The sequence below is a fragment of the Erwinia pyrifoliae DSM 12163 genome, from assembly GCF_000026985.1.
Classification (GTDB): Bacteria; Pseudomonadota; Gammaproteobacteria; order Enterobacterales; family Enterobacteriaceae; genus Erwinia; species Erwinia pyrifoliae.
Genome location: NC_017390.1, coordinates 1 through 57,671, shown reverse-complemented (window position 1 = coordinate 57,671; position 57,671 = coordinate 1). Strand labels below are relative to the sequence as shown.

The 57,671-nt window shown below is 52.6% G+C and carries 35 protein-coding genes, 1 tRNA gene, 3 rRNA genes and 1 pseudogene (1 of these 40 running past the window's edge); 14 read left to right on the top strand and 26 right to left on the bottom strand.

The genetic code is table 11. The annotated features are described in order from the left end of the window. The 5 genes from fabY to typA form a co-directional block, all read right to left on the bottom strand. Window positions 1-838 carry the 5' portion of a fatty acid biosynthesis protein FabY gene (fabY, locus tag EPYR_RS00200; protein ID WP_014538413.1) on the bottom strand. 101 nt of this gene lie to the left of the window's left edge, so the window shows 838 of its 939 coding nt (coding positions 1-838); its start codon is at window positions 836-838; the stop codon falls past the left edge of the window. Between the two features lie 59 nt (window positions 839-897). After that, window positions 898-1,335: a D-aminoacyl-tRNA deacylase gene (gene dtd / locus EPYR_RS00195; protein WP_012666426.1), complete on the bottom strand. Its 438-nt coding sequence runs from the start codon at window positions 1,333-1,335 to the stop codon at window positions 898-900. Then, complete coding sequence (locus tag EPYR_RS00190) at window positions 1,332-2,204, bottom strand: virulence factor BrkB family protein (protein ID WP_012666425.1); 873 nt, start codon at window positions 2,202-2,204, stop codon at window positions 1,332-1,334. The genes dtd and EPYR_RS00190 overlap by 4 nt, the downstream gene beginning before the upstream one ends. A gap of 3 nt (window positions 2,205-2,207) precedes the next feature. After that, window positions 2,208-2,819 carry a glucose-1-phosphatase gene (yihX, locus tag EPYR_RS00185; RefSeq protein WP_012666424.1) on the bottom strand — a complete coding sequence of 204 codons (612 nt, stop codon included), beginning with the start codon at window positions 2,817-2,819 and terminating at the stop codon, window positions 2,208-2,210. A 200-nt stretch (window positions 2,820-3,019) separates the two neighbouring features. Next, a complete protein-coding gene (gene typA, locus EPYR_RS00175; protein WP_012666423.1) occupies window positions 3,020-4,843 on the bottom strand; it encodes a ribosome-dependent GTPase TypA in 1,824 nt (607 codons plus the stop codon). A gap of 435 nt (window positions 4,844-5,278) precedes the next feature. On the opposite strand from typA, the gene glnA reads away from it, so the two are divergent. From glnA to glnG, 3 genes are all read left to right on the top strand, one after another. Then, window positions 5,279-6,688 (top strand): glutamate--ammonia ligase, encoded by a 1,410-nt coding sequence (gene glnA / locus EPYR_RS00170; RefSeq protein WP_012666422.1) that lies wholly within the window; start codon window positions 5,279-5,281, stop codon window positions 6,686-6,688. Between the two features lie 190 nt (window positions 6,689-6,878). Beyond that, a complete protein-coding gene (gene glnL, locus EPYR_RS00165; RefSeq protein ID WP_012666421.1) occupies window positions 6,879-7,928 on the top strand; it encodes a nitrogen regulation protein NR(II) in 1,050 nt (349 codons plus the stop codon). Between the two features lie 7 nt (window positions 7,929-7,935). Further along, the gene (glnG, locus tag EPYR_RS00160) at window positions 7,936-9,345 is read left to right on the top strand and encodes a nitrogen regulation protein NR(I) (protein WP_012666420.1); all 1,410 of its coding nucleotides are present in this window, start codon (window positions 7,936-7,938) and stop codon (window positions 9,343-9,345) included. Window positions 9,346-9,408: 63 nt separating this feature from the next. Here glnG and hemN read toward each other — a convergent pair whose 3' ends face one another. Next, window positions 9,409-10,782 carry an oxygen-independent coproporphyrinogen III oxidase gene (hemN, locus tag EPYR_RS00155; RefSeq protein ID WP_012666419.1) on the bottom strand — a complete coding sequence of 458 codons (1,374 nt, stop codon included), beginning with the start codon at window positions 10,780-10,782 and terminating at the stop codon, window positions 9,409-9,411. A 255-nt stretch (window positions 10,783-11,037) separates the two neighbouring features. Continuing rightward, entirely contained in the window at window positions 11,038-11,562 is a 525-nt protein-coding gene (gene yihI / locus EPYR_RS00150; RefSeq protein WP_012666418.1) for a Der GTPase-activating protein YihI, read from the bottom strand. Between the two features lie 561 nt (window positions 11,563-12,123). On the opposite strand from yihI, the gene yihA reads away from it, so the two are divergent. Beyond that, window positions 12,124-12,753, top strand: a complete 630-nt coding sequence (yihA, locus tag EPYR_RS00145; protein WP_012666417.1) for a ribosome biogenesis GTP-binding protein YihA/YsxC — start codon at window positions 12,124-12,126, stop codon at window positions 12,751-12,753. A 164-nt stretch (window positions 12,754-12,917) separates the two neighbouring features. On the opposite strand, the gene spfP is transcribed toward yihA, so the two are convergent. The 5 genes and pseudogenes from spfP to EPYR_RS20910 all read right to left on the bottom strand — a co-directional run bounded on the left by spfP (window position 12,918) and on the right by EPYR_RS20910 (window position 18,443). Next, window positions 12,918-12,965, bottom strand: a complete 48-nt coding sequence (gene spfP, locus EPYR_RS21610; protein WP_438822126.1) for a small protein SpfP — start codon at window positions 12,963-12,965, stop codon at window positions 12,918-12,920. A gap of 276 nt (window positions 12,966-13,241) precedes the next feature. Beyond that, complete coding sequence (polA, locus tag EPYR_RS00140; protein WP_012666416.1) at window positions 13,242-16,031, bottom strand: DNA polymerase I; 2,790 nt, start codon at window positions 16,029-16,031, stop codon at window positions 13,242-13,244. Between the two features lie 409 nt (window positions 16,032-16,440). Further along, window positions 16,441-17,070 carry a thiol:disulfide interchange protein DsbA gene (gene dsbA / locus EPYR_RS00135; RefSeq protein ID WP_012666414.1) on the bottom strand — a complete coding sequence of 210 codons (630 nt, stop codon included), beginning with the start codon at window positions 17,068-17,070 and terminating at the stop codon, window positions 16,441-16,443. A 49-nt stretch (window positions 17,071-17,119) separates the two neighbouring features. Continuing rightward, window positions 17,120-18,112, bottom strand: a complete 993-nt coding sequence (locus tag EPYR_RS00130) for a serine/threonine protein kinase (RefSeq protein ID WP_012666413.1) — start codon at window positions 18,110-18,112, stop codon at window positions 17,120-17,122. Window positions 18,113-18,230: 118 nt separating this feature from the next. Then, window positions 18,231-18,443: pseudogene (locus tag EPYR_RS20910) on the bottom strand (DUF1040 family protein). Window positions 18,444-18,491: 48 nt separating this feature from the next. On the opposite strand from EPYR_RS20910, the gene mobA reads away from it, so the two are divergent. Further along, a complete protein-coding gene (mobA, locus tag EPYR_RS00120; protein ID WP_012666412.1) occupies window positions 18,492-19,055 on the top strand; it encodes a molybdenum cofactor guanylyltransferase MobA in 564 nt (187 codons plus the stop codon). A gap of 88 nt (window positions 19,056-19,143) precedes the next feature. Here mobA and rrf read toward each other — a convergent pair. The 4 genes from rrf to EPYR_RS00100 all read right to left on the bottom strand — a co-directional run bounded on the left by rrf (window position 19,144) and on the right by EPYR_RS00100 (window position 24,403). Beyond that, a 5S ribosomal RNA gene (gene rrf, locus EPYR_RS00115) occupies window positions 19,144-19,259 on the bottom strand. A 235-nt stretch (window positions 19,260-19,494) separates the two neighbouring features. After that, window positions 19,495-22,491, bottom strand: a 23S ribosomal RNA gene (locus tag EPYR_RS00110). Window positions 22,492-22,716: 225 nt separating this feature from the next. Next, window positions 22,717-22,792 (bottom strand) — tRNA-Glu (locus EPYR_RS00105). A gap of 71 nt (window positions 22,793-22,863) precedes the next feature. Next, a 16S ribosomal RNA gene (locus EPYR_RS00100) occupies window positions 22,864-24,403 on the bottom strand. Together the 16S, 23S and 5S rRNA genes with 1 tRNA gene alongside form the textbook arrangement of a ribosomal RNA operon. Window positions 24,404-24,965: 562 nt before the next feature. Between EPYR_RS00100 and EPYR_RS00095 the strand changes: the two genes are divergently transcribed. Next, window positions 24,966-26,363: a DHA2 family efflux MFS transporter permease subunit gene (locus tag EPYR_RS00095; RefSeq protein WP_012666411.1), complete on the top strand. Its 1,398-nt coding sequence runs from the start codon at window positions 24,966-24,968 to the stop codon at window positions 26,361-26,363. Here EPYR_RS00095 and rbsR read toward each other — a convergent pair. From rbsR to budA, 8 genes are all read right to left on the bottom strand, one after another. After that, a complete protein-coding gene (rbsR, locus tag EPYR_RS00090; protein WP_014538410.1) occupies window positions 26,360-27,361 on the bottom strand; it encodes a ribose operon transcriptional repressor RbsR in 1,002 nt (333 codons plus the stop codon). The genes EPYR_RS00095 and rbsR overlap by 4 nt on opposite strands. Window positions 27,362-27,363: 2 nt before the next feature. Then, window positions 27,364-28,293 carry a ribokinase gene (gene rbsK / locus EPYR_RS00085; protein ID WP_012666409.1) on the bottom strand — a complete coding sequence of 310 codons (930 nt, stop codon included), beginning with the start codon at window positions 28,291-28,293 and terminating at the stop codon, window positions 27,364-27,366. A gap of 61 nt (window positions 28,294-28,354) precedes the next feature. Next, window positions 28,355-29,236 carry a ribose ABC transporter substrate-binding protein RbsB gene (rbsB, locus tag EPYR_RS00080; protein WP_012666408.1) on the bottom strand — a complete coding sequence of 294 codons (882 nt, stop codon included), beginning with the start codon at window positions 29,234-29,236 and terminating at the stop codon, window positions 28,355-28,357. A gap of 149 nt (window positions 29,237-29,385) precedes the next feature. Next, window positions 29,386-30,354, bottom strand: coding sequence for a ribose ABC transporter permease (gene rbsC / locus EPYR_RS00075; RefSeq protein ID WP_012666407.1), 969 nt, complete (start codon window positions 30,352-30,354; stop codon window positions 29,386-29,388). A gap of 2 nt (window positions 30,355-30,356) precedes the next feature. Then, a complete protein-coding gene (rbsA, locus tag EPYR_RS00070; RefSeq protein WP_012666406.1) occupies window positions 30,357-31,862 on the bottom strand; it encodes a ribose ABC transporter ATP-binding protein RbsA in 1,506 nt (501 codons plus the stop codon). Between the two features lie 7 nt (window positions 31,863-31,869). After that, window positions 31,870-32,289 carry a D-ribose pyranase gene (gene rbsD / locus EPYR_RS00065; protein WP_012666405.1) on the bottom strand — a complete coding sequence of 140 codons (420 nt, stop codon included), beginning with the start codon at window positions 32,287-32,289 and terminating at the stop codon, window positions 31,870-31,872. 218 nt (window positions 32,290-32,507) lie between these two features. Further along, complete coding sequence (gene alsS / locus EPYR_RS00060) at window positions 32,508-34,187, bottom strand: acetolactate synthase AlsS (RefSeq protein WP_012666404.1); 1,680 nt, start codon at window positions 34,185-34,187, stop codon at window positions 32,508-32,510. A 19-nt stretch (window positions 34,188-34,206) separates the two neighbouring features. Beyond that, window positions 34,207-34,989 carry an acetolactate decarboxylase gene (gene budA / locus EPYR_RS00055; protein WP_012666403.1) on the bottom strand — a complete coding sequence of 261 codons (783 nt, stop codon included), beginning with the start codon at window positions 34,987-34,989 and terminating at the stop codon, window positions 34,207-34,209. Window positions 34,990-35,093: 104 nt separating this feature from the next. Between budA and EPYR_RS00050 the strand changes: the two genes are divergently transcribed. Further along, the gene (locus EPYR_RS00050; RefSeq protein WP_012666402.1) at window positions 35,094-35,975 is read left to right on the top strand and encodes a LysR family transcriptional regulator; all 882 of its coding nucleotides are present in this window, start codon (window positions 35,094-35,096) and stop codon (window positions 35,973-35,975) included. Between the two features lie 6 nt (window positions 35,976-35,981). On the opposite strand, the gene EPYR_RS00045 is transcribed toward EPYR_RS00050, so the two are convergent. Then, window positions 35,982-36,380 (bottom strand): YgiW/YdeI family stress tolerance OB fold protein, encoded by a 399-nt coding sequence (locus EPYR_RS00045; RefSeq protein ID WP_012666401.1) that lies wholly within the window; start codon window positions 36,378-36,380, stop codon window positions 35,982-35,984. A 295-nt stretch (window positions 36,381-36,675) separates the two neighbouring features. Here EPYR_RS00045 and EPYR_RS00040 point away from each other — a divergent pair, with 295 nt between their 5' ends. Next, a complete protein-coding gene (locus EPYR_RS00040) occupies window positions 36,676-42,621 on the top strand; it encodes a hypothetical protein (protein ID WP_012666400.1) in 5,946 nt (1,981 codons plus the stop codon). A gap of 162 nt (window positions 42,622-42,783) precedes the next feature. Continuing rightward, a complete protein-coding gene (locus EPYR_RS00035; RefSeq protein ID WP_012666399.1) occupies window positions 42,784-49,056 on the top strand; it encodes a hypothetical protein in 6,273 nt (2,090 codons plus the stop codon). A gap of 103 nt (window positions 49,057-49,159) precedes the next feature. On the opposite strand, the gene kup is transcribed toward EPYR_RS00035, so the two are convergent. Continuing rightward, a complete protein-coding gene (gene kup / locus EPYR_RS00030) occupies window positions 49,160-51,028 on the bottom strand; it encodes a low affinity potassium transporter Kup (RefSeq protein ID WP_012666398.1) in 1,869 nt (622 codons plus the stop codon). Between the two features lie 257 nt (window positions 51,029-51,285). Here kup and ravA point away from each other — a divergent pair, with 257 nt between their 5' ends. The 5 genes from ravA (at window position 51,286) to mioC (ending at window position 57,671) form a co-directional block, all read left to right on the top strand. Further along, window positions 51,286-52,779, top strand: a complete 1,494-nt coding sequence (ravA, locus tag EPYR_RS00025; protein WP_012666397.1) for an ATPase RavA — start codon at window positions 51,286-51,288, stop codon at window positions 52,777-52,779. Beyond that, complete coding sequence (gene viaA / locus EPYR_RS00020; protein WP_012666396.1) at window positions 52,776-54,236, top strand: ATPase RavA stimulator ViaA; 1,461 nt, start codon at window positions 52,776-52,778, stop codon at window positions 54,234-54,236. Before ravA ends, viaA begins: the two co-directional genes overlap by 4 nt. 63 nt (window positions 54,237-54,299) lie before the next feature. Continuing rightward, window positions 54,300-56,459 carry a 5-histidylcysteine sulfoxide synthase gene (ovoA, locus tag EPYR_RS00015; protein WP_014538407.1) on the top strand — a complete coding sequence of 720 codons (2,160 nt, stop codon included), beginning with the start codon at window positions 54,300-54,302 and terminating at the stop codon, window positions 56,457-56,459. Window positions 56,460-56,576: 117 nt separating this feature from the next. Beyond that, the gene (gene asnC / locus EPYR_RS00010; protein ID WP_012666394.1) at window positions 56,577-57,038 is read left to right on the top strand and encodes a transcriptional regulator AsnC; all 462 of its coding nucleotides are present in this window, start codon (window positions 56,577-56,579) and stop codon (window positions 57,036-57,038) included. Between the two features lie 192 nt (window positions 57,039-57,230). After that, window positions 57,231-57,671 carry an FMN-binding protein MioC gene (gene mioC, locus EPYR_RS00005; protein WP_012666393.1) on the top strand — a complete coding sequence of 147 codons (441 nt, stop codon included), beginning with the start codon at window positions 57,231-57,233 and terminating at the stop codon, window positions 57,669-57,671.

The window sequence follows — 57,671 nt, the reverse complement described above, 5'->3', positions numbered from 1 at the left end:
GCTGAACTTCCAGCTTCACCCTGGCTTTGCGCCCACGCGCCAGGCGGTCGAGATCGCCACTGAGCGAACCCAGGTTGGCCACCGCCCCCGGTTTGCCGCTGATGGGTTTGCTGTAACGAATATGGGCATCGGCCAGAATAATGGTGCCGCCAAGCTGGCGCTCGCGCAGCAGCAGCCAGATCAGCCCCCAGCCGGTTAAGGTTGCCAGCGAGAATAAGCTGCCGGCAAACAGCGTATGGTGGGGATTCTGGTTGCCGGTTTCCGGCATGGTGGTGGCAAATTTCTGCCCGGTATATTGCAGGATGCGCACGCCCATCTTTTCACTGAGCGGAATATGCTGATACCACGCCTGCTGAAGCTGACCACACCAGTCGGCACGATGCAGAATATCGTCCAGCGTCACCACCGGTTTGATCATCAGGAAATGGCGTACCGGCGTGGTTTGCGGGGCGGTGATCTCTCCCTGATTGAAGTAGCCGAGTTTTGCAAAGAAGTCGACGGCATCTTCACGCGCGCTGCACACCACGCGTTTTACGCCTTCCTGACGGGCAACGGATTCAAGCGTCATCGCCACCAGCGTTCCCAGCCCTTTACCCTGCACGGCAGGATGCACGGCGAGGAAACGGATCGCCGCTTCGTTATCGGCATTGATATACAGCCGCCCGATGGCTACCGGGTCGCCCTGCTCGTCAACCACCATTTGATGGTGCGCCAGCGCATCCCAGGCATCACGTTCTGACCCCATCGGCTGATGTAACGGCTTGCGCAGCATTTCCCAACGGAATAGGTAGTAGATATCCAGCTCTTCTGCGGTTTCTGGTACGCGAAGGTGATACATAAAAGGGTTCTCTTTGTCTGAGCCAGTCAGGCTATTCCTTTGCCGCTCTGCCAGCTGTTTCAAACCTGCAGCCAGAAGGTCACGGGGCCATCATTGATTAGCGCCACTGTCATATCAGCAGCAAAGCGACCGGTTTCGGTGGTGACACCTTTTTCACGGCAGCAGGCGGCAAAATAGTCGTACAGTTTTTCTGCATCTGCCGGAGCGGCACCGCCGGAGAAGCTCGGCCGCATGCCTTTTTTGGTATCGGCCGCCAGCGTGAACTGCGACACCACCAGCACGCTGCCTCCCGCCTGCAGCACGTTCAGATTCATTTTGTCGTCTTCGTCAGCAAAAATACGATAGCCGAGCACTTTATCTGCTAATTTACGCGCACTTTCGGGGGAATCCCCTTTTTCCACACCCAGCAAAATCAGCAGCCCCGCTCCGATCTCGCCGATGGTTTCACCCGCGACTGCCACGCTGGCCTGCCGCGCCCGTTGTATTAAAGCAATCATGAACCCTCATTTTCTCTTTCTTGTTCTTCTTGCTTCAGCCGGCGATAGTCAGCCAGCGTAGCGGTAATTTCCGCTCCCAGCAACACGATACACCACGTCCAGTAAATCCATATGAAAAGAATGGGTACTGCCGCCAGCACGCCATAAATCAGCTGGTAGGAAGGAAACAGGGTGATATACAGCGCGAAGCCCTTTTTCCCCAGCTCGAACAAAACACCGCCGACTATCGCACCGACCAGCGCATCACGCCCCGCTACCGGAGTGGTCGGTACCAGACTGTACAACAGCCAGAAGGAGAGGCAGGAAAGCAGCAGCGGGAATATCCGCAGCACTATATCCACCAGCCCGCTCACGCCGCCGATCGTCGCCCAGTGCAGCGATAGCAGGTAGGAGCTAATGGCCAGACTGGCCCCCGCCAGCAGCGGCCCCAGCGTCAGGATCATCCAGTACACCGCCAGCGAGTAAACCAGCGAACGTTTCACTTTGCTACGCCAGATGGTATTCAGCGCCGAGTCAATCGAGTACATCAGCAGCAGTGCGGTTACCACCAGCCCCCCCACCCCCACCGCCGTCATCTTACTGACGTTGGCAACGAACTGTTCCAGGTAGTTTTGCACCGTGGTTCCGGCCGCCGGAACAAAGTTGTTAATAACAAAGTTTTTTAACTGCACGCTGACGTCCGAGAACATCGGAAATGCGGAAAAAAGGGCAAAAACCACGGCAATAAGCGGCACCAGCGACAGCAGCGAGACATAGGCCAGGTGCCCGGCCAGCACGGTCATCGCATCTTCGTCGATACGCTGGCATAGCAGCTTTATCCATGCGCAAAATGCCCGTAACCGGTGCAAAAAATGATTGAGCGGGCGCATATTTTACCGGCGTTCGTCGGGCATGCGGTCGGCAAAGAACGCCGGGATCACGCGGTCATCGGTAATATGCAGGCTGTGGATCCCCAGCGCACGCGCTGCCTCAATGTTCTCTGGATTGTCGTCGAAGAAAATAGCTTCTTCCGCCGACGTCTCCTCTTCATTGAGCAAACGCTGATAAATGGCCGGATCGGGCTTACGCAGCCCCATCTCCTGTGATACGTAGATTTTATCGGCAGCCGCCTGTACTTCCGGGTACTGTGAAGGCCAGAACTGGCAGTGCAGGCGATTGGTATTGGAGAGGATAACCACCCGGTCCCCCTGCTCACGCAGCTGGTGCATAATGGCAATGACTTCAGGGCGTACGCCGACAAATACCGCCTGCCAGCCGGCAGCAAACTGCTCATAGCTTAGCGGCAGCTCCAGCTCGTCACATATTTGCCGGGCGAATTCCTCATCACTGATTTCACCGCGTTCGTGCTGGTAAAAGCTCTCACCCATCTGGAAACGGCTTTGCAGCGTGGCCAAAGGCACACGGCCTAAATCGCTCCAGACACCCAGCACCCGGTTGAAATCAATATCAACAATGACATTACCTAAATCAAAGATATACAGCATGGTCACTCCCTTGTGTTGCGCTAAGTTATTCACTCTAACGGTAAAACGGAAGGCTGAACAGGTGGGAGAATTGAAAACTGCAGGGCAGTTGCAGGGTCAGAGAAGTTCCGACCCTGAAGAACGCGCGACTTTAGCCGTCATCATTCAGGATGCAGAGGCCTGGCCTTGCTGCATCCTGAAACCGACGAGTCAACGGCGGATTAAGCTTCTTTAGGACCACGACTTGCACGTTTGCGGTCGTTTTCCGTCAGGTGACGTTTACGAATACGCACCGACTGAGGCGTCACTTCAACCAGTTCATCATCATCGATGAATTCCAGAGCCTGCTCCAGAGACATCTTGATAGCCGGAACCAGCGTGGTAGCTTCATCAGTACCTGAAGCACGCATGTTGGTCAGCTTCTTACCGGTCAGGCAGTTCACCGTCAGGTCGTTAGAACGTGAGTGAATACCGATAATCTGGCCTTCATACACTTCAGCACCGTGGCCAAGGAACAGCTTGCCGCGATCCTGCAGGCTGAACAGGGCGAAAGCAACCGCTTTACCCTGGCCGTTAGAGATCAGCACGCCGTTCTGACGCTGGCCGATTTCACCAGCACGCACGTCATCATAGTGGCTGAACGTGGAGTACAGCAGGCCGGTACCAGAAGTCATGGTCATGAACTCGGTACGGAAGCCGATCAGGCCACGCGCCGGGATCAGGTAGTCAAGACGAATACGGCCTTTGCCGTCAGGGATCATGTCTTTCACATCCCCCTTACGCTCGCCCATTGCCTGCATCACAGAACCCTGGTGCTGTTCTTCGATATCCAGCGTCACGTTCTCGAATGGCTCTTGCATACGGCCATCGATTTTACGGTTGATTACTTTAGGACGTGAAACGGCGATTTCGAAGCCTTCACGACGCATGTTTTCAATCAGAACCGACAGGTGCAGTTCACCACGGCCCGATACGCGGAACGCATCAGAGTCTTCGGTTTCTTCAACGCGCAGCGCCACGTTGTGTACCAGCTCTTTGTTCAGACGGTCAAGGATCTGACGCGAAGTCACAAACTTACCTTCTTTACCGCAGAACGGAGAGGTGTTGACGTTGAAGTACATGGTCACGGTAGGTTCATCAACGCTCAGTGCCGGCAGCGCTTCCACATTCTGCGGATCGCAGATGGTGTCAGAGATGTTCAGTTCGCCCAGACCGGTAATTGCGATGATATCGCCCGCTTCCGCTTCGGTCGCGTCGATACGCTCCAGGCCCAGGTGGGTCAGAACTTTACCGACTTTACCGTTGCGGGTTTTGCCTTCGCTGTCGACGATAGTGACCTGCTGGTTAGGCTTCACTTTACCGCGCTTGATGCGGCCGATACCGATAACACCAACGTAGTTGTTGTAATCCAGCTGAGAGATCTGCATCTGGAAAGGTGCTTCCATCTCAACCTGCGGTGGCGACACATGTTTGACGATCGCTTCGTACAGCGGAGTCATGTCTTCCGCCATATCGCTGTGGTCCAGACCGGCGATACCGTTCAGGGCAGAGGCGTAGATCACCGGGAAGTCGAGCTGCTCGTCGGTGGCATCCAGGTTGACGAACAGGTCAAATACCTGGTCAACAACCCAGTCCGGACGCGCGCCCGGACGGTCAACTTTGTTGATGACCACGATCGGCTTCAGACCATTAGCAAAGGCTTTTTTGGTCACGAAACGGGTTTGCGGCATCGGGCCATCCATTGCATCCACAACCAGCAGCACCGAGTCAACCATTGACATCACACGCTCTACCTCACCGCCGAAGTCGGCGTGTCCAGGGGTATCAACGATGTTGATGCGATAGTCATTCCATTTAATGGCGGTGTTTTTTGCGAGGATGGTAATCCCACGCTCTTTCTCCAAATCGTTGGAGTCCATTACGCGTTCGGTTGCTTCGGTGCGGGCATCAAAGGTCCCGGACTGCTGTAGCAACTTATCAACCAGGGTAGTTTTACCATGGTCAACGTGGGCAATAATGGCGATGTTACGCAAATTTTCGATCACAGCTTTGCCTCAGGCATTAGAAATAGCGCGCTATTGTACACGGATTAATCGAAGGACTGAACAAGTTCGAAGACTTCATATAAAGATAACTGTCCGGATGGTTCTTGCACCCATTGCCAGTGCAAAGATTGCACGGGAATGTTGCCATTGCACCAAAATGGTGACCATTTACCACTCAACAGCACCAGGATGGTGCGCGACTTCCATCATGGTGCATTCCCCGTCTGACGAGAGGGCGCATCATAGCGCCTTTTGCGTAAAATAAAAAAGTTGGCATAGATTTCGCAAATACCCTACTAAGCGAAAAATGCCCTTTTCCACACGGTTGCCAGCTTGTCAGAGATCTTTATTATCGGAAGTAGCGCGGCAAATGCACAGCGCACCGTGGAAGTTCTCTAACCACGACGACAATGAAAAAATCCAGGAGAGTTAAGTATGTCCGCTGAACACGTTCTGTCGATGATGAACGAACACGAAGTCAAATTTGTTGACCTGCGTTTCACCGATACCAAAGGCAAAGAGCAGCACGTAACTATTCCTGCTCACCAGGTTAATGCTGACTTCTTCGAAGAAGGCAAAATGTTTGACGGCTCCTCGATTGGTGGCTGGAAGGGTATTAACGAATCCGACATGGTTCTGATGCCGGATGCCACCACCGCTGTCCTTGACCCGTTCTTTGAAGATTCCACTCTGATCGTTCGTTGTGACATCCTTGAGCCAGGCACTATGCAGGGCTACGACCGCGATCCACGCTCCATCGCCAAACGCGCTGAAGATTTTCTGCGCTCTTCCGGCATCGCCGACACCGTGCTGTTTGGACCAGAACCGGAGTTCTTCCTGTTCGACGATATCCGTTTCGGCAGCAGCACTTCCGGCTCCCATGTGGCTATCGATGATATCGAAGCCTGCTGGAACACCGGCAAAGAATACGAAGGCGGCAACAAAGGCCACCGTCCGGGTCTGAAAGGCGGATACTTCCCGGTTCCTCCGGTCGATTCATCGCAGGATATCCGTTCTGCCATGTGTCTGACGATGGAACAGATGGGCCTGGTGGTTGAAGCTCACCACCACGAAGTGGCGACGGCAGGTCAGAATGAAGTGGCTACCCGCTTCAATACCATGACCAAAAAAGCTGACGAAATTCAGATCTACAAATATGTGGTACACAACGTGGCTCACGCCTACGGCAAAACCGCAACCTTTATGCCTAAGCCCATGTTCGGCGATAACGGCTCCGGTATGCACTGCCACATGTCACTGTCTAAAGGCGGTACTAACCTGTTCGCCGGCGACAAATACGGCGGCCTGTCTGAAACTGCCCTGTTCTACATCGGTGGGGTAATCAAACACGCTAAAGCGATCAATGCGCTGGCCAACCCGACCACCAACTCCTACAAGCGTCTGGTTCCCGGCTACGAAGCGCCGGTTATGCTGGCTTACTCTGCGCGTAACCGTTCCGCGTCTATCCGTATTCCGGTTGTTGCCAGCCCGAAAGCACGCCGTATTGAAGCGCGCTTCCCTGACCCGGCGGCAAACCCGTACCTGTGCTTCGCGGCACTGCTAATGGCTGGCCTGGACGGCATCATCAACAAGATCCACCCGGGCGATGCGATGGACAAAAACCTGTACGATCTGCCGCCGGAAGAAGAAGCGGAGATCCCAAAAGTTGCTGGATCTCTGGACGAAGCCCTGGCCGCTCTGAACGAAGACCGTGAGTTCCTGACGCGTGGTGGTGTGTTCACCGACGACGCTATCGAAGCTTATATCGAGCTGCGTAAAGCGGAGATGGAGCGCGTGCGCATGACTCCGCACCCGGTGGAGTTCGAACTGTACTACAGCGTTTAATTTTGTTATCCGGCGAATTTCATCTCGCAGCTGGGGTATGAAGGACGCCGGGTATATGTTGCCGTGGAAACTTTCAGCCCATCTCCGGATGGGTTTTTTTCACCGCAAATTTATCGTTCAGCAGGACGATTTCAGCTGACGCGGCTATAATGCACTAAATTGGTGCAAAAGAAGTTCAGGAGAATGCTGTATGGCAACTGGCACGCTGCCCGATGCTGGGCAGATTCTCAATTCGCTGATCAACAGTATTTTGCTGGTCGATGGCGAGCTGGTGATTCATTACGCCAACCCCGCCGCACAGCAGTTGCTGGCGCAGAGTTCCCGCAAGCTGTTTGGTACGCCACTGCCGGAACTGATGGGGTATTTTTCCCTGAATATTGAGGTGATGCTCGAAAGTCTGGACGCCGGACAGGGCTTCACCGACAGCGAAGTCACCCTGGTGGTGGACAGCCGCGCGCACATTATGTCGCTAACCGCACAGCGCCTGCCTGATGGGCTTATTTTGCTGGAAATGGCGCCGATGGATAATCAGCGCCGGTTGAGCCAGGAACAGCTGCAGCACGCGCAACAGGTGGCAGCGCGTGACTTAGTGCGCGGTCTGGCACATGAGATCAAGAACCCGCTGGGCGGGCTACGTGGCGCAGCACAACTGTTGGCCAAAGCCCTGCCCGATCCGGCGCTGACCGAATACACCAAAGTGATCATTGAACAGGCAGACCGCCTGCGCAATCTGGTCGACCGTCTGCTGGGGCCGCAGCAGCCGGGAATGCACATTACCCAAAGCATTCATCAGGTGGCCGAACGGGTGGTTAATCTGGTTTCGATGGAACTGCCTGATAATGTGTCACTGGTTCGCGACTACGATCCGAGCCTGCCAGAGCTTCCTCATGACCCGGATCAAATCGAACAGGTTCTGCTCAACATCGTACGCAACGCGCTGCAGGCGTTGGGCGCAGAGGGCGGAACCATTACATTACGTACCCGCACGGCCTTCCAGCTGACGCTGCACGGCACACGTTACCGCCTGGTGGCACGCATCGATATTGAAGACGACGGTCCCGGCATTCCGGCGCAGCTGCAGGATACGCTGTTTTACCCGATGGTGAGCGGCCGCGAAGGCGGTACAGGATTAGGACTGTCCATTGCCCGCAGCTTGATCGATCAGCATTCGGGGAAAATAGAGTTCAACAGTTGGCCCGGACACACGGAATTTTCAGTTTACTTGCCTATTCGCCAGTGAGGTTTCTATGCAACGAGGGATAGTTTGGATCGTCGATGACGATAGCTCCATCCGCTGGGTGCTTGAGCGTGCGCTCACTGGAGCTGGTTTACAGTGCGCGGCGTTTGAGAGCGCAAACGAGGTGCTGGAAGCCCTTGCGACAAAAACCCCGGACGTTTTACTGTCTGATATTCGCATGCCCGGCATGGATGGGCTGGCGCTGCTGAAACAGATTAAGCAACGCCACCCCATGCTGCCGGTGATTATCATGACCGCGCATTCTGACCTTGATGCGGCGGTCAGTGCCTATCAACAGGGTGCGTTTGATTATCTGCCAAAACCGTTTGATATTGATGAAGCGGTGGCGCTGGTGGAACGTGCCATCAGCCACTATCAGGAGCAGCAGCAGCCACGCAATCAGTCGGTGAGCGGCCCGACAACCGATATCATCGGTGAAGCACCGGCCATGCAGGATGTGTTCCGCATTATCGGACGCCTGTCACGCTCTTCCATTAGCGTGCTGATCAATGGCGAATCCGGCACCGGTAAAGAGCTGGTGGCCCATGCCCTGCATCGCCACAGTCCGCGTGCCAAAGCGCCCTTTATAGCGCTGAATATGGCCGCAATCCCGAAAGACCTGATCGAGTCAGAGCTGTTTGGTCATGAAAAAGGGGCGTTTACCGGGGCAAATCAGATCCGTCAGGGGCGTTTCGAACAGGCCGACGGCGGCACGCTGTTCCTTGATGAAATCGGCGATATGCCGCTGGATGTTCAGACCCGTCTGCTGCGCGTGCTGGCGGATGGCCAGTTCTATCGTGTCGGCGGCTATGCGCCGGTCAAAGTGGATGTCCGTATTATCGCCGCTACCCACCAGAATCTGGAACGGCGAGTACAGGAGGGGAAATTCCGTGAGGATTTATTCCACCGTCTGAACGTGATCCGCGTGCATTTACCGCCGCTGCGCGAACGCCGGGAAGATATTCCACGGCTGGCCGGATATTTCTTGCAGGTCGCCGCACGCGAGCTGGGGGTGGAAGCCAAAATCCTGCACCCGGAGACCGAAACCGCGCTGACGCGCCTGCACTGGTCCGGTAACGTGCGCCAGCTGGAGAACACCTGTCGCTGGCTGACGGTGATGGCTGCCGGTCAGGAAGTGCTGATCCAGGATCTGCCGCCGGAGCTGTTTGAGACCGCGACGCCCGAAAACCCGGCGCAGTCGCTGCCGGACAGCTGGGTCACGCTGCTGGCGCAGTGGGCCGACAGGGCATTGCGTTCCGGTCATCAAAATCTGTTATCCGAGGCGCAGCCGGAGCTGGAGCGCACGCTGCTGACCACCGCGCTGCGCCATACTCAGGGCCATAAGCAGGAAGCGGCTCGGCTGCTCGGCTGGGGGCGTAATACTCTGACGCGCAAGCTGAAAGAGTTAGGGATGGAATAGTCCCCTTTTGGACGATGAAAAGGCGGCACGGTGACCTACCGGAGCCGCCTTTTCTTTTTCTATTCAGATAACCCTTGAGAATCGTGCACCAGACGTTTTCTGACGCAGATAGCGGTCGAAGCACATGCAGATATTCCTGATCAACAATCGTCCCTTAGCGGTGACGACAAGCGCGTTATCATGGCATTCCACCAGCCCGTCGGCGATCAGCGGCTGTAGCTGTGCCAGATCCTGCGCAAAGTAGTCGCGGAAGCGAATTCCCCAGCGCGTCTCAATGCTTTTAAATGACAGGGAAAAATGACAAATCAGGCGCTTAATCACATCGCTACGCAGACAGTCATCTTCCGTCAGCTGTAAACCACGCCACAGCGCCGTGTTGCTGGCGTGTATTTGCGCATAATAGTGCTTCAGCTCCTTGTGATTCTGCGCATAACTGTCCCCAAGCCGGCTTATCGCCGATACGCCCATTCCCAACAAATCGCAGTTGCCCTGAGTGGTGTAACCCTGAAAGTTGCGATGCAGTTCGCCCGCACGCTGCGCTACCGCCAGCTCGTCGTCCCGGCGGGCAAAGTGATCCATGCCTATAAACTGGTAATCCTGTGCCGTCAGGGTAGCAATGGTCTGTTGCAGAATCGCTAACTTCTGCTGTGCGTCCGGTAGCTCGGCCTCACGGATTTTGCGCTGGGCAGCGAACAGTGCGGGCATATGGGCATAGTTAAATACGCTCAGCCTGTCAGGATTCAGCTCGGCCACTTTCTGCAAGGTAAAGGCAAAGCTTTCCGGCGTTTGTGCTGGCAAACCATAAATCAGGTCAATATTGGTGGAAATAAACCCCAGCTGACGCGCACGGGCTACCAGAGCGAAGATCGTCTCCTCATCCTGCACCCGGTTCACCTTTTCCTGCACCTGCTTATTAAAGTCCTGCACCCCCATGCTCAGGCGGTTAAACCCCTCAGCACGCAGATGATCTAATACATCCAGCTCAATTTCTCGCGGGTCAACCTCAATCGATATCTCCGCCGTATCGCTAAAATGAAAATGCTGACGCAGACACGCCATCAGGCGGCCGATCTGCTCTTTATTGAGGAAGGTTGGCGTGCCGCCGCCCCAGTGCATCTGACTGACGGTACGCTGTTGAAATAACCGGGCGCGGGCGGCAATTTCCAGCATCAGTGCGGCAAGATAGTCATCGGCTTTATGCTGCTGACGCGTCACCTGCTTGTTACAGCCGCAGAAATAGCAAAGGCGATGGCAGAACGGAATATGCAAATAGAGTGACAGCGGGCGTTCAGGATAACGCAGCGCAGCCTGCAAAAAGGCCTGCTCATCGTAATTCTGATGGAACTCCAGCGCGGTCGGATAAGAAGTGTAGCGTGGGCCGGATAGGTTGTATTTCTCGATCAGTGGAAGATCCCACTCTGTCGTCTGTATCTGCATGCTCACTGGCCTTATCTGCGTGGTGGTGCAGATCGCCGCGTCACAGCAAGCTGCTGGCTGACGATCCGGCCGCGCAGCCGGGTTTTCAGCCGCGATAGCCGTTGTAGTTTAACCAACATTCCGCCCAGCCAGCACGGCAGAATCAGCGCAATCATTGATCCAGGCCAAATCATTGCCAGATATCGAGAAAAGTTAAGGCTGCGCGAAAATGCGCTGCCTGAGTCACGACAGAAAACGGCGGTATTAGCCGGAGTATCAATGATTACCTTTCAGCAGACGATACATGTCTTCTTCCGCCTGTTCGTCGTCGGCGGCGTCATCATCCAGCGCAATACCTAATTGCTCCATCAGCGCATCAATACGGTCAAGCGACTGATCCAGCCAGGCCTGATCTTCTGCTGACAGGGTCTCGCCATTTTCCAGACGGTCAAGCAACGCATCCAGACGTGGGTCATTTTCCAGCATCGCCAGCTCTTCTTCCGGCGACAGACGCGGTTTTTTCGCCACCGCCGGTTTAGCCGCTTTAACCGGCTTAGTGGGGACAATATCCGCACCCAGTGCAATCGCCTTCTTACTCCCGATGCGTGGGTCTTTAGCGGGTTTGCTCTTATCGCCCTTCTGGCTCCCGGTGACCGGATTAGCCCGGCTACCGGAGGTATTGCCGCTGTGCTTTTTGTCGCGTTTGCGATCGCGTGCTTCCTGGTTGATTTCTTCACGAGTTTTGCGTTTCACTCGTGATGCCGGTTTCTTATCCTGGGGCGTGCGTGCAGGCTGCTTCATGGTTTCTGCTCTCAGACTTTTATATTCAGTATAGAATTGCGGCGGAATCTAGCAGAAAGCAGAGCAAGAAAAAAGGCGGCAGGTCATCCTGTCGCCTTTTTTTGCACCTTCCGCAGAAGGACTGACATTTTCAGCATCCTTTTTAGCAACCAGTATCCCTGTTTTCCATTGCCCAGGCTGTGACTTACCACTCCGGGTAAACTTCCCTATCCCTGTCGCGTAGGCCTGTACACATTTCCTGCCCGGCCCGTGGTCGTCCTGATACTCCCTGGGCGCTTCATCCTGAAGTGAAATATCCTGCTTCTGCGTTTAAATATAAACGAACCTGTCAGCCTCACGACATAGAGGCAGTGTTTTCCACTTTCTTCTTTAAGAGGTTATCTCATAAGCATATGATAATAATCAAAAAAAATAACCTTCCCGGAGTAAATAACAGAGAGTGCTGGCAGCAAAAATAGTCAATGTCTTACAACCGTAAAGCAGGCGGGTGTCTTACCGGGCGCTTTGCAGCCATACAGGGTATAATCAGCCCAATTGCCCTTTTTATCTGGAGTATCTACATTGTCTGGCTGGAATTATCACCTCACCCATTTTGTCACCAGCGCCCCCGATATTCGCCATTTGCCTGCCGATACCGGCATTGAGGTTGCTTTTGCCGGGCGTTCGAACGCGGGGAAATCCAGTGCGTTAAATACGCTGACGAATCAGAGAAGCCTTGCACGTACCAGTAAAACACCGGGGCGCACGCAGCTGATTAACCTGTTTCAGGTTGCTGAAGGCTACCGTCTGGTCGACCTGCCTGGCTATGGCTATGCCGAAGTTCCGGAAGAGACAAAGCTGAAGTGGCAGCGTTCTCTGGCGGAGTATCTGCACGACCGCCACTGCCTTAAAGGACTGGTGGTTCTGATGGACATTCGCCACCCGTTGAAAGAGCTGGACAGACAAATGGTCTTGTGGGCCGTGCAGAGCGGGAGAGAAGTGCTGGTGCTGTTGACCAAAGCCGACAAACTGGCGTCCGGCGCGCGCAAAGCACAGTTGAATGCAGTAAGGGAAGAGGCTAAAACCTTCCTGGGTACGGTAGAGGTTGAACTGTTTTCATCGTTGAAGAAAATTGGCGTCGACAAACTGAGCCAGAAGCTGGACAGCTGGTATCGCGATCTTCCTCCGGCGACCGAAGAAAACGCGGTCTGACCTGAAGCCAGGTGTCTGGCGTTAGCCGCGAGCGGCAAATGCGTAAAACACGCAAGCGTTTATCATGCAGTAACTGAGATGACCGGGCGCGGCCGGCACGCAGAAATCCAGACGACAGGCAATAAAAAACGCCCCAGTCATGACGACTGGGGCGGCTAAAATATTCAGCCAAAACCGATTACGTTAAGTAAAAGGCCTGAAAGATAGAACATCTTACCTCTGTACCCTACAAAGCGAACTCTACATGATTTTTTGAGCGCTCAAAAGGGGTTTTTGCCGTTAATTTTCAGAAAATGACACAATTAATCTAACCTGGCTCACAAAATACGGTCAATTTTGTAGCTTTATAACGAAAAAGATGATTTAGCATAAGTGGTTAGCTAAAGGGTTAAATAACCGCATCAGGCACCGTTTAAAGCCCGTCATGGTCAGGAGAAAATCACCGGAACCCGCTAATACAAACTCCGGTGAGCCGCTACTGAGCGCAGTTAGTGAGCCTGGTCCCAGTTGTCACCTACGCCAATATCTACGCGCAACGGCACATCCAGCTTCATGCTCCCCTCCATCAACGCACGGATCTGCGCGCAAGCCGCTTCTACCGCATCCGCATGCACTTCAAACACCAACTCATCGTGCACCTGCATAATCATTTTGACTTCAGGGGATGGCTGCTGCTCCAGCCAGCGATCTACGGCAATCATGGCACGCTTGATGATATCCGCTGCGGTACCCTGCATCGGGGCATTGATTGCCGCACGCTCGGCCGCCTTACGGCGCATGGCATTACTGGCTTTGATATCCGGCAGGTACAGACGGCGACCGTCCAGCGTCGATACATAGCCTTTCTGCGCCGCCAGCTCGCGAGTACTTTCCATGTATTGCAGAACCCCCGGATAGCGCTCAAAATAAAGATCCATATACTTCTTCGCTTCTCCTGCGCCAATATTTAGCTGACGCGACAAACCAAAAGCGCTCATACCGTAAATCAGACCAAAGTTAATTGCCTTGGCGCTACGGCGCTGCTCTCCGCTGACCTTGTCCAGCGACACGCCGAACACTTCTGCCGCCGTGGCACGGTGAATATCCTGTTCGCTGGCAAAGGCCGATAGCAGTCCTTTATCCTGTGACAGGTGCGCCATGATGCGCAGCTCAATCTGCGAGTAGTCCGCCGCCACGATACGATGGCCTTGCGGCGCAATAAATGCCTGGCGAATGCGACGACCTTCATCATTGCGTACCGGGATGTTTTGCAGGTTGGGATCGCTGGAAGAGAGACGCCCGGTTGCAGTTACCGTCTGGTGATAAGATGTATGTACCCGTCCGCTATGCGGATTGATCATCAGCGGCAGCTTGTCGGTATAGGTCGATTTTAGTTTGGCAAGGCCGCGATGCTCCAGAATTACCTTCGGTAACGGGTAATCCAGCGCCAGTTCAGCCAGCACTTCTTCACTGGTAGAGGGCGCACCGCCAGGGGTTTTTTTGGTGGGCTTAATACCCTGCTTTTCGAACAGGATGGTTTGCAGCTGTTTCGGTGATGAAAGGTTGAACGGCTCGCCTGCCAGTTCATGCGCTTTCAGCTCCAGCTCCGCCAGGCGGCTGCCCAGCTCCTGCGAATGCGTGGCCAAAATACCCGGGTCGATCAGCACCCCATTACGTTCTATACGTGAAATGACCGGCACCAGCGGCATTTCGACCTGTTCAAAGACGTTTTTAGGTCCCTGTTCTTTTTCCAGCTCCGGCCACATTTTCACATGCAGCTGTAGCGTTACGTCGGCATCTTCTGCTGCATAGTGCGCCGCCTGCTCCAGCGCAATTTGGTTGAAAGTTAGCTGATTCTTACCTTTGCCGGCTATTTCTTCAAAAGTGACGGTCTTATGATTTAACCAGCGCGATGCCAGCGTATCCATATCATGGCGACCGGCCACGCTGTTCAGCGCGTAGGATTCCAGCATGGTATCAAAGCGGATCCCCTGTAATTCGATGTCATAACGCTTTAGCACGCCGCGATCGAACTTAAGGTTCTGCCCAACTTTCTGTGCCTGCGGGTCTTCCAGCAGTGGCTTAAGGCGCGCAAGCACATCGCTGCGATCCAGCTGTTCGGGTGCATCAAGATAGTCATGAGCGACCGGCAGATAGGCGGCCTCACCAGGCGCAGTCGCAAATGAAAGGCCGATGATATTAGCGCTAAGCGTGTCCAGAGAATCCGTTTCCAGATCGAAAGCAAACAGTTCGCTGTCCTGTAATTTTTTCAACCAGCTGGTGAACGTGTCTTCGTCAAGGATGGTGACATAGCCGTCTGAGGAAAGCATGCTGGTCGCTTCTGCCACTGCCGGTTCGTTTTGCACCGCCGCCTTTTTTTTCGTTGACGGGCTACCTTTATTACCCTGCAACCACTTGCCGTCTTCAAGATCGGTAATCCAGCGCTTGAACTCGTAATGCTTGAATAGCGCCAGCAGCTCCTCTACCGCCGGTTCTTCCACCGTTAGCTGGTCGCTGGTCAGTTCAAGTTCAACGTCCGTTTTAATCGTCGCCAGCTGATAAGAGAGGAGTGCCATCTCTTTATTTTGCTCCAGCCTGGCGGCCATCGTTTTGGCACCCCGGAATGTCAGCGTCGCCACTTTGTCCAGGTTATCGTAAATCTCTTTCACGCCGCCCAACCCCTGAAGCAGCGCCTGCGCCGTTTTCTCACCCACGCCAGCAACACCGGGGATGTTGTCAGAGGAGTCACCCATCAGGGCAAGGAAATCAATCATCAACGAGGGTGGGATGCCGTATTTCTCAACCACTTCATCAGGGCCGAGAATCGCGTTATTCATGGTGTTGATCAGCGTGATATCAGGCGTGACCAGCTGAGCCATATCTTTATCACCGGTGCTGATCAATACCGCGCGCCCTGCTTTCTCGGCTTCAAGCGCCAGCGTGCCGATTACGTCATCAGCTTCAACGCCGGAGATGGCCAGCAGAGGCAGCCCCATCGCTTTAACCATTTTGTGTAACGGCTCAATCTGCGCGCGCAGATCGTCAGGCATGGGGGGACGGTGGGATTTATACGCATCAAACAGTTCGTCGCGGAACGTTTTACCCTTGGCATCAAAAACCACAGCGACATGACTTGGCTTATATTGCAACAGCAGGCTGCGAAGCATATTTAATACGCCGTACATTGCACCGGTGGGTTCACCCGCGCTATTAGTCAGCGGAGGAAACGCGTGATAAGCACGATACAGGTAGGAAGAGCCATCTACCAAAATCAGCGGGTTTTCTGCAATTTGAGCCATAAGTCGTCACGTTCTTCTTTGGTTTTGATTGGGGTTAAGGATGCCACAGCTCACCATAAAAGATGAAATCACAACGGCGAATAATTCGCAGACAATGGCGATTTTGCGTGATGTCGCGCATGGAAAATCTGTGGATAAGTTTGTGTGTAAATTTACCAGGCTATTATTTTAAGCCTAACCTGCGGCAAAATAATCATTATTTTTCTTTCATTATCATTGGCTTATTTTCTGTACATAAGGCTGACTTGCGCTTTTACACAACCAGTGCGATGTGGATATAAATTAATACGTCAACATAAATATGCGATATATTCAGCGGATAAAAGCCCACTTTATGCGGATAATGACAGGATATAATCGTCAAAACGCCGGCTGTTATACCGGCGCGGAAGGTAGCCTGTTGGTAAGCTTACTTCTGGGTAGTCAGGAAGTTCACCAGGTTAGCATATTGCTGAACGTAGTTATCCATTGAGCTGGTATCCAGTCCACCGCTATTAACCATATATTTGCCATTAACGAACATCGCCGGCACGCCTCGCAGATCCATGTCAGCTGCTGCTTTTTCCTGCTGTGCGACCAGAGATCTCACCACGAAGCTATTCCAGGCAGCATCGTAATCTGCTGGCTTAATTCCCGCAGCTTTAACAAACGTCTCTTTTAGCGTTGCAGGGTCGGTGATGGTCTGAGTTTTCTGAATACCCTCAAAAACAGGGGCGGTCACTTTATCTTCAACACCCAGCGCCATCGCTACAGCCCATGCCTGGGTTACCGCTTTCCCCATATCGCCACCAAGGAATTCAACGTGGTACTTCGTCACTTTAACATTGGCTGGAAGATTTTTTTTCACCGCTTCGCTGACGTGCCACACGCGTTCAAACTCGTAGCAATGCGGGCAATAGAATGAGAAGAATTCAAGAACCTGCGGTTCGCCGGTAACGGGCTTATCGAGGGTGACATACTGCTGGCCGTTGGTAAATGGAGCCGCTGAGGCGCTAAATGCCAGAACCATACCGACGAGCGCTAACCAAATCTTTTTCATTGTGAAACTCTCTCCTAGTTACAAACTCTGTAGGCGAACCAAAGGGCGGTCACACCGGGAATACAGGCAACAGCTGAAGCGGAGGCTCTTGCAACAGCTTGTTCTGTTCATTGAATATGGAAATCTGTCGGCGCCAGAAATCCTCATCCGTCATCCATGGGAAGTTCACCGGGAATGCCGGATCTTGCCAACGACGCACTACCCAAGCCAGATAATAAACCATCCGCATGGCACGTAAAGGTTCAATCAGTGACAGTTGATGAGTATCGAATTCACAGAACTCACCGTAAGCTTCCAACAGGATTTCCCATTGCAGACGCTGTTCCCGGCGGTCGCCGTTAACCAACATCCATAAATCCTGAATGGCCGGGCCATTACGTGCATCATCAAGGTCAACAAAAAGCGGTCCGTCACGCCACAGAATATTGCCTGGATGGCAGTCACCGTGTAAACGCAATGGCTGCCACTGAGTATGCCAACAATTGAGCAGCGTTGCGCGCAGGCGCTCAACACAGGTAAGGAGTTGATCTTTTAACTTAGCGGGGACCAGCGGGCTGGTACTCAGGATCTGCAAAGGTTGATCAATGTATTCCTGCAGGCCGATAGTTGGTCTTGCAGAAAATTCTCTACGTTGTCCCACCTGATGGATACGCCCTAAAAAGCGCCCCACCCACTCAAGGTGATCGTAGTTATCCGTTTCATACTGCCGTCCACCAAGGCTTGGGAACACCGCAAACCAGAACCCCTGGTGCTGGTGGAGCATTGCCTCTTGCAACATCAGCGGTGCCGCGATCGGGATTTCATCGGCAAGCAGTTCCGCAGAAAACTGATGTTCTTCCGCAATCTGCGCCTGTGACCAGCGCTGCGGGCGGTAAAACTTCGCGACATAACGGCGCTTCTCGTCATCAAAGAACTGATAGACGCGGTTTTCATAGCTGTTCAGCGCTGTCAATCCGGACTCTACGCGCAGCCCTGTGCCCCAGAGCGCATCAAGAATAGTATCTGGCGTTAAAGTATCAAAGTTAAAAGCAGGTTCTGGCATCCGGCTGGCTCGCTGGTGGTTGCAAACTGGCCTTCAAGAATACCATTAAATCAGCCGCGTCCGGGACCGGGAGTGGATTTATTCCTTAATTACACCCCGCGCACGCGGCGTTGCTGTCTTAAGATCGTCTTTTCAGGCCGGGAATTTCTGCAACTTTGTCGCTTCCGCGCATTTTAAGCGAGTAGATCAGCATATCATCCATTAATCCATTAATCCATCAACCGGCTACATCGGCTAAGGTCTGTAAAAATTGAACTCGGTTCAGTTCGGGATGCTGTTGCCAGGCAGGTTGCAGTAAACTGATTAACTTATTAAGGCGGTGGCATTTCATAATGTTGTCCCCGAATCAATTAATCACGATAGCATCAGGTGTAATCAAATGACCAAACTGCCAGTAACCGGGGTGATCCTTGCGGGTGGCCGCAGCAGCCGTATGGGGGGAGCAGATAAAGGACTGATTAAATGGCATAACCAACCTCTTTATCAGCATGTGCTGCAACGTTTGCAGCCCCAGGTTACCACTGTATGGATCAGTGCCAATCGGAATATTGAGGTATATCAACAGAGCGGTGTGCCGGTAATCCGCGACACGATGGCAGACTTTCCCGGCCCGTTGGCTGGAATACTGGCGGCATTGCAGCAGGTGGAAACGGATTGGGTGGTTTTCACCTCCTGTGATACTCCCTGTTTACCTGAAAACATGGCTCAGCATTTGTGGCTATATAGAGGTAAAGCCCGTGCGGTCTGGGCGCGAACCGGGGAGCGTGACCACCCTACACAGGTGCTGCTGCATCGAAGCCTTGCTGATTCACTTCAGCAATATCTGATGCAAGGGGATCGGAAATTGATGCTGTTTCTTCAACAGGCAGGAGGGCACAGCGTTTTGTTTGCTCAGGGAGAACCTGCATTTCGCAATTTTAACTATCCGGAAGATCTTCTGTAGGCTGTAAAGGCTAAACTCTGGGAACCGAAACAGATTGTTCAGAACGCAAAAAGGCCATCCCGGAGGATGGCCTTTTGCCTGATTTGATGCCTGGCAGTTCCCTACTCTCGCATGGGGAGACCCCACACTACCATCGGCGCTACGGCGTTTCACTTCTGAGTTCGGCATGGGGTCAGGTGGGACCACCGCGCTAAAGCCGCCAGGCAAATTCTTTGTGCTCTGTCCTTCGTCTTTTACGCCGCTGCNGCGTTGGCTTCCTTCGCTCGCAACGGTCACATACTCGTGTATGCTCCCGCCGACTCGGCTCAGTTGCCGCCTTGCCGCAACGTAAAATACTCGGACACAGAAACGAATCTCGTTTCCGCTAATTTCTTATCCGGTACAGGCTGAAAATTGTCTCTTCGTCTCTCAATACTCACCAGAACGCTTCTGGCGTTGTAAGGTTAAGCCTCACGGGTCATTAGTACCGGTTAGCTCAACGCATCGCTGCGCTTACACACCCGGCCTATCAACGTCGTCGTCTTCAACGTCCCTTCAGGGGTCTCAAGGACCCAGGGAAGATTCATCTCGAGGCAAGTTTCGCGCTTAGATGCTTTCAGCGCTTATCTTTTCCGCACTTAGCTACCGGGCAATGCCATTGGCATGACAACCCGAACACCAGCGGTGCGTTCACTCCGGTCCTCTCGTACTAGGAGCAACCCCCTCTCAATCTTCCAGCGCCCACGGCAGATAGGGACCGAACTGTCTCACGACGTTCTAAACCCAGCTCGCGTACCACTTTAAACGGCGAACAGCCGTACCCTTGGGACCTACTTCAGCCCCAGGATGTGATGAGCCGACATCGAGGTGCCAAACACCGCCGTCGATATGAACTCTTGGGCGGTATCAGCCTGTTATCCCCGGAGTACCTTTTATCCGTTGAGCGATGGCCCTTCCATTCAGAACCACCGGATCACTATGACCTGCTTTCGCACCTGCTTGAGCCGTCACTCTCGCAGTCAAGCCAGCTTATGCCATTGCACTAACCTCACGATGTCCGACCGTGATTAGCTGACCTTCGTGCTCCTCCGTTACTCTTTGGGAGGAGACCGCCCCAGTCAAACTACCCACCAGACACTGTCCCCACGCCGGATTACGGCGCCAGGTTAGAACATCAAACGTTAAAGGGTGGTATTTCAAGGTTGGCTCCACGCAGACTGGCGTCCACGCTTCNAAGCCTCCCACCTATCCTACACATCAAGGCTCAATGTTCAGTGTCAAGCTGTAGTAAAGGTTCACGGGGTCTTTCCGTCTTGCCGCGGGTACACTGCATCTTCACAGCGAGTTCAATTTCACTGAGTCTCGGGTGGAGACAGCCTGGCCATCATTACGCCATTCGTGCAGGTCGGAACTTACCCGACAAGGAATTTCGCTACCTTAGGACCGTTATAGTTACGGCCGCCGTTTACCGGGGCTTCGATCAAGAGCTTCTCCTTNCGGATAACCCCATCAATTAACCTTCCGGCACCGGGCAGGCGTCACACCGTATACGTCCACTTTCGTGTTTGCACAGTGCTGTGTTTTTAATAAACAGTTGCAGCCAGCTGGTATCTTCGACTGGCTTCAGCTCCGCGAGCAAGTCGCTTCACCTACGCGCCAGCGTGCCTTCTCCCGAAGTTACGGCACCATTTTGCCTAGTTCCTTCACCCGAGTTCTCTCAAGCGCCTTGGTATTCTCTACCTGACCACCTGTGTCGGTTTGGGGTACGATTCGATGTTACCTGATGCTTAGAGGCTTTTCCTGGAAGCAGGGCATTTGTCACTTCAGCACCGTGGTGCCTCGTCATCACGCCTCAGCCTTAAAGAGTTCCGGATTTGCCTGGAACTCAAGCCTGCACGCTTAAACCGGGACAACCGTCGCCCGGCCAACATAGCCTTCTCCGTCCCCCCTTCGCAGTAACACCCAGTACGGGAATATTAACCCGTTTCCCATCGACTACGCCTTTCGGCCTCGCCTTAGGGGTCGACTCACCCTGCCCCGATTAACGTTGGACAGGAACCCTTGGTCTTCCGGCGAGCGGGCTTTTCACCCGCTTTATCGTTACTTATGTCAGCATTCGCACTTCTGATACCTCCAGCAGACCTCACNGTCCACCTTCGACGGCTTACAGAACGCTCCCCTACCCAACGGACGTATCCCGAGGCCCACTCGACTTTNATGGGCGCATTGACGTCGCTGCGCTCCGTCAATCGTTATCCACTACCGTGAATGTGCCCGGGTGATACGTCCGCTGCCGCAGCTTCGGTGCATGGTTTAGCCCCGTTACATCTTCCGCGCAGGCCGACTCGACCAGTGAGCTATTACGCTTTCTTTAAATGATGGCTGCTTCTAAGCCAACATCCTGGCTGTCTGGGCCTTCCCACATCGTTTCCCACTTAACCATGACTTTGGGACCTTAGCTGGCGGTCTGGGTTGTTTCCCTCTTCACGACGGACGTTAGCACCCGCCGTGTGTCTCCCGTGATAACATTCTCCGGTATTCGCAGTTTGCATCGGATCGGTAAGCCGGGATGGCCCCCTGGCCGAAACAGTGCTCTACCCCCGGAGATGAGTTCACGAGGCGCTACCTAAATAGCTTTCGGGGAGAACCAGCTATCTCCCGGTTTGATTGGCCTTTCACCCCCCAGCCACAAGTCATCCGCTAATTTTTCAACATTAGTCGGTTCGGTCCTCCAGTTAGTGTTACCCAACCTTCAACCTGCCCATGGCTAGATCACCGGGTTTCGGGTCTATACCCTGCAACTTAACGCCCGGTTAAGACTCGGTTTCCCTGCGGCTCCCCTATACGGTTAACCTTGCTACAGAATATAAGTCGCTGACCCATTATACAAAAGGTACGCAGTCACACCACGAAGGTGCTCCCACTGCTTGTACGTACACGGTTTCAGGTTCTGTTTCACTCCCCTCGCCGGGGTTCTTTTCGCCTTTCCCTCACGGTACTGGTTCACTATCGGTCAGTCAGGAGTATTTAGCCTTGGAGGATGGTCCCCCCCATATTCAGACAGGATGTCACGTGTCCCGCCCTACTCATCGAACTCACAATAAGTGCCTTTTTGTGTACGGGGCTGTCACCCTTTACTGCGCGACTTTCCAGACGCTTCCACTAAAGCACAAACTGATTCAGGTTCTGGGCTGTTCCCCGTTCGCTCGCCGCTACTGGGGGAATCTCGGTTGATTTCTTTTCCTCGGGGTACTTAGATGTTTCAGTTCCCCCGGTTCGCCTCATGCCACTATGTATTCATGACATGATAGTGCAACGGATTGCACTGGGTTTCCCCATTCGGGTATCGTCGGTTGTTGCGGTTCATATCACCTTACCGACGCTTATCGCAGATTAGCACGCCCTTCATCGCCTCTGACTGCCTGGGCATCCACCGTGTACGCTTAGTCGCTTAACCTCACAACCCACAAGCGTCCCGAAAGACGTCTGTCAGTTGCAGGCATTGAGAGACTCGAACNTATCGTTAGCTTCATTCTTATTACGGCGAATGAATACGACACGTCGTTTCAATTTTCAGCTTGTTCCGGATTATTAAAGAGCAAATATCTCAAACGTGACTCACCGTTAAGGTGGAATCAGTTTTGAGATACGGTTGATAACGTCTTTCACTTCGTTACCGGTATGGCGTCCCCAAGGGGATTCGAACCCCTGTTACAGCCGTGAAAGGGCAGTGTCCTGGGCCTCTAGACGATGGGGACTCTGGTGTGACTTTGCTCGTTACTTCTATCAGACAATCTGTGTGGACACTGCGCCGGAAGGTATCTTCAGGTAAGGAGGTGATCCAACCGCAGGTTCCCCTACGGTTACCTTGTTACGACTTCACCCCAGTCATGAATCACAAAGTGGTAAGCGCCCTCCCGAAGGTTAAGCTACCTACTTCTTTTGCAACCCACTCCCATGGTGTGACGGGCGGTGTGTACAAGGCCCGGGAACGTATTCACCGTAGCATTCTGATCTACGATTACTAGCGATTCCGACTTCACGGAGTCGAGTTGCAGACTCCGATCCGGACTACGACGCACTTTATGAGGTCCGCTTGCTCTCGCGAGGTCGCTTCTCTTTGTATGCGCCATTGTAGCACGTGTGTAGCCCTGGCCGTAAGGGCCATGATGACTTGACGTCATCCCCACCTTCCTCCGGTTTATCACCGGCAGTCTCCTTTGAGTTCCCGACCGAATCGCTGGCAACAAAGGATAAGGGTTGCGCTCGTTGCGGGACTTAACCCAACATTTCACAACACGAGCTGACGACAGCCATGCAGCACCTGTCTCACGGTTCCCGAAGGCACTTCCGCATCTCTGCAAAATTCCGTGGATGTCAAGGCCAGGTAAGGTTCTTCGCGTTGCATCGAATTAAACCACATGCTCCACCGCTTGTGCGGGCCCCCGTCAATTCATTTGAGTTTTAACCTTGCGGCCGTACTCCCCAGGCGGTCGACTTAACGCGTTAGCTCCGGAAGCCACTCCTCAGGGGAACAGCCTCCAAGTCGACATCGTTTACGGCGTGGACTACCAGGGTATCTAATCCTGTTTGCTCCCCACGCTTTCGCACCTGAGCGTCAGTCTTCGTCCAGGGGGCCGCCTTCGCCACCGGTATTCCTCCAGATCTCTACGCATTTCACCGCTACACCTGGAATTCTACCCCCCTCTACGAGACTCTAGCCTGCCAGTTTCGAATGCAGTTCCCAGGTTAAGCCCGGGGATTTCACATCCGACTTGACAGACCGCCTGCGTGCGCTTTACGCCCAGTAATTCCGATTAACGCTTGCACCCTCCGTATTACCGCGGCTGCTGGCACGGAGTTAGCCGGTGCTTCTTCTGCGGGTAACGTCAATGAAAAAGGTTATTAACCTTTCCCCCTTCCTCCCCGCTGAAAGTACTTTACAACCCGAAGGCCTTCTTCATACACGCGGCATGGCTGCATCAGGCTTGCGCCCATTGTGCAATATTCCCCACTGCTGCCTCCCGTAGGAGTCTGGACCGTGTCTCAGTTCCAGTGTGGCTGGTCATCCTCTCAGACCAGCTAGGGATCGTCGCCTAGGTGAGCCGTTACCCCACCTACCAGCTAATCCCATCTGGGCACATCCGATGGTGTGAGGCCCGAAGGTCCCCCACTTTGGTCCGTAGACGTTATGCGGTATTAGCTACCGTTTCCAGTAGTTATCCCCCTCCATCGGGCAGTTTCCCAGACATTACTCACCCGTCCGCCACTCGTCACCCGAGAGCAAGCTCTCTGTGCTACCGTTCGACTTGCATGTGTTAGGCCTGCCGCCAGCGTTCAATCTGAGCCATGATCAAACTCTTCAATTAAAAGTTCGATTTGCTGAAACCTGCTTTTACAAACAGGACAGCGATGCTCAATCGTAAAACGTCATAATGAATGTCATTATGTGTTCACTCATGAGGCTTGATATTTTTTGCGCCTTGCGGCGCTGATATCAATCCTGCGAGTGCCCACACAGATTGTCTGATAAATTGTTAAAGAGCGGTGCAACAAGTCGCTGAAGCGTACTGTCGCGAGGTGGCGTATANTACGCTTTCCTCCTTCGGAGTCAACCTCTTTTTCAGAGNTTTTTCCGGCGGTTCAGCACTTCCTGAACCTCTCAACACCGTGGCCTGNAAGCCGTTGTTCCGTGTCGATGGAGGCGCATTATAGGGAGTTTCTGACGGCTGACAAGCATTTATTGCAAAAAAATGACCGGGCGAGTGTTTTTTCTTCAGAAGCCTTAAAAACATACATCTTCAGACCAATAAACCCGCATTCCGGGTCTGAAAAGTGTCCTTGAGTAGCGCTTCGAGCTAAAACGAGATGCTATTCTTTCTGAATCACAGGACACTCACATGAAAATCAGACGAACAGAAAGGACAAATAATGATTAAATCCGCGCGCAGTATGGCCGGACTTCCGTGGATTGCCGCGATGGCATTCTTTATGCAGGCGCTGGATGCCACCATCCTTAATACCGCTCTGCCCGCTATCGCCCAAAGTATGGAACGCTCCCCGCTGGCAATGCAGTCCACTATTATCAGCTATACACTGACGGTGGCCATGCTAATCCCGGTCAGTGGCTGGCTGGCTGACCGCTTTAGTACTCGTAGAGTGTTTATAAGCGCGGTCTTTCTGTTCTCACTGGGTTCACTGGCCTGCGCGCTGTCCGGGTCGCTGGAGATGCTGGTTGCTTCGCGTATCGTGCAGGGGGTTGGTGGCGCAATGATGATGCCGGTGGCACGTCTCGCGCTGCTGCGTGCCTATCCGCGTAGTGAACTGCTTCAGGTGCTTAACTTTGTCACTATGCCGGGGCTTGTTGGCCCGGTGCTCGGCCCATTGCTCGGTGGCGTGCTGGTCACATGGGCCTCATGGCAGTGGATTTTCCTGATTAACATTCCTATTGGCGTCCTCGGCATCTTCTTCGCGCGCAAATATATGCCGGACTTCACCACGCCGAAGCGCCGCTTTGATGTTCTGGGCTTCCTGCTGTTTGGGTTGGGACTGGTGGGCATCTCCAGTGGAATTGAACTATTTGGCGAGCGCGTGGTGTCCAGCCTGATTGCGCTGGTCGTTCTGCTGGCAGGGATAGCGTTACTGCTCCTCTATATAGTCCATGCCCGGCGACATCCCTCTCCGATGATCCCACTCCCCATTTTCAAGACGCGCACGTTTTCCGTTGGTATCGTCGGCAACATCTTCTCACGCCTGGGTACTGGCAGTGTTCCGTTCCTGATGCCATTGATGTTGCAGGTCGGCTTTGGTTATACCGCGCTGCTGGCTGGCTGCATGATGGCCCCCCTCGCGCTGGGTTCTGTATTGGCTAAGTCGATGGTGACGAGCGTACTACGCGGGTTTGGTTACCGAAAAACGCTGGGAGGCATTAGCGTGATAATTGGCGTACTGGTGGCATCGTTCTCTTTACAATCGGAGAACTGGAATATTTTAGCATTGCTGATCCCGCTGTTTATTCTGGGATTGGCCATGTCAACTCAGTTTACGGCGATGAACACCATCACCCTGGCCGATCTGAACGACGGTAGCGCCAGCAGCGGTAACAGCCTGCTGGCCGTCACGCAGCAGTTGGCAATAGGTTTTGGTGTTGCGGTCAGCGCCGCAGTACTGCGGTTTTATGAAGATTTTGGCGGCGGCACATTGTATCAATTCCATGCTACTTTCCTGACCATGGGCATCGTTACCGTGCTGTCAGCGCTGGTATTCCTGCTGCTGAAGCCAGGAGACGGCGGCAATCTGATTAGCGATCGCGATAAGCAGAAAACTTAGATCTCATCGACCGAGGCGCGTTCAATCAATTCCGGTGTGAGTACCAGCAGTTGCGTCTCGGCCATCGGATCGGCCAGACGGTGCAGCAAGGCGTTGATCGCCAGTTCTCCCAGTTCATCTTTGGGCTGATGAATGGTACTGAGCGGCGGGGTCAGATAACGCGCCAGCTCGATATCGTCATAGCCCACCACCGCCATATCCTGCGGGATGCTCATTCCCGCTTGGTATAAAGCATGATAAACCCCGACCGCCATCGCGTCATTACAGGCAAATACGGCCTGGGGCGCTGGGCGGAGCGCCAGCAGCTCATTCATGGCGTTGAAACCGCCCTGAAACTCAAAGTCACTGCTCATAATATAACCTGCCGGAATGGTTAACCCGGCGTTGGCCATCGCCTGCTGATAACCTTTAAGGCGCATGCGTGCCGGAGTCTTATCCAGCGGCCCCGTGATACAGGCAATTCGGCTATAACCCCGGGAAATAAGGTGACGAGTCGCCACGTTCCCACCTAACAGCGCGTTATCCTGAATAATGTCCTTACTCCATTCGAACGGCGCCCAGTCCATCATCACCGCCGGCACGCCAGGGTAACGGCTGAGAATGTCGGCGGATGGCAGGTGGCTTTCAGTACACATGATCAACAGGCCGTCGACACGTTTTTGCATCAGCGTTTCCAGGCTGCGGTTCATACGATCCTCGTCCCCTTCCGTGTTACATAATACCAGGCTGTAACCGCGCTCATAGCAGCTGCGCTCCACGCCACGCACCACTTCGGCATAGAAGGGATTGCTGCTGGCGGTAAGCAACATGCCTATGGTGCGGGTCTGATTTAGCTTCAGGCTGCGCGCCAGCGCCGAGGGTGCATAGTTGAGCTGTCTGACCGCCGAGGTCACCTTTTCACGCACCGCTGGACTGACGAAGCGATTGTTATTAATCACGTACGATACGGTAGAAGTTGAAACGCCCGCCAGACGGGCGACATCTTTCATCGTTGCCACATTTACCCCCGCCGCTGCAAGAAGCTGTCTATTTCGTCACGCCACGGAACGGAAGGCTGCGCGCCATGGCGCGTCACGGCAATCGCCGCAGCGGCATGGGCAAAACGCACCGATTCCGTCATCGGACGCTGCTCCAGTAATGCGGTCATCAACGCGCCGTTAAAGGTATCCCCGGCAGCGATAGTATCTACGGCTGCCACGCTAAACGCGGGAACACAGTGACCGTTACCCTGCTCACTGAGCCATACACCCCGGCTGCCAAGCGTAATCAGCACCGTTGCAATGCCTTTCTCATGCAGCTTTTGTGCGGCACGGGCTGCGTCTTCGTCACTGTTTACCGCTATGCCGGTCAGGATCTGCGCTTCGGTTTCATTGGGGGTGATGATATCGACCAGCGCCAGCAGCTCATCCGAAAGTTGCGTCGCCGGGGCCGGATTCAACACCACCCGCGTGTGGTGGTGCTGTGCAATACGCGCTGCTGCCAGCACGCTATCCAGCGGCGACTCCAGCTGCATCAGTAAAACCTGTGCTTGCGCAATCGTCTGCTGATGCTCAAGCACGCGCTCCGGCGTTAGAGCGGCATTGGCACCGGCATAAATACCGATGGTATTTTCACCCTCACCGTTGACAAAAATCAGCGCCACGCCGGTAGCCCCCCCGCTGATAACCGCGACAGAAGCGACATCAATGCGATCGTTAGCCAACTGCTGGCGAATACGCCCGCCGATATCGTCTTCGCCTACACAGGCGATAAACGCCATATCCGCGCCGCTGCGTGCGGCGGCAACGGCCTGGTTAGCGCCTTTTCCACCGAATGCGACCTGATACTGCTTCCCGATCACCGTTTCGCCCGGACGCGGAAAGTGCGCCAGATTCAGAATGTGATCGGCGTTGATGCTGCCGAGGACGGCCAGCCTGCCGGTTTTTTTCATCAGGGAATTGTCCAGATAGCTGCGCCACCCACAGGTGGCGCGTGCCATGCTTTTCTGTGTTTTATGGGGTTACCAGTTTCAGTTCAACCGGATTGATAGCCGGAACCTGCTGGCCTTTCAGGACTTTATCCGCCGTCTCAACGCCAATCGCGCCGATCTGCTCCGGCAACTGCGCAACGGTCGCCGCCAGTTTGCCGCCCTGTACCGCTTTAATACCGTCCGGCGTGCCGTCGAAGCCCACCACGACCACATCAGTTTTGCCCGCCGTTTGCAATGCGCGCAGTGCACCCAGCGCCATTTCATCGTTCTGGGCAAACACCGCCTGCACGTCCGGGTGCGCAGTCAGCAGGTTCTGCATCACATTCAGCCCCCTGGTACGGTCGAAGTCAGCTGGCTGGCTGGCAAGGATATTGAATTTGTGTGCAACGGCGGCCTGTTTGAACCCTTCACCACGCTCGCGCGCAGCAGAAGTACCGGCAATACCCTGCAGTTCAATAATTTTTGCTCCTTCACCGACCTTTTGCGCCATATAGTCACCGGCCAGCTTACCGCCTGCACGGTTATCAGAAGCAACGTGACTGACCACTTTGCCCTGCGTCGCCAGGCGATCCAGCGTGATAACCGGGATATTGGCCTGGTTAGCCATTTTCACCGCGTTCCCCACGGCGTCAGAATCCGTAGGGTTAAGCAGCAGCAGTTTGCTACCGCGCACCGTCAGATCCTGCACGTTGGCCAGCTCTTTCGCCGGGTTGTTCTGCGAATCCAGCACCACCAGGTGATAACCCAGCTTGTCCGCCTCTTTCTGCGCGCCCTCTTTCAGCGACACGAAGAACGGGTTATTCAGGGTAGACACCACCAGCGTGATGGTCTCTTTTGCCAGCGCGTTAGCGCTAAGCGTTGCGCCTAACAGCAGTGCCAGCATAGTCCATTTTTTCATCTTCATTTTAATATCCTTTAAGGTTATACCCGAAATCATTGGCGTTACAGCAAAGCGGCAAGTGCATGAATCGCCAACAGCTTACCAGGGTAAGCGACTGGGGTGAATGCACGCAGCCAACGTAGCTACAGCGTCAGGAATAAAGGGTAAAAGAGTTATTTACTGCTTTTGTTATCCACCAGCACCGCCAGCAAAATGACCACTGCCTTGACGATCGTTTGGTAGTAAGAGGGAACACCGAGCAGGTTTAGCCCGTTATTCAGAAAACCCAGGATCAGCGCGCCAATCAAAGTCCCCATAATCCGCCCTTTACCGCCTGCCAGGCTGGTGCCCCCCAGCACCACCGCAGCGATGGCATCCAGCTCATAGCCCGTGCCTGCCGTCGGCTGGGCCGAGGAGAGGCGCGCAACTTCAATGGTGCCAGCCAGCGCGGCCAGCATGCCGCACAGGGAGTAGACGATAATTTTGACGCGATTGACGCTAATGCCTGAAAGACGCGTCGCCGCTTCATTGCCGCCCAGCGCGTAGATATAGCGGCCAAGCCTGGTATGATGCAGCATGTACCAGGCTGCGAGGAAGACCACCGCCATCAGCCAAACCGGGGTTGGGATGCCCAGCGGACGGCCGATCCCGAACCAGCCAAACAGGTCAGCGTTATCGCTAAAGCCAGTATTGACCGGGCTACCGTTGGTATAAACCATCGTCACCCCACGCAGCAGCAGCATCATCACTAGCGTGGCGATAAACGCCTGCACGTTGCCTTTCGCCACTATCAGGCCGGTTATCGCACCGATACCGGCTCCTAGCACCAGTGAAGCCGCCACCGCCACCAGCGCATTCACTTCCAGCCCAACCAGCGAGGCCGCCACCGCGCCGGTCAGAGCCAGCAGTGACCCCACGGAGAGATCGATACCGGAGGTGAGGATCACCAGCGTCATTCCCACCGCCATAATGGCGTTCACCGAGGTCTGTTGCAGGATGTTAAACAGGTTGCCAACGGTGAAGAAGTTCGGGCTGATGCTGGAAACGATGGCAATCAACAGCACCAGCGCAATCAGTGATTTCTGCTCAAGCAGCCATGCCTTTGTTATCAGGCTGCGTGAAGAAAGGATGTGTGTGCTCATCGTTATACCCGCTCCGTGCTGTCATGTTTACCTACTGCCGCCGCCATCAACATCTCCTGCGAGGCCTGCTCGATCGGGAAGTCACCATTCAGGCGACCTTCGTGCATCACCAGCACGCGATCGCTCATGCCCAGCACTTCCGGCAGATCGGAAGAGACGAGAATGATGCTCAGCCCTTCTTGTTTAAACTGGTTAATCAGCTGATAAATCTCTTTTTTCGCCCCAACGTCGACGCCGCGCGTCGGTTCATCGAGGATCAGTACTTTGGGCCGCGTCATCAGCCCACGCGCAATCGCCACTTTCTGCTGATTACCGCCGGAAAGCAGGCCAATCGCCTGGTCCATTGACGGGGTTTTCACATTGAACAGCTTGATAAAATCCTCTACCGCCTGCTGCTCCTGCGCATGTTTCAGTCGGCCTGCGCCATAGCTGAAGTGGTTAAGCGCGGTCAGCGACATGTTCTCTTTTACCGACATCCCCAGCACCAGGCCATCGTGCTTACGGTCTTCAGAGATATAAACGATGCCATTGGCCAGCCCCTCCTGTGGGGAGCGCGCCAGCACAGCTTTACCCTCCAGCGTTACCCGCCCTTTACTGCGAGGCAGCGCGCCGTACAGCACTTTCATCAGTTCGCTACGCCCGGCCCCCATCAGGCCAGCCACCCCAAGGATTTCACCTTTGCGCAGCGTAAAGCTGACGTTTTCCACGCCGGATCCGCTGAGGTTTTCAACTTTCAGACGCACTTCACCCGGCGCGTTATGTACGCGTGGGTACTGCTCTTCCAGCTTGCGCCCGACCATCATTTCAATCAATGACGCTTCGTTCAGCGCCGCCACGTTATATTCGGCGATAAACTGCCCGTCGCGGAAGATAGTGACGTCATCGCAAATCGCAAATATCTCTTTCATACGATGCGAGATATAGACGATGCCGCAGCCCTGGGCTTTTAACTCACCAATGACGCGGAACAGTGAGGCGGTTTCGGTATCGGTCAACGCATCCGTTGGTTCGTCCATCACGACAACTTTTGACTCGTAACTCAGAACTTTAGCGATCTCCACCATCTGCCGATCGCCAATCGACAGTTCGCCCACCAGCCTGTCGCTGCGAAAGCGCAGATTCAGGCGTTGCAGCAGCGCGTCCGCTGCTGCATACATCTTCTTCCACTGAATACGGCCGAAGCGGTTGACAGGTTCACGGCCAAGAAAGATGTTTTCGGCAACGCTCAACGGTGGGATCAGGTTCAGCTCCTGATGTATGATGCCAATCCCCGCCTCCTGCGACGCTTTCGGGCCGTTAAACAGGGTTTCCTGCCCCAGCCAGAGAAAAGACCCGGCATCGCGAGCGTAGATGCCGGTCAGCACTTTCATCATGGTGGACTTGCCCGCGCCGTTTTCTCCCACCAGCGCCATCACCCGCCCGGGGTAAACCGACAGCGCAGCGCCCGATAACGCCTTAACGCCGGGGAAAGACTTGTCAATGCCCTTCAGTTGCAACAAAGGTTGCATAAGCGCCTCAAAAGGTCACACCAGCGACCAGGATAACATTGGCATACGGCGTAATTTCTCCGCTGCGAATTGTTGCCTGACTGCACTGGGCTTGCTGTTTGAACTGTTGGTGACTGATATAGCGGATAGTGATGACATTTCCCTGCTGCTGCTGCAAAGCGTCGAGCATGGCGACCAGTTCGCTATGGCGCTGCGGATTATGCTGTCGCATCTCCTGCGCCATAATGGCACTTTCGACCTGCATCTCGCTGGTGACCGCCTGGACGACCTGAAGAAAGCTGGGGATACCCGGTGTTAACGCCAGATCAATACGCTCCGAACCGTCAGGAATGGGCAAACCGGCATCGCCAATCACCAGGCGGTCAGTATGACCCAGGCGGGCTATCACGGACGAAATAGCCGAATGCAGCAACGTGCCTTTTTTCATTATTCGCTCCACAGTGCAACGTTTCGCCAGCGAGCAGTGTAAGAAATGACAGGGGGAAAACAATCTTCACATGTTGGAAATGTGATCGCTATCGAAACGTTTTGCTAGTGTGCGGCTGGCCATCATTGCGACGAAAAAAAAGGGCGGGATTCATACCGCCCCGAAGAAGAAATAGCGCATGGATCGTCAGGACAATCTCCCAACGCGGTACGCGATGCTTACAGGATCTGGCTGAGATGCAGCTGCCCCATCAGCAGATGGTTATCGGCATAGTCCACCGGCACAGCCACCACCGCCGGGCCTTGCACGTCCATCGCCTTACGCAACGTCGGTTCCAGCTGTTCGGCGCTTTCCACCGCAAAGCCGGCAGCACCAAAGGATTCGGCGTAGGCTTTGAAGTCAACGGGGCCGAACTTCACGCCGGACACGCGCTGATATTTCTTCTCTTCCTGCATCGCCACCATGTTGTACTCCTCATCCACCCAGATGATGTGCAACAGGTTAGCACCCAGACGTACTGCGGTTTCCAGCTCCATGCTGGATTGCAGGAATCCCCCATCCCCGGAAACCGACACCACTTTGCGTGACGGGTCTACCAGCCAGGCACCGATTGCCCAAGGGAGCGCAACGCCCATGGTTTGCTGGCCGTTGGAAATCATCACCTGACGGGCGCGGAAGCTGTAGAGATAACGGGCGATCCAGATATGGAAGCTGCCCATATCCACCGTCAGCGTCACATCGCTGTTAATGATGTCCTGCATGGCGCGCACAATACGCAGCGGATGCAGGGCAAATTGATTAAGCTGGTGACCGCGCAAGGCCAGCAGTTCACGCTGTTGCTGACGGTCCTGCAGGATCTCGGTCGCCTGCGGGCTGAGCGTTAATGGATGATTGATACGTGCGGTCAGTTTTTCCAGCGTGGCGGCGATATCGCCCACCAGCTCGGCATCTGGCTGATAGCAGTTGTCGCTGTCGGCGGGCAGTACGTCAATATGTACCAGCGTGGCGGTGCCGCTGTTCCACATCGCCGGTTCATACTCAACCGGGCTGTAGCCGATGGTGATAATCAGATCGGCTCCGCGCAGCAGGCGATCGCCCGCCTGATTGTTAAACAGCCCGACGCGTCCGGCAAAGCGTGAGAAATGCTCCTGTCGCACCGCGCCCGCTGCCTGATAGGTGCTGGTGACCGGAATATGGCTGCGCTCCAGCAGATGATACAGCGCCTCGCTGTTGGCGGGCTGGCTGGCCATCAATCCCAGCAGGATCACCGGGTTCTTCGCCAGGGCGATCTGCTGTGCCACCGCCGCAATCGCCGCATCCGGCGCGGATCCAAGCAGCAAATGACCCTGGGTGTTCAGCAGATGGCCGTGCGCCGGTTCATTAACGATATCCTGCGGCAGGCTGACGAAGGCACCGCCGGGACGACCCTGTTCCGCGCTGCGGAAAGCATTTGACAGCACTTCGCCAATTGCATCGGAAGAACCCACTTCTACCGCGTACTTGCTCACCGGGCGGAACATCGCCACCGTATCCATACTCTGGTGCACCTGCTTGGCGCTGTCGGCGCGTTTTACCGCCCCTCCCAGCGCCACCAGTGGATCGCCTTCCGTGGTTGCCGTTGCCATACCGGTGATCAGGTTAGAGCAGCCCGGGCCAGAGGTCACCAGCGCCACGCCGGCTTTACCGGTCAGCCTGCCCACCGCCGCTGCCATAAATGCAGCATTGGCTTCATGACGTACGGGAATAGTCTGAATTGAAGTATCCAGCAGCGAATCGAACACTTTATCGATTTTCGCGCCGGGGATGCCAAATACGTGTTTAACTCCCTGAGCCTCCAGCTGTGCCGCGACCAGATCGGCACCGTGTGCCCATTGCTGAACATCAGTTACGTTTTTCATCTAAAATTGTCTCCTGTTTTCAGCTTTCAACGGAACGAATCGCAGAATCCAGATTTTCCGGACTGAGGTTTGCCTGCAGGAAATCCCTGTCACCGGGCAGGTCGATCACCAGTTTGCTGATTTCGCCAAAGGTGAGCATGCCGTGATCAAGCTGATAATCGAGTAAATGGCCACCTCCCTGACGATCGTCAGTAATGAAGTGTTCGTGGTAACCCGCCACGTTAATGCCTTGCATATATTGCGGGGTACGAAAACCAATCAATACGCCGTTGCGCTGTGCAAATTCGAAGGTGGGCTGCTTACCGAGCACTTCCGGCATCGATCTATATGGGCGATGCTGGCAGGGCACGGTACGGGTTTGCGCATGGCTGAAAAGGCCGTCAATGCGCAACGCGCAGAACTGATTATCGGAACTGACCTGCTGGTCAACGATTTGATGGACTTCTGCGCGGGTTACCGGGCCGCTGAAACGGTGCTGATATTGCGGATGGAAAAAGGTCATCACCGCAAACGGCGTTTTCTGGTCTGATCGGGCGGCACGCGCACTGCCATCGGAGCGCAACTGGTAGACTTCGCTGTTAAAAGCGATCAGTTCGCCATCCAGCTGGTTAAAGGTGCCAAGACCGAAATCCCCTTTCTTCAGCAGATCCGCCACGGTGGTGGTGCCATCGTACACGCCGCTGAGTAACGCACTCATCAAAGAGGTCTGATAGATTACGCTTTCTGGTCTTTCTTTCTGCATCTCTTTGACGGTCGTTGTTAACTCTTCCACGCATGAACAATCAGTTGCAGAATGTGCCATTGCACCTCTCCCCGCTAAACTGTTAAGAAGTATTTAGATAATATTGACGCCATTAAGCAAAAGATTCCAATATAGAACTCCCCACTCTTTGAGACGTTTTTAATATGGAACTACGCTATCTCCGTTACTTTGTTGCGGTTGCCGAAACGCGTCACTTTACGCGGGCAGCAGACATGCTCGGTATTTCACAGCCGCCGCTGAGCCAGCAAATTAAAAAGCTGGAGGAGGAGATAGGTACACCGCTGCTGAAAAGACTGACGCGCGGGGTAGAACTGACTGATGCGGGTGAAGCCTTTTATCAGGATGCGCGCCAGATTCTGGAACTGACCGGCCATACGCTGGAGAAAGCGAAGGGGATTGCACGCGGCATCAGTGGACGGCTGTCGATTGGTTTCGCCAGTTCAACCGCCTTCCATCCGCAGATATTCCGGCTGCTGCACCGCTTTCAGCATCGTTTTCCGGCGATAAAACTGCTGCCCCGTGAGGAGAATATGGCGGCATTAATGCATGATTTGCAGGAAGGGTTGCTGGATGCGGCGTTTGTGCGACTGCCCTGCGAAAGCAGTAAAGCCTTTAATCTGAAGGTGATCGCCATTGAGAAGATGGCGCTGGTGTTACCTGCTAAGCACCGATTATGCGATACGCCCTGTTTGTCACTGGCACAGCTGCAAGACGATCCGCTGATTATGTTTCCTCGCGAGGTCGCTCCCAGCCTGTACGAAGTGATTATCAGCGCCTGCCTGCGCGCCGGGTTTCAACCGCAGCGCCTGCAACAGGCTCCGCAGATATCGTCCGCCATCAGCATGGTCGCCGCCGGGTTTGGTATCAGCATTGTTCCGGACTCTCTGCGTAGTATCCAACTGCCCGGTGTCAGCTTCCATCAGATTGATGATGCCGTCCTGAGCAGCGATATCGCACTTGCCTGGCGGCGTTGGGATCGCTCACCCGCCGTTAATCATCTGGTGACAACCCTGGCGGATGAATAATTCAACTTAACCGGCGATTTTACGCACCTGCTTCACGTCCAGTTCCAGCGAGTTAAGGTCTTTATCCAGCTTGCCCATCAACTCCACCTGATCCTTCGGGCCGATGGTTTGTCCGTCCCAGCGTTTATGGTCGATCTCTACGGTGATGCTGCCGGTGGCATCGCGGAACAAGTAATCTTCATCTCCCACACGCTTATCAATATGGCCGCGCAAGGTGACCCAGGCATCATCTTTCATCTCTTGCGCCTGTTTCACCGTCGCCTGGGTGCCGTTCGGGCCGCTGAAGCCACCTTTCTGAGCTGACGCTGCTGGCGCATCAGGGTCAACAAACCCCCCGCTCTGGGCAGCAAGCAACGGAGTCGAGATCAGGGCGGTTAGAGCCAGTAACACTGCTGCTTTCTTCATTATCATCTCGCTTTTCCTTATGGGATCAGGGCAGTCAATCCTGCCCGGGGAACTCAGTTGCTAAATATTATAGCAACTGTTTAACAGCTTACTGAGTTATCAGCACGCGAGGTGCTGGCAAGGCAGATTGATAACGGCTGACTACATACGTACACCAGCCATTCGATACCTGCTGGCACGGCGTCATAAAAGAACGTTTCATGATATGTTTAGACCCATCCATACTGGAAAATGGCGATATTATAATCTTAACATTAAGTTTATCTAGTGATAATAAACCAAATAAGGTGGAGAAATGCGTAACATTTCCATAGAAAGCTCTAACACCTCGCCTGTGCCCACTCTTCCCGTAGCCAACGCTCCCCCCCCCTCATCCCTTAACAGTGAAGAGACTTTTCCACTCACCTATCGGCTTACATCGGTCAGGAAAAACGATGGGGCGTTGACAAATCAAAACGGCGGGAGTTCTCTCAGGACGCCCGGCTATCGCATATTAAGCGTGCTGAAAACGAGGTTGTCACGGAGTGGAGACAACGCCACGGCGGAGAATACAGAACAGGCAGAAGTGCTTTCTGTGGGCAAAGCGCTTTATCTGCAAGCGGAAGCCCTGCGCAATGCGCAGAACAAAAAAGAGCGGCCGCAGCCCCTGCCATTGTCGCTAAAGGGTAAAACCGGCTTTGCTATGGGTGCTGCGCTAATGCTCACCGATGCAGGGCTGTGTTTGCGGCGGTCAAACCAATATGGGCGGCCAGATACGCGGCCTCTGCATACCCCAGAGGCAGGCTCGGTTTCATCAGCTATGGCAACTCCCGCCACACCAACATATTCATTCCAGAATCATTCCTGCCGCCATGATGAGGCAATGAAAATCCGACAACATGTCAGGCGCCATCAGCCCAGGTCGCTGCCGCTCACCACGGCACTGCCGGAAACGGACTTTGTCCGAAAGGAGCCGTTGGATTTTTTATGCGCAAAAGAGAGGCAAGAACTGAGCTTTTCAGACGTTCTGCGTAATATCGCTGAAACATTGAAAAGTCCAGTGAAGAAATTGGTAGAGGAGTCTCAGATTGTTCACACGTATAATAGTATGAAGAAAGGATGCCCAATAGAATCAGACAGAAGATATCTGGCCGACATTATGCATTATATTGATGTTGTTGCTAATAAGGTAATGAGTTTCTTTCCCGAATTTGTGCCAATCATGATTTTGCAAAATATCATACCCCCCGTATTGCAATCTATTGCAGATCGCGCTGACGGCAAAAAAATGGATTCTGACTTAATCATGGAAATGAACAATCAACTGTTAACTTTACCTATGTTATTTGCTTCATCTCTTGACCTTCATGGCAGAAATATGCTTTCCGAAAAAAAAAGGGAGAGAATGTCTGGCATTATCCCTGAAAAAATAAAAGTTAAGAACGGGGATATTTATGTCAGCATCAGCGGGGGCGAATTTAAAATGATGAGAGATGAAAAAGGGGTCTATATATATGATATTGATCGAAAGTCACTACAGCTCAGAAAGAAACATATCCATTACTTACGTAACAGCAGAAGATGGATGGTAGGTAAAAACTCAAAAATTATGCTGCCCGAAACGGGCGATATTGAATCATCACTGGAAAGAAGCCAGAGACTGGTCACTTTTGCGAGAAACGAGTCAAAGAAAACAGACAGAAAGGGTTCATCCGTTAAATTTGTCATTGAAACCCTTGCGAAAGCAGGACTCATAAAGAAAGAAAGCCTTCATTTACTCCAAAGCAAAATCACTCAATCAGCGTATAGCTTCAATTATATAAAAGATCTGACTCACATCACCAATGAAAATCAATTATTGAGAATCAAGCAAGGGCAGGTCGTCATTTTCACCGACACATTAGACAGCGCCATCAATGTTCAACATATTATGCTGGCGACAGGAAACGGCATGTTTGCAGGCATTAATAATGAACGAATCTCTATAGAACCTGGCTTCATGAATACCATTATTACCGCCGAGCAACTGGGTCTATTCAAAAACAAACTGCTTACCGGTCGTGAAGGTAAACAATTTAATGTGCATGCCGGCTTTTTGAAAGAAACACAGATATCCCTCTCTGAAAATTACATAAATTCAGTAATGGAACTTGAAGAAAAAACCATTAAATCAGATAGCACGCATGCAATTGCTTCTGTTTTATTAAAGACAGGCGATTTATCCCCAGAGTTTGTATCTGTTCTGAGTGAATCAGTCGGAAACATAAACCACTTAAGTAAATTCATTAAAAGTGGCAGTGGGTGGTTAAGCAATGAAGAACTCGCCGAAAGAGTCCTCCCTGGAGAGATGATTTATCTGACGGATAACCTTAGCGGAAATTATGATAAAGGTACCTTTGCATTACGCCTTAGCAAGGACGAATTTTTCATCCCTAAACTCTTCGATCCGGTATTAGAATCCAGTGTTTCCAGCACAATATACAAATTAAGCGCGCTTGAAGAGAACATTATTGAGAGAAATCTTCGTGTAAAAGTCGTGGAGTTCAATTTAGCAGGGACCCGAACGGAGTCTTTACTGGGTAAAGACTCCAGATTTTATGCCGTCGATAATGTTTTACATGTCCGGGCGCACGGGCTGCCAATGACAATTAATTATATGTCTCCTTTAGAAATTGTCAGTATCATAAAAGGGCTATGCACTATCAAAGCAATTGACCTTAATAAAATTAGCACAATCGTGCTCGAATCTTGCTTCGGCGCTACCGGATACCCCTCAACTGGAAAATTTATTTCAGCAGTAATGAATAAAAGGGTAATCGCCTATCGGGGTAAGTATCGTACTGGTCATGGCGCAGAGGAAGAGAACAGAGTCATTTATAATCCAACCCCGTTAAGTTACCTTGAAAATATTGTCGCAGATATCACGGAAAGAAACATAGACTTTATGCGTAAATTAAGAGGGGTTTTCACCTACTTTGAAAACACAGAAAGAGAACCTATTCCTTCTACATCCCAAAGGTCAAAACGTGATAATTCCCACTTTAACTTGCTATTAATGGATATTGGCAGATTAGTTTTAGGAAAAAAAGACGTTAACGCGTTCATTAATGATAACGCACATTTCTTTAACCGTAATAAGGGTGAAATGATATTGCCTCATAGGAAAATACTCTTACACATACCTAAAAATAGTTATGAATTCTTCGAGCAATGTATGGAACTGATATATTCAAACCCTGATATAACTAAGCACCTGGATTTTTATATCAGTAAGACGCCTATAGATAATTTTGATGAGGATATTTACGCGCAGCAAAAAAAACTTGAACTGAGGGATAAACAGGATGTCGCGAGAATTATTGTCAATAGCATCACTGCAGATCTGAACGAAATTGCAAATTCCATGGGGATTTCTAACGTCAATAAATATATTTCTTGCAAAAATTCGAATGAATTTGGCTTTCCCGGCGAAGTTTATTGGGATGATAAGAAAAAGAGATTTTTTGTCCTGTTACATGAAGGAATTCCCGCAAATCATTACTGGAATTATCCAGATGATGCTTTGGATAATGATCACTGGCTCTACGCAGGCCGCCATCCAGGAACGCTGGCACAGCCTAAAGACTGGTATGAGTACGGCAAGGCGGGGTGTGTGTATTATGAGGAAAATTACGGTTATATGATGCTGAAAACGGATGGCAGACCTTCGGACTACCTTTGGTATTTCCCGCACAACGGCGAGTCCAGCATCCATTGGCAGTTTATCAAATGGAAAGCAGGAACATTCAGCAGTCCACTGGACTGGAATGATGAGGGTATTTCTGGCAACGCCTACTATTATGGCGACAATGACGCTTTTTATATCATCAAAAAAACGGGTAATCCATCGGACCGCGACTGGTACTTCCCTGCCATCGAGTCGGACAACGAACACTGGATCTATGCCGGTAAAAATCGGGGAAACCTGGACTCGCCAAAAGAGTGGCACGAATACGGACAGGTCGGATCAATATATTACGAAAAAGAATATGGTTATATGATGCTCAAAACCGATGGCAGACCATCGGACAAGAGTTGGTATTTCCCCTTTAAAGGTCAGTCGAATAACCGATGGCAGTTTCTATGCTTTGAAATAGGTTCTTTTGAGTCGCCTAAGCTACCGGATAATGAAGGTTTGGCCGGGGAAGTTTATTACTCCATTGAAGAAAAAACGTTTTATATTTTGAGAAAAGATGGCAAGCCTTCAAGTCACGGTTGGCATTTCCCCTCTGACGAAATGGATGATGGGAACTGGATCTACGGCGGGAAAAACATGGGCACCCTTAATTCTCCAAAAACATGGTACGATCATGGAAATACTGGCTCATTGTATTACGAAGACGGATATGGTTATCTGGCCCTCAAAACCAACGGCAGGCCATCAGATCATGGCTGGTATTTCCCATATGGCGGCGAATCTGACAATCACTGGACCTACATATCCTATGCGGAAGGTTCATTTGAGTCACCTAAGGGATGGGGTGCTAAAGGCAAGCAAGGAGAGGTTTATTACTCAGACGGGAACAAAGCGTATTATATATTGAGAAAACAAGGAAAACCATCCGACCACGACTGGCATTTCCCTGAGGAAAAGGGAGATAACGAAAACTGGTTATACGCTGGAGAAAATAAAGGAACCCTTTACTCACCAAAAAAATGGAATGAATATGGTATAGCGGGTTCGGTATACTATGACAGTCATTACGGCTACTCCATTCTCAAAACTGAAGGCAAGCCCTACGATAATAATTGGATTTACCCAGGCCTTGGAGTATCGAACGATCACTGGAAATTTATATCTTATGATGTGGGTACATTCGATGCCCCAAAAAAATGGAATGAGGAAGGCGTAGCGGGTGAGGTTTATTATTCTGAAATTAACCACTCATTTTATATTCTGAAGAACACCGGACAACCATTCGACAATGGCTGGCATTTTCCTTCAGGTGATAATGCGAACTGGATTTATGCCGGATCTCACAGAGGAACGCTGGAATCACCTAAGGTATGGAATGAATATGGAAAAGTCGGTTCAGTGTATTATGACGCGGAATATGGCTATGTTACGCTGAAGAGCGAGGGCAGACCATCCAAAAATAATTGGTTTTATCCGAAAGAAGGTAGGTCGAATGCGTACTGGAACTTCATATCCTGGGAAGCTGGTACCTTTGAGGCCCCTAAACGGCAGGAAGAGTCTGGTGTCGCTGGAGAAGTCTATTATTCTGATGTCAACCAACTTTTTTACCTAATAAAATATTCGGGTAACCCGGCGATTAACGAATGGCATTTCCCTTACGGCAAGGCAGACAATGAAAATTGGGCATATGCCGGAGAACATAAAGGTACTCTTGATTCGCCTAAATACTGGAGCGAGTACGGAAAAGCTGGGTCGATTTACTATAAATCAGGACATGGATACTTAATACTTAAAACTGAAGGAGTGCCAGAGAAAAATAAATGGTATTTCCCCAATAATGCTGAGTCTGATAATCACTGGAAATTTGTTTCTTATGAAGCAGGATCGTTCACAGCCCCCAAGCGGCTGAACTCGGAAGGAATGACTGGAGACGTCTATTATTCTGACGAATACGAAAACTTTTATATCCTGAGAAAATCAGGTAATCCTGCGAACAACGGTTGGTATTTCTCTTTTGATGACGACACGAATTGGTTCTGCGCCGGGAAAAATAAGGGAACTCTGGACTCAACTAAAAAGTGGAATGAGTACGGAAAGCCAGGATCATTATATTACGACAGCCAGTATGGATTTTTAACTCTCAAAACTGAAGGAAGACCTTCAGATCACAACTGGTTCTTTCCGGATGGCGCAAAGTCCAACGAACATTGGGATTTCATATCTTACTTAGCGGGTTCTTTTATGGCACCTAAACAGCTGTCTGACAAAGGTGTTGCCGGTGAAATCTATTATTCACATAAACTACACTGCTTTTTTATCCTGAAAAGGAATGGTACACCATCGACCGATGGCTGGCCTTTCCCTTCTGAAAAAGTGAATAACCTGAACTGGATTTATGCCGGAGAAAATAAAGGAACCCTGGATTCACCTAAACACTGGAACGAGTACGGCAAAGCCGGATTGATATATTATAAAGCTGACTATGGATACTTAATGCTCAAAACTGAAGGCAATCCTTCACAAAATGAATGGTATTTTCCACTATCCGAAAAGTCGAATAGTCACTGGGTTTTTATTAAGCGCTAAATTGTGGATTTCACCAGCCAAACTCCGTGTTTTCAATAGAAAATTGCGGCGCTGGGGCAATTCACTCTTCCCGTCTGTTCACTTTATCCATGTGAATTCTATCTGTATTACTCACTTATTTTATGTCTTTCATCGTCGTTATATACTCAAGGAGCTGGAGTTATGATCGAAATAACAAGGGAAAACGCTGAACGGGCGCCACAACTTTCCGCAGCAAACCTCAAATCCAAAGCTTCCCGCGTCACCAACGAAACGTCACCTCTCACCATTCGCATCAAATCGGCAAATAAAAGCCATGGGCATTTGTCTAAACAACACGACGTAATTTCCAGCACAAGCCCGGGCCGTCGGGTCCTGAATACGTTGAAAAGGGGGTTGCGCTGGAGAACTGATGAAGCCGGCAAGGAAGATGTTGAGCTGTCAGCAGTGATTTCTGAAGGTGAAGCCCTTTATCAGGAAGCAGAAGCTCTGCGCGATGCCCGCAGCCAAATGAACCAGCAGCAGGTTCTTCCCTTATCACTTAAGCGTAAAACGGCATTTGCTATGGGCGCTGTGGTGATACTGGCTGGTGCCGGGCTGTGTCGTAGGCAGTTTAGCCAGAGCGGGGCTAAAACCGCTTACGAACCGGCTTCCTCAGCCATGGCTGATACATTTGAAACCGCAAATTTGTTCAGCACTCATTCCACCCCCTTAGATGGCGAAATAAAGGTTGCCCGGCACGTCAGGCGGCATCTGGCTATTGCACAGCAGGTCAGTACGGTGTTGCCTTATTCAGGAGTAAGCCAAAAAAAGCTGTTTGATTATTCATGTCAAAAAGAACGTGAAGCGCTGAGTTTTTCAGACGTTCTGCGCAACATAGCCAACACATTACACAGCCCAATAGAAATGGCGGGAGAAGAATGGCAGATTGTCTACGACTATGAATACCTTAAGAAAGGATGCCCGAAAGCGACGGATAAAATATTCCTCCTTAATATCATGCATTATATTGACTCCATTTCTAAAACCATACTGCATTCATTCTCCGACCTTATTCCTTTAATGATATTGCAAAACCTTATCCCTCCTGTCCTGATATCAATCGCAGACAGGCTGGAGGGTAAAACAATGGATTTTAGCTTAATTATTGAAATAAATAGTGAGTTCCTGTCCGTATCCCAGATGATTTCAGCATCACTCGACCTTCATAGTATCAAGCTGCTCAGCAGTGAACAAAAGGACCCCATTAAGGATATTATCCCAGATAAACTTAACATAAAAAATGGTGGTGTATTTGTTGAGATAAACGGCGGGGAGTTTAAATTAAACAGGGACTCAGGCGGCGTATTCATTTATGATATAGAGCAAAAATCCCTGCAATTAAAAAAGCACTATATCACCTATTCTCGTGAAAAAAAATTATGGATCAATGGTAAAAAATCCATTGTTATGAGCCCAGATAATACAAGCGGGGGATCGGTACTTGATGCGGGCCGAAGGCTATTAGCCTATGCAAGAAATGAAGCGAGTAAACAGACTTCATCCGTGGACTTTGTTATCAGCGTACTTGCCAAGTCAGGGTTAGTGGATGAGAAAACACTGGATTTATTCCGCAACAGCATCAACAAATCGTCTTCATGTTTGAATTACATGGAAGACACAATTAATGTTGCAGAATTAAACCAGTTACTTAAAATAAAGACAGGTCAGGTGGTTATTTTCATGAAGGAAACAGGAAAAGACTTATATGTAAAACAAACCATGCTGGCAATGGGGAATGGGTTATTTAGCGGGGTCAATAATGAAGTGCTGGCAACCGAGTTTGCACATGACGGCATTACCCTGACAGCCGAACAGTTAGGAAGATTCAAAAATGGCGATCTCATCAGTAGTGAGGGGAATAAATTCAAAGTGTTCGCTGGCACCATAAAGAACACCAGGCTACCCTTTGATAAAAGCTATAAGGATGCGGTATTAAATCTGGAGAACGAAGCTTACAGCGCAGGTGGCATTCATGCCATCGGTGCTGTTTTATCCAGGACTGGGGATTTATCACCCGAACTGGTATCAGTCATGCATGAAGACATACTCAATAAAGCCCCTATATATCCTTATATCACGGCGGATAAGTTGTGGTTAAATAATGAGGAGATCGAAACACACATCCCCCCCGGCGGAATAATCTTCCTGACTAATAAGCCAGAAGAAAATTACGAAAGCGGGATATTTGCATTGCGTCTCAATGATGACGAATATTTCATCCCTGAACTTTTCGAACCTGCATTAAAAATAGGTGGGCGCAGCACAATATATAAAAAAAGCGAACTCAATCACCAAATAAAAGAAAGAAAATTTTGGGTAAAACCAGTCTCTTTCAATTTACAAAAGACCAGAACTAAGGCTTTATTGGGAAAGGATGCCAGATTTTATTCATTCGGTGATTTTTTGCGTATTCGGGCGCACGGCGGCCCGAGGAATATTAACTATAAGTCTCCCTCTGAGATTGTTAGCATTATAAAAGGCCTTGCCAAGTATAAAGACATCGATCTCGATAAAATTAATTCAATCGAAATTGAATCCTGCTTCGGCGCCAGCGGCTTCCCTTCCAGCGGAAGGATAATTTCATCCAGCATGGGAAAAAGGGTGATAGCCTGGCGGGGCAAGTACCGTACAACTAATGATGCAGAATCTGAGGCTAAGGTCATTTATAATCCTACCCCCTTAACCTATCTTGAAAAGATCTCTGCAGAAGTCAAAGACAGAAACAACATTTTTATAGATAAAATTAAAGGGGTTTATTTCTACCTGTTAAATATGATCAAAGAACCTCCTGCCCCTGCACCGCCAAGAATCAAACGAAATTCCCGGTTATTTAACCTTTTCTTAATTGACCTGGGTAGATTGGTTTTAGGTAAAACGGATATAGAGTCCTTTATCAAAAACAATGCATTATTTTATGGCCATCGTGAGGGTGATATCACATTGATTCGCGATCGGCTATTGGCATACCCTGTGAAAGATGCCCTTGCATTCTTCGAACTCTGTATGGAAGTGTTATATATCAGCCATGAAGCCACCGACTATCTGGATGCCTATTTAAGCAGGCCCGTTAGCGACGAGTATTACTCTCTGGCATTGACATCTCCGCCCCCGGAAGTGAGTAAGTATGAGACAGGCTTTAATAAAAATGTTTCCATGACGGCATTACTGGATATCGCCTATGCTCTGGGTATATCTACCGAAAACATGTACCTTTCGCCTAAGAGTTGGGGTCAATTTGGCTTTCAGGGCGACATTTTTCTTAACAATAAAAGAAACAAATTCTTCGAATTCAGAAAGGAAGGATTCCCCTCAAGCCATTACTGGCATTACCCAGCAGATGCAAGCGATGACGAGAACTGGCTGTACGCAGGTCGCCACCCGGGAACAATCGACCAGCCTAAACACTGGTACGAGTATGGCAAAGCCGGGTCGGTATATTATGACGTTAAACATGGTTATCTGATCCTTAAAACGGACGGCAGACCCTCAGACCATCAATGGCATTTCCCGCCGGGCGGTCAGTCTGATAAACGATGGGAATTTATCACCTGGCAAGCCGGCACGTTTATCACCCCGTTAGCCTGGAATGATAAAGGTGCTGTCGGCAGCGTCTATTACTCTGACGAAAACGAAGCGTTCTATATATTGAGAATAAAAGGCAGGCCATCCACCCATGGCTGGCATTACCCCGTTGAAAAAAAAGATAATGTTTACTGGATCTACGCCGGTAAAAATAGGGGAACCCTTGATGTTCCCAAACAATGGTATGAGTATGGAAAAGCAGGTTCGGTATATTTTCTGGTCGGATGGGGATATATGAGCCTTATCACTGAGGGCAGGCCATCGGACAACAACTGGGTTTACCCGATCGTCGGTGATTCCAACGCCTACTGGGCGTTCATATGTCATGAAGTCGGCTCCTTCCTGTCACCCAAACTGCCGAACGTTGAGGGTACATCTGGCGAAGTCTATTACTGTGTCCAAAACCAGGCTTTTTATATCCTGAGAAAAGACGGCAAGCCAGCGCGACAAGGCTGGTCCTTCCCTGCCGGTAAGGCGGATGACGGGAACTGGATCTACGCCGGTGAAAATCCCGGAACACCCGACTTACCTAAAACCTGGACCGAGTACGGAAAATCAGGCTCGCTATACCATCAACCAGGTGTTGGCTATTTTAGCCTGAAAACCGAAGGCCGCCCTTCTGACAATAACTGGCAATACCCTGATAGCGGTAAGCTCAGCCAGCGCTGGAAACTGATTTCCTGGGAACGTGGCTCCTTTAACGCCCCCAAATCACTTAATGAGCAAGGCAAAGCCGGAGATGTCTATTATTCTGACGAACATCAATCGTTCTATATCCTGAAAGCAAGCGGTAACCCCTCTCTTCACGGCTGGCTTTTCCCCTCAAACGAGCATGATGACGAGAACTGGATCAACGCAGGAAGAAACAAGGGAACGCCGGACTCCCCTAAAACCTGGGATGAGTACGGAAGAGCAGGCTCGCTATACCACCAGCCGGGATACGGCTATTTGACCCTCAAAACTGAAGGCCGGCCAGCATCAAGCGGCTGGAGATTCACGGACGGTGGTCAGTCCGATAGACACTGGAAATTCATCTCCTGGGATCTGGGAACCTTCGACGCTCCCAAAAAACAGAATCTGCAAGGCAAGGCTGGAGAAGTCTATTTTAGCGGCGAAAGCGCATCGTTTTATATCTTAAGAAATAACAAAATGCCTTTGACCGACGACTGGCACTTCCCTCCCGGTAACATGGATAACGAGCACTGGTTCTATGCCGGGAAAAACAGGGGCACCCTCGAATCGCCTAAACCGTGGAGTGAATATGGAAAAGCCGGTTCGGTATACTTTCAGCGTGAATACGGCTACTTAACCCTGAAAACCGAAGGCCGGCCGCCAGACGAAAAATGGCCTTTCCCTCCTGAGGGTACGTCCAACGAGTACTGGCAATTTATCTCATGGGAGGTGGGTTCCTTTAACGCCCCGAAACAGCTGACGGCGGGAGGCGTGGCTGGCGAGGTTTATTATTCTGAAGAACACCACCTGTTTTATCTTTTGCGCAACGCGGGTAATCCGTCTGACAACGGCTGGAGTTTCCCTCCCGGCACGGCAGACAACGAGAATTGGATCTGCGCCGGGGAAAACAGAGGCACCCCGGAATCACCTAAAGCCTGGAATGAATATGGAAAAGTTGGCTCGGTATATTATCACGCGGGATATGGTTATCTGACCCTGAAAACCGCAGGCAGACCTTCAGAGCATAACTGGTCATTCCCGCTTAGCGGCACGTCCAACCCGCACTGGAACGTCATATCCTGGCTTATGGGTTCGTTTAAAAACCCAAAAAATCAAAGGGTTAAAGGTACTATTGGGGAGGTCTATTATAACGAAAAAAACCAGTTCCTTTATATTCTTAAAAGAGAAGGTACCCCTGCGGACAACGGCTGGCATTTCCCTTCTGGTAAAACGGATAACGCCAACTGGATCTACAGTGGGGAAAACCATGGCACCCTGGAGTCGCCTAAAATATGGCATGAGTATGGAAAGGCGGGAGCGGTTTATCACACCTTCAAATATGGCTATTTGGTCCTGCTAACTGAAGGCAGGCCTGCAGATAATAAATGGTATTTCCCGCCTGAAGGTCAATCTGACAGCCACTGGAAATTTATCTCCTGGGAAGCCGGTTCCTTCACCGCTCCCAAACGGCTGACTGAAGAAGGTGTAGCGGGTGAAGTCTATTATTCTGACGAAAACAGAACGTTTTATATCCTGAGGAAAGCGGGTAACCCGGCGAGCCACGGCTGGCATCTCCCGGCTGATGAAGAAGATGACGCCAACTGGATCTACGCCGGAAAACATAAGGGAACCCTGCACTCACCGAAACCGTGGGAGGAGTATGGCAAAGTGGGTTCGGTGTACTATCAGACCGGCCATGGCTTTTTGGTCCTCAAAACGGCGGGCTGCCCGGCTGACTACCAGTGGCCTTTCCCGGAACCCGGCAAGTCCAATCGACACTGGAAATTTATTTCCTTTAAAGCGGGTGCCTACACGGCTCCCAAACGGCCTACCGAAGCCGGCGTAGCCGGCGAGGTTTATTATTGTTTCGATAATCACTTGTTTTACATTTTAAGAAAAGAGGGGACGCCATCGCTTAACGGCTGGACTTTTCCGGATGGCGCGAAGGATAACTGGAACTGGCTTTACGGCGGTGAAAACAAGGGGACTCTGGCTTATCCGAAAAATTGGAATGAATATGGAAAAGTGGGATCGGTGTATTATAAAGCCGGGTATGGATACCACATTCTGCAAACCGAAGGCAGCCCGTCAACCCATAAATGGTATTTCCCGCCGCACGGTGAATCAAACGACCACTGGACGCATACGGAGCGATGGTAAACCAGAGCCACGCATTGCGCTGAACGTTTTGCAGAGGCAGTAACATCAACCCGTCGAGATCAAATCCGGGTTGATGCATAGCAATGGCTCCCTTCCGCGCCGCTTAAATCTCTATCTGGGTTCCCAGTTCGATCACCCGGTTAGGCGGAATTTCAAACTGATCGGGCGCGCGCAGGGCGTTCTTTTGCAGCATCAGGAACAGCTTGCCGCGCAGACGCAGATACCACGGGCGTTTACCGAGGATCAGCGACTCATGCGACATAAAGAACGAGGTTTCCGTCATGCGGCAGCTCAGACCTTCCAGCCCACAGCGGTGGAAAATTTCTTCGACATTGGGCGTTTCACGCCAGCCGTAGCTTGCCACCACCCGCCAGAAGGTGGGCGACAGCTGCTCGATAGTCACGCGCTTCACATTATGTACGTACGGGGCATCTTCCGTGCGTAGCGTCAGCAGCACCACGCGTTCGTGCAGCACCTTGTTATGTTTCAGGTTGTGCAGCATGGCGAACGGAATAACATTCAGCGCGCGCGACATATAAACGGCGGTGCCCGGCACGCGTACCGGCGGCGATTTCTCCAGCGACGCGATCATCGCCTCCAGAGAATTTCCGTGCTCATGTATACGGCGCAGCAGGCGGAAACGCTCGCTTTTCCAAGTGGTCATCACGATAAACATCACCAGCGCCAACGACAGCGGCAGCCAGCCGCCGGACAACAGCTTCACCACGTTGGCTGAAAACAGCGAGACATCGATGCACAGCATACCGACCAGTAACATCATTACCAGGTAGCGATTCCAGTGCCAGTTCTGAATCGCCACCGTGCTGCACAGAATAGCCGTCAACACCATAGTACCGGTCACGGCGATGCCATAGGCGGCCGCCAAATTGCTGGAGTGTTCAAAGCCGAGGATCACCAGCACCACCGCCATAAACAGCAGCCAGTTGATCACCGGGATATAGATTTGCCCCGATTCCTGTTCCGAGGTGTAAACGATACGCATCGGCGGCAGGTAACCCAGGCGCACCGCCTGGCGGGTCAGAGAGAAGACGCCGGAAATCACCGCCTGCGAGGCAATCACCGTAGCCAGCGCCGCCAGAATCAGCATCGGGATCAGCGCCCATTCCGGGGCTAACAGGAAAAAAGGATTCTTAATCGCTTCCGGGTGCTTCAGCAACAGCGCGCCCTGGCCGAAATAGTTCAGCACCAGCGAAGGCAGCACCACGGCAAACCACGCCAGACGGATGGGAAACTTGCCGAAGTGGCCCATATCAGCATACAGCGCTTCAACGCCGGTAATCGCCAGCACCACTGCGCCCAACGCAAAGAAAGAGACGGATTTATATTCAACAAAGAAGTGCGCCGCCCAGTAGGGGTTCAGGGCGTGTAGCACCTGAGGATTATCAGCAATACCGCGCACCCCCAGCACCGCCAGCACGATAAACCACAGCAGCATCACCGGGGCAAACAGCTTGCCTACCATGCCGGTGCCGTGTTTCTGAATGACAAACAGCAGGGTTAATACCGCGATAGCCATCGGCACGATATAGCGATCGAGCGAAGGGGCGATAACCTCCAGCCCTTCCATTGCCGAAAGCACCGATACCGCCGGGGTGATCACCACCTCACCGTAGAAGAAGCTGCCACCAATCAGGCCCATGATCACCAGAATGGCCGTTGCACGCGACCCGGTATAACGCCCCGCCAGCGACATCAGCGTCAGGATCCCGCCTTCTCCGGCGTTGTCGGCACGCATGACGTAGCTGAGGTATTTCAACGACACGATCAGGATCAGCAGCCAGGAAATCAGCGACAAAAAGCCAAATACGGCATCATGCTCTACGCCAAAACCAAACTGCCCGGAAAGACACTCGCGCAGGGTGTACAGCGGGCTGGTGCCAATATCACCATATACCACGCCAATGGCAGCCAGCGTGACAGCCCCCAGGGATTGCTTCTTCTCAGAACTCATAGAATTGTCTTTTGTTGCGGTGGACTCACGCGGGATTGCGCACGGTTCAACGGCCCGTCAAAAGCGCACAGTATGCACGATTCATCAGGTATACCCACCGTTAATTGCCTGAAAAATGACGCCGTTAGTGGCCGTGTCACCCTTTGATAATAAAAAAGCTGACTACTATCAACTCTTTCAAGCATCATAGCCAGTAGTGTTTGCGCTCGCCAGCCATTGGTGCTGGCCTGACCGTACAAAAGGATGAATGTTTAAATATGGCCCACTCTCAATTACTGGCAGAACGCATTTCCCGCCTGAGCAATGCGCTGGAAAAAGGTCTTTACGAGCGCCATCATGCGATTCGCCTTTGCCTGCTGGCCGCGCTGTGCGGTGAAAGTGTATTTTTACTCGGCCCGCCGGGTATCGCTAAAAGCCTGATCGCTCGCCGGTTGAAGTTTGCCTTCCAACACGCCCGCGCCTTTGAATATCTGATGACGCGTTTTTCCACCCCGGAAGAGGTATTTGGTCCCCTTTCCATCCAGGCGCTGAAAGACGAAGGCCGCTACCAACGCCTGACCAAAGGCTATCTTCCCGATGCGGAAATCGTCTTTCTTGATGAGATCTGGAAGGCCGGCCCGGCGATTCTCAACACCCTGCTGACGGCGATCAACGAACGGCGCTTTCGTAATGGTGACAGCGAAGAAACAATCCCCATGCGCCTGCTGGTGACCGCCTCCAACGAACTGCCGGAGGCCGACAGCGGGCTGGAAGCCCTGTATGACCGCATGTTAATCCGCCTGTGGCTGGACAACGTGCATGCGAAGCAGAACTTCCGCAGTCTGCTCACCCACCAGCAGGATGAAAATCAAAATCCGGTAGCTGAATCACTGCGCATCAGCGATGAGGAGTATCAGCAGTGGCAGCTGGGCATCAGTCAGGTTAGCCTGCCGGACGATGTTTTTGAGCTTATCTTCATGCTGCGAGAACGGCTGGAGGGCCAGCCGGAAGCCCCTTATATCTCCGATCGGCGCTGGAAAAAGGCCATTCATCTGTTACAGGCAAGCGCCTTTTACAGCGGCCGCAATGCGATTGCCCCCATCGACCTGATCCTGCTGAAAGACTGCCTGTGGCATGACACAGGTTCAATGAAACTGCTTGAGCGCGAACTGGATAACCTGATCACCCAGTATGCCTGGCAGCAGCAGCCCATGCTGTTCAAACTGCAACAAATCAACGCCCGCCGCCTGGCATTGCAGCAGCAGCAAAGCGTGGAGCAGGCCATTCGTCTGGAGAAACACGGCGGCATGTTTAGCCGTAAGCCGCACTACGATTTACCCGCCGCGCTCGCCGCCGAGTCGCTCACGCTGATGTTGCAAAAACCGCTGACGCTGCACGAAATACAGGTGACGCATATCGCTTTAACCCGTGAAGCGCTGGAAAACTGGCTGCAAAAAGGTGGCGAGGTGCGCGGCAAACTCAACGGCATTGGTTTTGCGCAAATCCTTGACCTGCACGTCGACGACAGTGACTGCCTGACGCTGCGTGACATCAGCCTGCAGGTTTCGCGCCTGATGCTGCCAGGCAAAGCGCAGCAGGGGCTGCCCGAGGAGATCTCACAGGCGCTGGATGAACTGGATACCCGGCTACGCGCGCAGCGCACCCTGTTCAGCCAGCACCATCGCTGTCTGTTTATCAGCGATGACTGGCTGGCAAAAGTGGAAGAAAGCCTGCAGCAGGTTGCTGAACAGCTGAAGCAGGCACGGCAGTGATCTCGCTGGATACGCTAAGTCTTTTTCTGTCGATCAATGAGAACGACCTGGTGGAAGAGCTGATCATGACGCTGCTGGCCTCGCCACAGCTGGCCATCTTCTTTGAGAAATTCCCTGCCCTCAAAACCGCGTTAACGCGCGACCTGCCACGACGCAAGGCTGAGATCCTGCAACAGCTGAAATCCACCGCCCTTCCGCCGCAGCTGGAAGCGGAATTCCAGCGATTTCAGCAGTTCCAGACGTTAAGCCTGGGCGATTTTAACGCCGGGCTGGCCGAACTGCTGGTCTGGCTTAATCAGCAACGGTCAACGTTTCACCAGAAGGCGCAGGAGCTGGTCGACAATAACGATACCCGGCAGCTCAGTAGCGCACAGCAAACCCTGTTTTTACAGCGCTGGCGTCTGAGCCTGACGTTGCAGACCCTGACGCTTAACCAGCAGCTGCTCGACCAGGAACGGGAAAGACTGCTGGCCGAACTGCAACAGCGGCTGGCGGTGAGCGGCCAGCTGGCCCCGGTGCTGGCAGATGACGACGAAGCCGCGGCGGGCAGGCTGTGGGATCTGACACGCGGCGAGTTACAGCGCGGCGATTATCAGCTGATCGTGCAATACGGCGACTTTCTTGCCAGCCAGCCAGAACTGCTGAAGCTGGCACAACAGCTGGGACGCAGCCGCAAAGCGCAAGCAGTGCCCTCAGACAATGCGCCAGCGCAAACCTGTCAGCAGCGGGTGCGGGAACCGGCAAACGTGCCGGAAGAGGTCAACGGCCTGCACCAAAGCGATGACATCCTGCGCCTGCTGCCGCCGGAGCTGGCCACGCTCGGCATCAGCGAGCTGGAGATTGAGTTCTACCGTCGGCTGGTGGAAAAACGCCTGCTGACCTATCGTCTGCAAGGGGAAGGCTGGCATAATCACATCACCCAGCGCCCCGTCGTCCACCCGCATCAGGACCCGCAACAGCGCGGCCCGTTTATCGTCTGCGTCGATACCTCCGGTTCGATGGGCGGGTTTAACGAACGCTGCGCCAAAGCCTTTTGCCTTGCCCTGCTCAAAGTTGCGCTGGCGGATAATCGCCGCTGCCACATCATGCTGTTTGCTCATCAGGTGGTCAGCTATGAACTGACCGCTGGCGACGGTATCAGCCAGGCGATTCGTTTTCTCAGCCAACGTTTTCGTGGCGGAACCGATCTTACCGCCTGCCTTGAAGCGGTTTTAGTGAAGCTGTCAGATCCACAATGGCATGATGCCGACGCGGTAGTCCTCTCCGATTTTATCGCCCAACGCCTGCCGGATGCGTTGGTACAACGCGTGCGCATTCACCAGCAGCAGCAACAGCAGCGCTTCCACGCCGTTGCCATGTCCGATCATGGAAAACCCGCTATTATGCGCATTTTTAACCATATCTGGCGCTTCGATACCGGGCTGAAAAGCCGACTGCTACGCAGCTGGAAACGCTGACCCCAGCCCTTTGTCACCGTGCTGCAAACCTTATTTGCTATAGTGATATAAACGCTTTAGCCAATGGCAAGATGGGAGCATCATGTGACCGCGCAACAACATCAGACGGCATTACCCGCACCAACCCGCATGCCAACGCTCAGCGGTAGCGATCCACAACAAAAACGACTGGAGATACTGAGCTATTTTCGTCAGACCTGGGAACTGTACGAAAGCCTGTTCGACTGCCTCGCCGACGAGCGCGCCTGGTATAACAAGGCGATTTCACTGCGTCATCCGCTGATCTTCTATTACGGTCATACCGCCACCTTCTACATCAACAAACTGATGGCGGGCGGCCTTATCGATGCGCGCATTGACGACAAGATCGAAGCGACGATGGCGATCGGCGTCGATGAAATGAGCTGGGACGATCTGGATAACAGCCACTACAGCTGGCCGCCACTGGCAGAGCTGCGCGACTATCGCGGCAAGGTTCGTCACCTTATTGAGCAGTTCATTCAGCAGATGCCGTTAACGCTGCCGATCGACTGGAACAGCCCGGCATGGGTCATTCTGATGGGGATCGAGCACGAACGCATTCATCTGGAAACCTCCAGCGTGCTGATCCGCCAGCTGCCGTTGGCGTGGGTTAAGCCCCAACCGCACTGGCCTGCCTGTCCTGAGGCCCGCCACGACCGTCAGGCAGTACCGCATAACAGCCTTATGGCGGTGAGCGCTGGCCGCGTAACCCAGGGCAAAACCGATGATACCTACGGCTGGGNTAATGAATACGGCAGTCAGGTGACCGAGGTGAAGCCGTTTCAGGCCAGCCGCATGCTGGTCAGCAACGCCGAGTTTTTTGCTTTCATTGCCGCCGGCGGCTATCAGACGCAGCGCTGGTGGGATGACGAAGGCTGGGGCTGGCGCGAGTTTGCCGGGGCGCATATGCCAACCTTCTGGGTAGGTTCACCCCAGCAGCCAGAGGCATTAAGGCTGCGCCTGCTGGCGGAAGAAGTGGCGATGCCGTGGGACTGGCCGGCAGAAGTCAATCAGCTGGAGGCCGCCGCATTCTGCCGCTGGAAAGCAGAGGAGACCGGCCTGGCGGTACAGCTTCCGTCAGAAAGCGAATGGATGCGGCTGCGTGAACAGGTGGAGGGCGACCAGCCGGACTGGCGTGAAGCCCCGGGTAATATTAATCTGGCTCGCTGGGCCTCTTCCTGCCCGGTAGATCGCTTTGCCCAGGGGGAGTTTTACGACCTGGTTGGCAACGTCTGGCAGTGGACCACTACGCCGACCAGCGGTTTTCCGGGCTTCCGTGTCCATCCTTTATACGATGATTTCTCCACGCCGACCTTTGACGGTAAACATACGCTGATGAAGGGCGGCAGCTGGATCTCCACCGGCAATGAAGCCTTGAAATCAGCTCGCTATGCCTTCCGACGCCACTTCTTCCAGCACGCGGGGTTCCGCTACGTGGTTTCGCAGCATCAGGAAAGCCTGCGCGCCAACCCGTATGAAACGGACAGCATGGTGTCGCAGTACCTCGACTTCCAGTACGGCGCGGAATACTTTGGCGTAGAAAATTACGCCAAAGCGCTGGCGCAGATCGCCTGCCGCATCAGCCAGCGACATCTGCGGGCGCTGGATATCGGCTGTGCTACCGGCCGTGCCAGCTTTGAACTGGCGCGTCATTTTGATCGGGTGGTCGGAATGGATTACTCGGCGCGCTTTATCGATGTCGCTCTGCAACTGACCCGTGGTGAAAACTTCCGCTATGTCACCCAGGAAGAGGGCGATCTGATTGAATACCACCAGGTGCACTTGCAGGACTTCGATCTCGGCCCGGAGCAGGCCGGCCGCATCCGCTTTGTACAGGGGGATGCCTGTAACCTGAAACCCCAGGCAGAAGCCTGGGATCTGGTGCTGGCCGCTAACCTGCTTGACCGCCTGCGCCAGCCGAAACGTTTCCTCACGGATATCACGCAGATGATCCGCCCCGGCGGCGTACTGATGCTCTCTTCACCCTATACCTGGCTTGAAGAGTTCACGCCGAAAGAGAACTGGCTGGGCGGCATGCGTGAAAATGGTGAAGCGCTCTCGACTTATCAGGCACTGCAACGCCTGCTGTCCGCCGACTTTGAGGAGATCGCCCCGCCTCAGGACGTGCCGTTTGTCATCCGCGAGACGGCGCGCAAATATCAGCACAGCGTGGCCCAGTTAACCCTGTGGCGTAAACGTTAAATTCCGGCGGGCATTTCCCGATGCCCGCTGTCATTTCTGCAATTTGATTGCCATTCCTTTTACAATCCCGCACATTATTCGCAAGATAACTGAACATTCGATAATAGCGGAGTCGCCATGGCAGAAAACATGCAGCCGGATAACCTCGATCGCGGCATTCTTATCGCCCTGATGGATAATGCCCGTACCGCCTATGCCGAGCTGGCAAAACAGTTTAACGTCAGTCCCGGCACCATCCACGTTCGTGTGGAAAAAATGAAGCAGGCAGGCATCATTAAGGGAACCCGGGTGGAAATAGACCCAAAACAGCTTGGCTACGACGTATGCTGCTTTATCGGCATCATTCTGAAAAGCGCCAGGGACTATCCTGCGGCCGTGGCAAAACTGGAGCAGCTTGAAGAAGTGGTGGAAGCCTGGTACACCACCGGCCATTACAGCATCTTTATTAAGGTGATGTGCCGATCGATCGATGCGTTGCAACAGGTGCTGATCAACAAGATCCAGACCATCGATGAGATCCAGTCCACCGAAACCCTGATCTCATTGCAAAACCCGATCATGCGCACGATTATCCCGTGATCGGTGCATAAGTTTATCCACACCTGAGTCATCTCACCTTCCATGGTAACATCTGGCTCCGGGCCGCTGCCGTTTCGCTGCTTCCTGCCAGGCGTTGCAGATGGCGATAAGAAATACCCCTACTTACCCACAGGTAGATCCCAATCTGATCACAGCGTACAATGCCCGCCATTATCACACTGGGATCAGATTATGGCCGACATTACATTAATCAGTGGCAGTACGTTAGGCAGCTCAGAATACGTGGCCGATCATCTGGATGAGAAGCTGTCTGAAGCCGGTCACACCGCCACCACGCTCCACGGGCCGGAGCTGGCGGAACTGAAGCTGGAAGGGATCTGGATTATCGTCACCTCTACCCACGGCGCCGGTGAGCTGCCCGATAACATCCAGCCGCTGTTTGAGGCAATTAAAGAACAGCAGCCCGATCTGAGTAAATTGCGTTACGGCGCTATCGGCCTGGGTAACCGTGAATACGATCTGTTCTGCGGGGCAATTCAGCAATTCGACGAGCTGCTGACCTCTTTGGGTGCGCAGCGTATCGGTGAGCGTCTGGAAATTGACGTACTCGAACATGAAATCCCGGAAGATCCGGCCGGAGAGTGGATCGAACACTGGGAAAAACTGATCTGA

Bases quoted from the DNA above. Each gene is read 5' to 3' on its own strand.
- polA (WP_012666416.1), bottom strand. From the start codon at position 16,031: ATGGCTCAAATTGCAGAAAACCCGCTGATTTTGGTAGATGGCTCTTCC.
- budA (WP_012666403.1), bottom strand. From the start codon at position 34,989: ATGGCACATTCTGCAACTGATTGTTCATGCGTGGAAGAGTTAACAACG.
- EPYR_RS00095 (WP_012666411.1), top strand. From the start codon at position 24,966: ATGATTAAATCCGCGCGCAGTATGGCCGGACTTCCGTGGATTGCCGCG.
- glnL (WP_012666421.1), top strand. From the start codon at position 6,879: ATGGCAACTGGCACGCTGCCCGATGCTGGGCAGATTCTCAATTCGCTG.
- dsbA (WP_012666414.1), bottom strand. From the start codon at position 17,070: ATGAAAAAGATTTGGTTAGCGCTCGTCGGTATGGTTCTGGCATTTAGC.
- asnC (WP_012666394.1), top strand. From the start codon at position 56,577: ATGGCAGAAAACATGCAGCCGGATAACCTCGATCGCGGCATTCTTATC.
- EPYR_RS00040 (WP_012666400.1), top strand. From the start codon at position 36,676: ATGCGTAACATTTCCATAGAAAGCTCTAACACCTCGCCTGTGCCCACT.
- yihI (WP_012666418.1), bottom strand. From the start codon at position 11,562: ATGAAGCAGCCTGCACGCACGCCCCAGGATAAGAAACCGGCATCACGA.
- EPYR_RS00190 (WP_012666425.1), bottom strand. From the start codon at position 2,204: ATGCGCCCGCTCAATCATTTTTTGCACCGGTTACGGGCATTTTGCGCA.
- glnA (WP_012666422.1), top strand. From the start codon at position 5,279: ATGTCCGCTGAACACGTTCTGTCGATGATGAACGAACACGAAGTCAAA.
- rbsA (WP_012666406.1), bottom strand. From the start codon at position 31,862: ATGCAACCTTTGTTGCAACTGAAGGGCATTGACAAGTCTTTCCCCGGC.
- mobA (WP_012666412.1), top strand. From the start codon at position 18,492: ATGACCAAACTGCCAGTAACCGGGGTGATCCTTGCGGGTGGCCGCAGC.
- EPYR_RS00050 (WP_012666402.1), top strand. From the start codon at position 35,094: ATGGAACTACGCTATCTCCGTTACTTTGTTGCGGTTGCCGAAACGCGT.
- mioC (WP_012666393.1), top strand. From the start codon at position 57,231: ATGGCCGACATTACATTAATCAGTGGCAGTACGTTAGGCAGCTCAGAA.
- kup (WP_012666398.1), bottom strand. From the start codon at position 51,028: ATGAGTTCTGAGAAGAAGCAATCCCTGGGGGCTGTCACGCTGGCTGCC.
- EPYR_RS00035 (WP_012666399.1), top strand. From the start codon at position 42,784: ATGATCGAAATAACAAGGGAAAACGCTGAACGGGCGCCACAACTTTCC.
- rbsB (WP_012666408.1), bottom strand. From the start codon at position 29,236: ATGAAGATGAAAAAATGGACTATGCTGGCACTGCTGTTAGGCGCAACG.
- ravA (WP_012666397.1), top strand. From the start codon at position 51,286: ATGGCCCACTCTCAATTACTGGCAGAACGCATTTCCCGCCTGAGCAAT.
- rbsK (WP_012666409.1), bottom strand. From the start codon at position 28,293: ATGAAAAAAACCGGCAGGCTGGCCGTCCTCGGCAGCATCAACGCCGAT.
- alsS (WP_012666404.1), bottom strand. From the start codon at position 34,187: ATGAAAAACGTAACTGATGTTCAGCAATGGGCACACGGTGCCGATCTG.
- hemN (WP_012666419.1), bottom strand. From the start codon at position 10,782: ATGCAGATACAGACGACAGAGTGGGATCTTCCACTGATCGAGAAATAC.
- dtd (WP_012666426.1), bottom strand. From the start codon at position 1,335: ATGATTGCTTTAATACAACGGGCGCGGCAGGCCAGCGTGGCAGTCGCG.
- EPYR_RS00130 (WP_012666413.1), bottom strand. From the start codon at position 18,112: ATGCCAGAACCTGCTTTTAACTTTGATACTTTAACGCCAGATACTATT.
- rbsC (WP_012666407.1), bottom strand. From the start codon at position 30,354: ATGAGCACACACATCCTTTCTTCACGCAGCCTGATAACAAAGGCATGG.
- rbsD (WP_012666405.1), bottom strand. From the start codon at position 32,289: ATGAAAAAAGGCACGTTGCTGCATTCGGCTATTTCGTCCGTGATAGCC.
- glnG (WP_012666420.1), top strand. From the start codon at position 7,936: ATGCAACGAGGGATAGTTTGGATCGTCGATGACGATAGCTCCATCCGC.
- yihX (WP_012666424.1), bottom strand. From the start codon at position 2,819: ATGCTGTATATCTTTGATTTAGGTAATGTCATTGTTGATATTGATTTC.
- EPYR_RS00045 (WP_012666401.1), bottom strand. From the start codon at position 36,380: ATGAAGAAAGCAGCAGTGTTACTGGCTCTAACCGCCCTGATCTCGACT.